At 74.1% G+C, this 57,671-nt stretch carries 41 protein-coding genes and 1 pseudogene (1 of these 42 running past the window's edge); 20 read left to right on the top strand and 22 right to left on the bottom strand.

The features are described from left to right. The 7 genes in view from ABZ490_RS41275 to ABZ490_RS41245 are tightly spaced (at most 2 nt apart) and all read right to left on the bottom strand, a layout consistent with a single transcriptional unit that may run on beyond the window. Positions 1–444, bottom strand: partial view of an SDR family NAD(P)-dependent oxidoreductase gene (locus tag ABZ490_RS41275; RefSeq protein ID WP_359002582.1) — the start only. 6,618 nt of this gene lie to the left of the window's left edge; only the first 444 of its 7,062 coding nucleotides appear in the window; its start codon is at positions 442–444; its stop codon lies off the left edge, out of view. Then, the gene (locus ABZ490_RS41270; RefSeq protein ID WP_359002580.1) at positions 441–8,405 is read right to left on the bottom strand and encodes an SDR family NAD(P)-dependent oxidoreductase; all 7,965 of its coding nucleotides are present in this window, start codon (positions 8,403–8,405) and stop codon (positions 441–443) included. The genes ABZ490_RS41275 and ABZ490_RS41270 overlap by 4 nt, the downstream gene beginning before the upstream one ends. Positions 8,406–8,407: 2 nt before the next feature. After that, positions 8,408–9,826: a class I adenylate-forming enzyme family protein gene (locus tag ABZ490_RS41265; protein ID WP_359002579.1), complete on the bottom strand. Its 1,419-nt coding sequence runs from the start codon at positions 9,824–9,826 to the stop codon at positions 8,408–8,410. Position 9,827: 1 nt separating this feature from the next. Beyond that, positions 9,828–10,349, bottom strand: a complete 522-nt coding sequence (locus ABZ490_RS41260; protein ID WP_359002577.1) for a coronafacic acid synthetase — start codon at positions 10,347–10,349, stop codon at positions 9,828–9,830. After that, positions 10,346–11,488, bottom strand: coding sequence for a beta-ketoacyl synthase N-terminal-like domain-containing protein (locus tag ABZ490_RS41255; protein ID WP_359002575.1), 1,143 nt, complete (start codon positions 11,486–11,488; stop codon positions 10,346–10,348). The genes ABZ490_RS41260 and ABZ490_RS41255 overlap by 4 nt, the downstream gene beginning before the upstream one ends. After that, entirely contained in the window at positions 11,485–11,979 is a 495-nt protein-coding gene (locus ABZ490_RS41250; protein ID WP_359002573.1) for a beta-hydroxyacyl-ACP dehydratase, read from the bottom strand. The genes ABZ490_RS41255 and ABZ490_RS41250 overlap by 4 nt, the downstream gene beginning before the upstream one ends. Next, positions 11,976–12,314 carry an acyl carrier protein gene (locus ABZ490_RS41245; protein ID WP_359002571.1) on the bottom strand — a complete coding sequence of 113 codons (339 nt, stop codon included), beginning with the start codon at positions 12,312–12,314 and terminating at the stop codon, positions 11,976–11,978. Before ABZ490_RS41245 ends, ABZ490_RS41250 begins: the two co-directional genes overlap by 4 nt. 423 nt (positions 12,315–12,737) lie before the next feature. On the opposite strand from ABZ490_RS41245, the gene ABZ490_RS41240 reads away from it, so the two are divergent. Together ABZ490_RS41240 and ABZ490_RS41235 are read left to right on the top strand one after the other, a co-directional pair. Continuing rightward, positions 12,738–13,466 carry a LuxR C-terminal-related transcriptional regulator gene (locus tag ABZ490_RS41240; RefSeq protein WP_359002569.1) on the top strand — a complete coding sequence of 243 codons (729 nt, stop codon included), beginning with the start codon at positions 12,738–12,740 and terminating at the stop codon, positions 13,464–13,466. Between the two features lie 16 nt (positions 13,467–13,482). Then, the gene (locus ABZ490_RS41235) at positions 13,483–15,441 is read left to right on the top strand and encodes a ThiF family adenylyltransferase (RefSeq protein WP_359002568.1); all 1,959 of its coding nucleotides are present in this window, start codon (positions 13,483–13,485) and stop codon (positions 15,439–15,441) included. A gap of 39 nt (positions 15,442–15,480) precedes the next feature. Here ABZ490_RS41235 and ABZ490_RS41230 read toward each other — a convergent pair whose 3' ends face one another. Further along, positions 15,481–16,275, bottom strand: coding sequence for a thioesterase family protein (locus ABZ490_RS41230; protein WP_359002566.1), 795 nt, complete (start codon positions 16,273–16,275; stop codon positions 15,481–15,483). Between the two features lie 246 nt (positions 16,276–16,521). On the opposite strand from ABZ490_RS41230, the gene ABZ490_RS41225 reads away from it, so the two are divergent. From ABZ490_RS41225 to ABZ490_RS41200, 6 genes are all read left to right on the top strand, one after another. Then, positions 16,522–16,719 carry a DUF6229 family protein gene (locus tag ABZ490_RS41225; protein WP_359002564.1) on the top strand — a complete coding sequence of 66 codons (198 nt, stop codon included), beginning with the start codon at positions 16,522–16,524 and terminating at the stop codon, positions 16,717–16,719. Positions 16,720–16,826: 107 nt separating this feature from the next. Further along, positions 16,827–19,721 carry a type 2 lanthipeptide synthetase LanM family protein gene (locus ABZ490_RS41220; protein ID WP_359002562.1) on the top strand — a complete coding sequence of 965 codons (2,895 nt, stop codon included), beginning with the start codon at positions 16,827–16,829 and terminating at the stop codon, positions 19,719–19,721. 109 nt (positions 19,722–19,830) lie between these two features. Continuing rightward, positions 19,831–20,406 carry a DUF6434 domain-containing protein gene (locus tag ABZ490_RS41215; RefSeq protein ID WP_359002560.1) on the top strand — a complete coding sequence of 192 codons (576 nt, stop codon included), beginning with the start codon at positions 19,831–19,833 and terminating at the stop codon, positions 20,404–20,406. 204 nt (positions 20,407–20,610) lie between these two features. Continuing rightward, the gene (locus ABZ490_RS41210) at positions 20,611–21,876 is read left to right on the top strand and encodes a glycosyltransferase (RefSeq protein ID WP_359002558.1); all 1,266 of its coding nucleotides are present in this window, start codon (positions 20,611–20,613) and stop codon (positions 21,874–21,876) included. Between the two features lie 81 nt (positions 21,877–21,957). Further along, positions 21,958–22,296: a hypothetical protein gene (locus ABZ490_RS41205; RefSeq protein ID WP_359002556.1), complete on the top strand. Its 339-nt coding sequence runs from the start codon at positions 21,958–21,960 to the stop codon at positions 22,294–22,296. Between the two features lie 164 nt (positions 22,297–22,460). Then, complete coding sequence (locus tag ABZ490_RS41200) at positions 22,461–23,390, top strand: DMT family transporter (RefSeq protein ID WP_359002612.1); 930 nt, start codon at positions 22,461–22,463, stop codon at positions 23,388–23,390. Here ABZ490_RS41200 and ABZ490_RS41195 read toward each other — a convergent pair. The 9 genes from ABZ490_RS41195 to ABZ490_RS41155 form a co-directional block, all read right to left on the bottom strand. Then, positions 23,381–23,746, bottom strand: coding sequence for a hypothetical protein (locus tag ABZ490_RS41195; RefSeq protein ID WP_359002554.1), 366 nt, complete (start codon positions 23,744–23,746; stop codon positions 23,381–23,383). The genes ABZ490_RS41200 and ABZ490_RS41195 overlap by 10 nt on opposite strands. Before the next feature lie 307 nt (positions 23,747–24,053). Continuing rightward, on the bottom strand, positions 24,054–24,596 hold the full coding sequence (locus tag ABZ490_RS41190) for a GNAT family protein (RefSeq protein WP_359002552.1): 543 nt from the start codon (positions 24,594–24,596) through the stop codon (positions 24,054–24,056). 145 nt (positions 24,597–24,741) lie between these two features. Further along, entirely contained in the window at positions 24,742–25,977 is a 1,236-nt protein-coding gene (locus ABZ490_RS41185) for a cytochrome P450 (RefSeq protein WP_359002550.1), read from the bottom strand. Between the two features lie 2 nt (positions 25,978–25,979). Beyond that, complete coding sequence (locus tag ABZ490_RS41180; protein ID WP_359002548.1) at positions 25,980–27,197, bottom strand: cytochrome P450; 1,218 nt, start codon at positions 27,195–27,197, stop codon at positions 25,980–25,982. Further along, positions 27,194–27,787, bottom strand: coding sequence for an ATP/GTP-binding protein (locus ABZ490_RS41175; protein ID WP_359002610.1), 594 nt, complete (start codon positions 27,785–27,787; stop codon positions 27,194–27,196). Before ABZ490_RS41175 ends, ABZ490_RS41180 begins: the two co-directional genes overlap by 4 nt. A gap of 13 nt (positions 27,788–27,800) precedes the next feature. After that, positions 27,801–28,148, bottom strand: a complete 348-nt coding sequence (locus ABZ490_RS41170; RefSeq protein ID WP_359002546.1) for a DUF742 domain-containing protein — start codon at positions 28,146–28,148, stop codon at positions 27,801–27,803. After that, entirely contained in the window at positions 28,145–28,552 is a 408-nt protein-coding gene (locus tag ABZ490_RS41165; protein WP_359002544.1) for a roadblock/LC7 domain-containing protein, read from the bottom strand. The genes ABZ490_RS41170 and ABZ490_RS41165 overlap by 4 nt, the downstream gene beginning before the upstream one ends. Continuing rightward, positions 28,549–30,162, bottom strand: a complete 1,614-nt coding sequence (locus ABZ490_RS41160; protein WP_359002542.1) for an ATP-binding protein — start codon at positions 30,160–30,162, stop codon at positions 28,549–28,551. The genes ABZ490_RS41165 and ABZ490_RS41160 overlap by 4 nt, the downstream gene beginning before the upstream one ends. 163 nt (positions 30,163–30,325) lie before the next feature. Next, positions 30,326–31,315, bottom strand: coding sequence for a DUF5937 family protein (locus tag ABZ490_RS41155; RefSeq protein ID WP_359002540.1), 990 nt, complete (start codon positions 31,313–31,315; stop codon positions 30,326–30,328). Positions 31,316–31,397: 82 nt separating this feature from the next. Here ABZ490_RS41155 and ABZ490_RS41150 point away from each other — a divergent pair, with 82 nt between their 5' ends. Continuing rightward, a complete protein-coding gene (locus tag ABZ490_RS41150) occupies positions 31,398–32,651 on the top strand; it encodes an MFS transporter (RefSeq protein ID WP_359002538.1) in 1,254 nt (417 codons plus the stop codon). 237 nt (positions 32,652–32,888) lie between these two features. Further along, complete coding sequence (locus tag ABZ490_RS41145; protein WP_359002536.1) at positions 32,889–34,523, top strand: WD40 repeat domain-containing protein; 1,635 nt, start codon at positions 32,889–32,891, stop codon at positions 34,521–34,523. 42 nt (positions 34,524–34,565) lie between these two features. On the opposite strand, the pseudogene ABZ490_RS41140 reads toward ABZ490_RS41145, so the two are convergent. From ABZ490_RS41140 to ABZ490_RS41130, 3 genes and pseudogenes are all read right to left on the bottom strand, one after another. Continuing rightward, positions 34,566–34,869, bottom strand: a pseudogene (locus ABZ490_RS41140) (dihydrofolate reductase); the annotation flags it as partial. Positions 34,870–34,932: 63 nt separating this feature from the next. Further along, entirely contained in the window at positions 34,933–36,147 is a 1,215-nt protein-coding gene (locus tag ABZ490_RS41135) for an MFS transporter (RefSeq protein ID WP_359002534.1), read from the bottom strand. 214 nt (positions 36,148–36,361) lie between these two features. Then, on the bottom strand, positions 36,362–37,066 hold the full coding sequence (locus tag ABZ490_RS41130) for a hypothetical protein (RefSeq protein WP_359002532.1): 705 nt from the start codon (positions 37,064–37,066) through the stop codon (positions 36,362–36,364). Positions 37,067–37,147: 81 nt separating this feature from the next. On the opposite strand from ABZ490_RS41130, the gene ABZ490_RS41125 reads away from it, so the two are divergent. From ABZ490_RS41125 to ABZ490_RS41090, 8 genes are all read left to right on the top strand, one after another. Further along, positions 37,148–38,035 carry an NAD-dependent protein deacetylase gene (locus tag ABZ490_RS41125; protein WP_359002530.1) on the top strand — a complete coding sequence of 296 codons (888 nt, stop codon included), beginning with the start codon at positions 37,148–37,150 and terminating at the stop codon, positions 38,033–38,035. A 172-nt stretch (positions 38,036–38,207) separates the two neighbouring features. Then, complete coding sequence (locus tag ABZ490_RS41120) at positions 38,208–44,741, top strand: amino acid adenylation domain-containing protein (RefSeq protein WP_359002528.1); 6,534 nt, start codon at positions 38,208–38,210, stop codon at positions 44,739–44,741. Then, positions 44,738–50,860, top strand: coding sequence for an amino acid adenylation domain-containing protein (locus ABZ490_RS41115; protein WP_359002526.1), 6,123 nt, complete (start codon positions 44,738–44,740; stop codon positions 50,858–50,860). The genes ABZ490_RS41120 and ABZ490_RS41115 overlap by 4 nt, the downstream gene beginning before the upstream one ends. A 67-nt stretch (positions 50,861–50,927) precedes the next feature. Further along, the gene (locus ABZ490_RS41110) at positions 50,928–51,155 is read left to right on the top strand and encodes an MbtH family protein (protein ID WP_055635563.1); all 228 of its coding nucleotides are present in this window, start codon (positions 50,928–50,930) and stop codon (positions 51,153–51,155) included. Further along, positions 51,152–52,561, top strand: coding sequence for an MFS transporter (locus ABZ490_RS41105; protein WP_359002524.1), 1,410 nt, complete (start codon positions 51,152–51,154; stop codon positions 52,559–52,561). The genes ABZ490_RS41110 and ABZ490_RS41105 overlap by 4 nt, the downstream gene beginning before the upstream one ends. Further along, a complete protein-coding gene (gene gntD / locus ABZ490_RS41100) occupies positions 52,518–53,537 on the top strand; it encodes a guanitoxin biosynthesis L-enduracididine beta-hydroxylase GntD (protein WP_359002522.1) in 1,020 nt (339 codons plus the stop codon). The genes ABZ490_RS41105 and gntD overlap by 44 nt, the downstream gene beginning before the upstream one ends. A 60-nt stretch (positions 53,538–53,597) precedes the next feature. Beyond that, on the top strand, positions 53,598–54,350 hold the full coding sequence (locus tag ABZ490_RS41095) for an SDR family oxidoreductase (protein WP_359002520.1): 753 nt from the start codon (positions 53,598–53,600) through the stop codon (positions 54,348–54,350). A 44-nt stretch (positions 54,351–54,394) separates the two neighbouring features. Continuing rightward, positions 54,395–54,916 (top strand): flavin reductase family protein, encoded by a 522-nt coding sequence (locus ABZ490_RS41090; RefSeq protein ID WP_359002518.1) that lies wholly within the window; start codon positions 54,395–54,397, stop codon positions 54,914–54,916. A gap of 7 nt (positions 54,917–54,923) precedes the next feature. Here ABZ490_RS41090 and ABZ490_RS41085 read toward each other — a convergent pair whose 3' ends face one another. Then, a complete protein-coding gene (locus ABZ490_RS41085) occupies positions 54,924–55,415 on the bottom strand; it encodes a hypothetical protein (protein WP_359002516.1) in 492 nt (163 codons plus the stop codon). 287 nt (positions 55,416–55,702) lie between these two features. Then, positions 55,703–56,749 (bottom strand): helix-turn-helix transcriptional regulator, encoded by a 1,047-nt coding sequence (locus tag ABZ490_RS41080; protein ID WP_359002514.1) that lies wholly within the window; start codon positions 56,747–56,749, stop codon positions 55,703–55,705. A gap of 151 nt (positions 56,750–56,900) precedes the next feature. Here ABZ490_RS41080 and ABZ490_RS41075 point away from each other — a divergent pair, with 151 nt between their 5' ends. Both ABZ490_RS41075 and ABZ490_RS41070 read left to right on the top strand, forming a co-directional pair. Continuing rightward, a complete protein-coding gene (locus ABZ490_RS41075) occupies positions 56,901–57,149 on the top strand; it encodes a hypothetical protein (protein WP_359002512.1) in 249 nt (82 codons plus the stop codon). Positions 57,150–57,402: 253 nt separating this feature from the next. After that, complete coding sequence (locus ABZ490_RS41070) at positions 57,403–57,621, top strand: helix-turn-helix transcriptional regulator (RefSeq protein ID WP_359002510.1); 219 nt, start codon at positions 57,403–57,405, stop codon at positions 57,619–57,621. Positions 57,622–57,671: the final 50 nt, after the last annotated feature.

Genomic DNA, 57,671 nt, shown 5'->3' with positions numbered 1-57,671 from the left:
CGGGACGATGCCGGCCCGTTCCAGGGCCTCCCACGCGGTCTCCAGCAGCAGCCGCTGCTGCGGGTCCGTGGCCAGCGCCTCCCGGTCGGAGATCCCGAAGAAGGCGGCGTCGAACCCGGCCGCGTCCTCCAGGAACCCGCCGTACCGGGCGCGTCCGTCACCCGGGCCGGACAGCGTGTCGGGGTCCCAGCCCCGGTCGGCGGGGAACGCGCCGATCGCGTCCGTCCCGTCGGCGACCAGGCGCCACAGCTGTTCGGGGGTGCGCACCCCGCCGGGCAGCCGGCAGGCCATGGCGACCACGGCGACGGGCTCACGGGCGGCGTCGAGCAGTTCCCGGTTGCGCCGCTTGAGCCGCTCGTTGGCCAGGAGGCTGCGCCGCAGGGCCTCGGTGATCCGCGTCTGCGCGGACGGGTCGGGCGCGGTCGGCTCCGTACGGGTCGTCATGAGGCCTCCCCGGCCAGGGCGATCGCGACGAGTTCGTCGAGGCCGGCTTCCTGGAGGCGGGTGTCGTCGCCCACGGGGAGTCCGGCGGCGTGGGCGGTGTCGGCATGGGCACGGGCATGGCCATCGGCATCGGCATCGGCGGATCCGGTGTCGCCGCGCGGGAAGAGCTGCTCGTCGAGGTGGGCAGCGAGGGCCGCCGGGGTCGGGTGGTCGTAGGTGAGGGTGGCGGGCAGGCGCAGTCCGGTGGCGGAGGACAGCCGGTTGCGGAGTTCGAGGGCGGTGAGGGAGTCGAATCCTGCGGCCTTGAAGGGCTGTTCGGAGGGCAGGGGTGTCGAGCGGTCGAGGCCGAGGACGGTGGCGGAGTGGTCGGTGATCAGGCCGTGCAGGTGGCGCAGCCGGGCCTGGGGGGCGAGGGCGGCGAGGTCCTGCCGCAGGTCGGGGACGGGTCCGGGGGCGGTTCGGTGGACGGGGGTCGCGGTGGTCAGGCGGCGCAGCAGGGGGTGCAGGGTGCCGCGTTCGCCGTTGGTGCGCAGGGTCCGCCGGTCGAGGGGGGCGGCGGTGAGGACCGGGTGCGGCAGGCTCAGGGCGGCGTCGAGGAGGGCGTGGCCGTGTGCGGCGGTGAGGGGGGCGAGGCCGGTGCGGGCGATCCGGGTGTGGTCGGTGCCGGTGAGGGCGCCGGTGAGGCCGGTGACGGGCTGCCACCAGCCCCAGGCGAGGGAGGTGGCGGGCAGGCCGAGGCGGTGGCGGTGGTGGGCGAGGGCGTCGAGGAAGGTGTTGGCGGCCGCGTAGTTGCCCTGGCCGGGGTTGCCGAGGGTGCCCGCGGTCGACGAGTACAGGACGAACGCGGCGAGGTCGAGGTGCCGGGTCTGTTCGTGGAGGTGCCAGGCGGCGTCGACCTTCGGTGCGAACACCGTGGCGAGGTCGGTGGGGGTCAGCCGGGCGACGGTGCCGTCCGCGAGGACGCCCGCGGTGTGGAACACCCCGGTCAGGGGATGGGCGGACGGTACGGAGCCGAGGAGGCGCCGGAGCGCTTCCGGGTCGGCGGTGTCGCAGGCGGCGACGGTGACCGTGGCACCGGTGCGCTCCAGGTCGGCGCGCAGCCGCTCGGCCCCCTCGCCGGCCGCTCCTCGGCGACTGGCGAGGAGCAGATGGCGCACGCCGTGGGCGGTGACGAGGTGGTGGGCGAGGAGTCCGCCGAGGGTGCCGGTACCGCCGGTGATCAGGACGGTGCCGGCGGGGTCCAGCGGGCGGGGCAGGGTGAGGACGATCTTTCCGGTGTGGCGGGCCTGCTGCATCAGCCGGAAGGCGTCGGTGGCGTGCCGGATGCCGTAGGAGGTGACCGGCAGCGGGGTCAGCTCACCGGTGTCGAAGAGCCGGCGCAGGGCGGTGAGGATCTCCTCGGTGCGTTCGGGGCTCGCGCTGTCGCGCCGGTCGAACGCGCGGTAGGTGAGGCCGGGGTGGGTGACGGCCAGGTCCGCGGGGTCCCGGATGTCGGTCTTGCCGAGTTCGATGAAACAGCCTCCGGGGGCCACGAGGTCGAGGGAGGCGTCGGTGAACGGGCCGGCCAGGGCGTTGAGGACGACGTCGATCCCGCGCCCGCCGGTGGCGGTGCGGAAGCGCTCGGCGAAGTCGAGGGTGCGGGAGCCGGCGAGGTGCTCGTCGTCGTAGCCGAGGCCGCGCAGGGTGTCCCACTTGCCGGGGTGGGCGGTGGCGTAGGGGATCGCGCCGAGGTGACGGGCCAGTCGGGTGGCGGCCTGGCCCACTCCCCCGGCGGCGGCGTGGATCAGGACGGTCTCGCCGGGCCGGACGCCGGCGAGGTCGACGAGGGCGTGGTAGGCGGTGACGTGGGCGACGGGCACACTCGCGGCCTCGGCGAAGGACCAGGTGTCGGGGATGCGGGCCGTCATGCGCCGGTCGGCGACGACGACCGGCCCGAAGGCCTTCTCGGTGAGGGCCGCCACGCGGTCCCCGACGGTGAACCCGTCGACGCCGGGCCCGGTCTCGGTGACGATGCCGGCGGCCTCGGCTCCGGAGTCGTGCTGGACGGCGATGAGCCCCAGGGCGGCGGCGGTGTCGTAGAAGTTGACGCCTGCGGCGCGCACCGCGATGCGGACCTGGCCGGGTGTCAGGGGGGCTTCGGCTTCCGGGGCGGGCAGCAGGGCGAGGGCGTCGAGTCCGCCGCCGCCCGTGGTGTCCAGCCGCCACGGGGCGCTGTCGGCGGGCGGGGTGAGCAGCTCGGCCGTGGACGTCCGGGCCAGGTGCGGCAGGAGCGGCTGTCCCTCCCGCAGGGCCGCCTGTGGATGTCCGGCGGCGAGTACGGCGCCCAGGGCGGCCGTGCTGTCGGGGTGGCCGTCCGTGTCGACGAGGACGATCCGGCCCGGGTTCTCGTTCTGGGCGCTGTGCAGCAGGCCCCGGGCGGGGCTGTGGGCGAGGCCGGGCGGGTCCTGCGGGCCGGTGACCACGGCGTGGCGGGTGACGACCGCCAGCACGGTGCGCTCCAGGCGTTCGTCGGCGAGCCAGGTCCGCAGGAGGTCGAGGACCTCCTGGCAGAGGGCGCGGGCCGCGGCGGGGACGTCGGCGCTCTCCGGTTCGGGTTCCGGCAGCGCCCAGACGACGAGTGCGGGCGGTGGGGTGCCCGAGGCGAGGGCCGCGGTCAGGTCGGACGGACCGGCGTACCGGGGTGTCCCCTTCGCGAGCGGGTCGGAGCCGAGCACCGCCCAGTCCCCCGGGATGCCGCCGTCCGCCGGGTCGGCGGGGCTCCAGGCGAGGTGCAGGAGGTCGTGTTCGGGTCCGGTCGGGGTGAGGCGTCGGAGCCGGTCGGCGGTGGTGGCGCGCAGGGTGAGGGCCTCGACGGTGAGGACGGGTGCGCCGGTGTCGTCGGTGGCGTCCAGGGCGAAGGTGTCGGGGCCGGTGCCGCGCAGGTGGACGCGGAGCCGGGTGGTGGGTGTGCCGGTGTGGGTGATGCCGCGGAAGGTGAAGGGCAGCCGGGGTCCGGCGGGGCCGTCGGCGTCGGGCAGGGCGATGGGGTGCAGGGCGGTGTCGAGCAGGGCCGGGTGCAGGACGTGGCCGGTGGCCGGGAGTTCCTCCGGCAGGTGCGCCTCGGTGTGGACGTGCTCGCCGTGGCGCCACGCGGAACGCAGTCCGGTGAAGGCGGGTCCGTAGTCGTATCCGGCTTCGGCGAGGCGCGCCCGCAGCGTGGTCAGGTCGACGGGTTCCGCGTCCTCGGGCGGCCGGGCCGCCGGGCGTGACCGGCCGGGGGCGTCCCGGGTCAGGCGGGCCGTGGCGTGGAGGGTCCAGGCAGGCGGGTCGGTGTCGTCGGGGGTGTGGGGGCGGGCATGCAGGGTGAGGGGGCGGTGGCCGTCGGGGTCGGGCGGTCCGACCCGCAGGTGCAGGTCCATGGCGTGCTGCTCGGGCAGGACCAGCGGGGTGTGCAGGGTCAGTTCGGCGATGTGGCGGCAGCCGGTGAGCTGGGCCGCGTGCAGGGCGAGGTCGAGGTAGGCGGTGCCGGGGAGGAGGGCGACGCCCGCGGCGGCGTGGTCGCCGAGCCAGGGGTGGGTGCCGAGGCCGATCCGCCCGGTGAGGAGGAGTCCCTCGTCGTCCGGGAGGTCGATGGCCGCCCCCAGGAGGGGGTGCCGGGTCCCGCGCTGTCCGGCGGCCGTGACGTCCGCCGGTGTCGGTGCGGTGAGCCAGTGGCGGCGGTGTTCGAAGGGGTAGGTGGGCAGGGCGACCGGGTGGGCGGCGGGCCCGTCCGGCCGGTGGAGGTCGTGGCCGTGGGTGTGCAGACGTGCCCGGGCGGCCGTGAACGCGGCGTGCTGCGGCCTGGCCCGGTGCAGGGTGCCGGTGACGAGTGCGTCGGCGTCGAGGGTCTCCTCGATCGGCGGCACCAGTACCGGGTGCGGGCTGCACTCCAGGAAGGCGCGGTGGGACTGCCCGGCGAGCAGGCGGAGGGTGTCGGTGAGCCGTACGGGGCGGCGCAGGTTGTCGTACCAGTACGCGGCGTCCAGGGCGGTGCCGTCGAGCGGGGTGTCCTGGAGGCGGCCGTCGACGGTGCTGTGGAAGGCGACGGTGGTGGGCCGGGGCGCGAGGTCCGCGAGGCGGGTGAGGAGGTCCTCGCGGAGGCGGTCGATGTGCGCGGAGTGGCTGGCGTAGTCGACGTCGATACGGCGGGCCCGCACGCCGTCGGTCTCGCAGCGCCGCAGCAGGGCGAGGACGTCGGCGGTGTCGCCGGCGACGACCGTGGCGGCGGGGCTGTTGACGGCCGCGATCCCGATCCGGCCCTCGTACGGGACGAGGAGGTCCCTGGTCCGGTCGGCGGGGAGGCCGACGGTGGCCATGGCGCCGGTGCCGGACAGCTCCACGAGGGCCCGGGCGCGCAGGGCGACGAGCTTCGCCGCGTCGGGCAGGGTGAGGGCGCCGGCGATGTGGGCGGCGGCGATCTCCCCCTGGGAGTGCCCGACCACGGCGTCGGGCCGGATGCCGTACGACTCCCACAGCCGGGCGAGCGAGGTCATGACCGCGAACAGTGCGGGCTGGACGACGTCGACGCGTTCCAGGGCGGGTGCGCCGGGTGCGCCGCGCAGGACGTCGACGACCGACCGGCCGGTGTACGGGCGCAGCGCGTCGTCGGCCCGGTCGAGGGCGTCCCGGTAGGCGGGGTGGGTGTCGTACAGCTCCATGCCCATGCCGGGCCGCTGGGAGCCCTGGCCGGGGAAGACGAACACCAGTTTTCCGGGGCCGGTGGGCCCCACCGTGCCCCGCGTCAGGTTGGGGTGGTCCCGTCCCTGGGTCAGCGCGCCCAGTCCGTCGAGGAGTTCAGCGCGGGTCCGGCCGTGGACGACGGCACGGTGGGGGAACCGGCTGCGGGTGGTGGTGAGGGCGTGGCCCACGGCTGCGGGGTCGGCGCCGGGGTGCCGGTCGGCGTGCCGGCGGAGCCGGTCCGCCTGGGCGCGCAGGGCGGTCGGGGTCTTCGCCGAGAGCGGCCAGAGCAGTTCGCCGGAGGGGTCCGTGGGGGCGGCCGCGGGGAGTGGGGGCGCCTGTTCGAGGACGAGGTGGCCGTTGGTGCCGGAGACCCCGAAGGAGGACACGGCGGCCCGTCGGGGGCGGTCGCCGGTGTCCGGCCACGCGCGCTGTTCGGTGAGGAGCCGCAGGGCGCCGGCCGACCAGTCCACGTGCGGGGAGGGCGCGTCGATGTGGAGGCTGCGCGGCAGCAGTCCGTGCCGGAGGGCCATCACCATCTTGATCAGGCCCGCCACGCCCGCGGCGGCCTGGGTGTGCCCGAGGTTGGACTTGATCGAGCCCAGCCAGGCGGGGGTGTCGGCGGGCCGCTGTCCGTAGGTGTCGAGGAGCGCGTGTGCCTCGATCGGGTCGCCGAGGCGGGTTCCGGTGCCGTGTGCCTCGATCGCGTCGACGTCCGCCGGGGTCAGCCGGGCCTGGGCGAGGGCGTGGCGGATGACCCGTCGCTGGGCGGAACCGCTGGGCGCGGACAGGCCGTTGGAGGCGCCGTCCTGGTTGACGGCGCTGCCCCGGATCACCGCGAGCACCGGGTGTCCGGCCGCGCGGGCGTCCGACAGGCGTTCCAGCAGCACCATGCCGACGCCTTCGGCCAGTCCGATGCCGTCCGCGGACGCGGCGAACGCCTTGCAGCGGCCGTCGGGGGCGAGGACGCGCTGCCGGGAGAACTCGACGAGGACGCCGGGGCCGGACATCACGGTGGCGCCGCCCGCCAGGGCGAGGGTGCAGTCGCCGGCGCGCAGGGCCCGGCAGGCCTGGTGGACGGCCACGAGGGACGAGGAGCAGGCGGTGTCCAGGGTGATCGCCGGGCCCTCCAGGCCGAGCGCGTAGGCGATCCGGCCGGAGGCCACGCAGGCGGCGGTGCCCATGAAGGCGTGGCCGGCCACGTCGTCGGAGGCCTGGTGGAGACGGGGGCCGTACTCCTGGGAGATGAGGCCGGCGAACACCCCGGTGGGGGTGGAGCGCAGGGTCTCCGGGTCGATGCCGGCGTGTTCGACGGCCTCCCAGCACACTTCGAGCAGCAGGCGCTGCTGCGGCTCCATCGCGGTCGCCTCGCGGGGCGAGAGGCCGAAGAAGCCCGCGTCGAAGCCGGCCGCGTCGTAGAGGAATCCGCCGTTCGGCGAGGAGATCCTGCCGAGTTCGCCGGGGGTGGGGTCGTACAGGCCGTCGGTGTCCCAGCCGCGGTCGGCGGGGAAGCCGCCGATGGCGTCGCGGCCGCCGAGCACCAGGTCCCACAGGGAGTCCGCGTCGGTCACGCCGCCCGGGAAGCGGCAGCCGATGCCGACGACCGCGATCGGCTCGTCCGCGTCCGGGGCGCCCTGTGCAGCGGCGTCCGTGTCGGCGCGGGTCGGCTCGTCGGCCGGTGAGGCGAGGCCGAGTGCGCGGCGCAGGTGCTCGGCGAGCGCGAGCGGGGTGGGGTGGTCGAAGACGAGGGTGGGCGGGAGGTCGAGGCCGGTGGCTGCGGAGAGCGCGGCGGCGAGTTCGACGACGCCGAGCGAGGTGAGGCCGGTCTCCAGGAAGGTCCGGGCGGGTGTGGTGACGGGGCGGCCGAGCACCCGGCCGGTGGCTGCGGCGACCAGGTCGGCGAGGAGGTCCCGCTGTCGGGCGGGGGTGGCGGCGCGCAGGGCGGAGGTGTCGAGGGGGGCCTCGTGCGGGTCGTGACGCGTCACGGTGACGCGTGGCCGGGGCACGAGGCGTTCGTACGCCGTCTCCCAGGTCACGGGTACGCCGTTGACGAACGCGTGGGTGAGGGCCTGAAGGAGGCTCGCGCGGTCGCTCCTGCGGTGGTCCAGCGTGGGGATCGCCGCGCCGGTCACACCGGCCGCGCGCAGGGTCTCGTCGATGGCGGGGGTGAGGGTGGGGTGACCGCTCACCTCGATGAAGAGCCGGTGGCCGTCGGCGACGAGGGCGCGTACGGCCTGTTCGAAGAGGACGGTGCCGCGCAGGGACCGGTACCAGTGGCCGGGGGTGAGGTCGGGGCCGTGCAGGCGGGTGCCGGTGGCGGTGGAGTAGAAGGCGGCGCGGTGCGGGCCCTCGGGCGCGGCGTGCGGTGCGTGGTCGAGCATGAGGTCGCGCAGGGTCTCGGTGTGGGCCGAGTGTCCCGCGACGTCGATGCCCGGCACGCGCCAGGCCCAGACGCCGTCCCGGGCCAGTGCGGCGAGGAGTTCGGTCACGGCGTCCGCGTCGCCGCTGACGGTCACGTTGCGGGCGCTGTTGACGGCGGCGACGTCCAGCCGGCCGGCCCATCGGTCGAGCAGGGGGCGGACACGGTCGGCGGGTGCGGCGACGGAGGCCATCGCGCCCCGGCCCTCGATCCGGGTGAGCGCGGTGCCGTACAGGACGAGGAGCCGGGCGGCGGCGTCCGTGTCCAGCGCGCCGGCGGCGTGGGCGGCGGCGATCTCTCCGACGGAGTGGCCGACGACCGCGCTCTCCCGCAGGCCGTGGGCGCGCCAGGTGTCGGCGAGGGCCGAGGAGAGGGCGAACTGAACGGGCTGGAGGGTGGCCAGACGGGTGAGTTCCGCGCCTTCGGCGAGTGCGGTGGCGGGGTCCCAGCCGTCGAGGTGCGGGCGCAGGGCGCGCCCGTAGCCGCGGAGGCGGTCGCCGAACTCGGGTACGCAGGTGAGCAGTTCCCTCGCCGTGCCGGGGCGGTCGGCGCCCTGGCCGGGGAAGACCAGGACCGGGCGGCGGGCCGCGTCGGCGGTTCCGGTCAGCACGTGCCGGGCGGGGCGGCCCTGGGCGAGGGCGGTGAGTCCGGCCAGGAGCGAGGCCCGGTCGGGTGCGAGGACGGCGGCGCGCCGTGGGCCGTGACCGGTCGTCAGGAGGCGGTGGCCGAGGTCCCGCAGCGCTTCGTCCGGGGTGGTCCCGAGCTGCTCGTGCAGCCGGTGGGCCGCCGCGGCGAGCGCGTCCGGGGAGTCCGCGGAGACCACGACGGGTGGGCTGAGCTGTTCCATGGTCAACTTCGCTCCTTGGCAACGGACTTGCGCCAGCCGAGCTGTGCCGCCGGATGGACCAGCAGACGGGCCGGCTGCTCGCTGCGGAGCAGGACGTCGGCGAGCCGGCGGCGGATCTCCCGTTCGTCGGCCGAGGCGTCGGCGCAGTAGACGTCGAGGGTGAAGACGGTGTCTCCGGCGTCGTTCCGGTACGGCCAGGCCTGTGCACCCAGGACGCCGGGGAGGGTCTCCGCGACGGCGCAGACCGACCGCAGGCTGACCTTCTCGCCACGGCTGATGACATAGGTGGGGCGGCGGCTGTGGAAGTAGAGGTAGCCGTCGTCGTCCCGGCGGAAGAGGTCGCCGGTGGCGAGGGAGGTCCTGGTGCCGTCGGTGGGGGGTGCGGGCTCGTCGGGGTGGCCGACGCGGCGGAGCATCCCGGTGTCGGTCTCGACGATCAGCTCGCCGACGGCGTCGCCGGGCTGTGCGGGGCGCAGTCGTACGTCGACACCGGGGAGGGGAAGGCCCACGGAGGTGTGCCGGTGGGGCGGTTCGCGGTGGGCGGCCAGGGTGGCGACCCGGGGGCCGGCCTCGGTGAGGCCGTAGGTGAGGTACAGCTCCAGGTCCGGGTTCCGCTCCCGTAGGTGCGCCACGGAGGCGGCGTCGAGCAGGTCGCCGCCGACGGTCAGCGCGCGCAGGGGCGCGGGGAGCGGGCGGCCGGTCCCGAGCCAGGCCGCGGTCAGCGCGGGGGTCAGTGAGGAGACGGTGATCCGGTGGTCCTGGAGGGTGCGGGCGTGGCGGGCGGGGGTGAACGGGGGTCCCGTGACGACCGCCCGGCCGCCCGAGACCAGGGTGGCGAGGAGTTGGGCGACGAAGGCGTAGGAGTAGTGCAGGGGCAGGTTGATCAGGACGCGGTCGGCGGCGGTCTGGCCGATGGCGTGCGCGTGGCGGCTCGCGTTGAGCAGGAGGGACTCGACGCGGTGCAGACAGCCGCTGAACACGCCGGAGGTGCCCGAGGTGAGCAGGACGATCTCGCCGGGCCGGTACCGGCGGGCCGGCACCCCGTGCAGGAACGCCGACTGGACCGTTCCGCCGACGGTGAGCGGTGGTTCGCCCGGGCCGGGTCCGGGCGGGACGCGCGGTGCGAGGAGCACGTCGGCGCCGAGGGCCCGGGCCATCCGCTCGATCCTCGACGGCGGGGCGGACGGCGGGAGGAGCACCGGGACCGCTCCCTGGGCGAGCAGGGCGAACACGACGGTGACGAAGTCCCGGCCGTTCGGCAGGGCCACCAGGACGGGTCGGCCGGCCGTGAGTCCGAGCTGTGCGAGGTCGTCCGTGACGGTGTCGAACCGGGGGCCGGGCGCCGGGGGCCGGTCGGCCTGGACGAGGTCCCGGAGGAAGTCCTGCACGGCGCTCGGCTGGATGCTGCCAAAGGTCTTCACTTCAGCCTTCCCGCTGGGTCTCCCGGAGGATCGTGCTGGTGACGCGGTGGCCCGAGGCGTCCGCGCGGTGGGTCGTGAGGAGCACATGGCCGGCCGTGCCCTGGGCGAGCCAGACGCGGGCGACGGCGACGGCGGGCGCCAGGCCCTTCTCGGGCGGCATGGACAGGGTCAGGCTCGGCCCGCCGAAGCCCAGGAGCTGGGCCGGGAGGCCGCACACGGAGCCCGGGTTGGCCCCGGAGAACCGCAGCGGTGAGACTCGGCCCGCCGGGATGGTCGCGGCGAGTTCCCGCATGGTGTGCGCGGTGCAGTGGTCGCTGACGGCGATGTGCCCCACGCTGTCGCGGACCGCCCGGAGGTCGCCGCCGTACGCCTCGACGGCGCGCTCCACCGCTTCGAGGACGAGCCAGGAGACGGGGTCCGCGTAGACGGACGTGCGGCGCGGGGTCCGTGCGCCCGACAGGTCGCGGGCGGTCGCCACGCCTTCGCCGAGGACGTCGAGGCCGTGGGGTGCGGATGCGTTCATACGGCCGTGCTCCCGGGTCCCTGGAGGACGAGACAGGTGTTGAAGCCGCCGAAGCCGAGGGTCACGCTGATGCCCGCTCCCGGTTCGAGCTTGCGGGGGTGGGCGGCGGGGATCGGGAGGGTGAGCTGGGGCAGGGGGTCGCGCAGGGCGTGGACGGGGGGTGCGGACCCGGTGTCGAGGGCCTGGAGGACGGCGATCGCCTCGATGGCGCCGGTCGCGCCGAGGGTGTGCCCGACCGCCCCCTTCGTCGCGAACACCACGGGCGGGCGCGGCACGTGGGCGAAGACCTGGGCGTAGGCGCGGGCCTCCACCTCGTCGTTGACCGGGGTTCCGGAGCCGTGCGCGTTGACGACGGCGATGTCACCGGGGTCGAGGCCGGCGGTGGACAGGGCGCGCCGGACGGCCAGGACGACGTTCTTGCCGGAGGGGTCGGGGGCGACGGCGCTGGCCGCGTCGTTCGAGGAGGCGGCGCCTGCGAGCACGCCGCGGGGGCGGGCCCCTCGGGCGCGGGCCCCCGCCTCGGTCTCCAGGACGAGGAACGCGGCGCCCTCGCCGAGCAGGGTTCCGTCGTGGCCGGTGTCGAAGGCCCGCAGGTCGTGGCGGCTCATGGTGCCGAGCCGCGAGTGGCCGAGGCGTTTGCCGGGGGTGAGGACGTCGGCGCCGCCGCAGACGCAGATCTCGGCGGCGCCCGCCCGCAGGAGGGCGAGTCCGGTCAGGATCGCGTCGGATCCGGCGGAGCAGGCGGTGGTGACGGTCACCGGCTCCTTCGCACAGCCGGCGTCCCGTGCCGCGTCGGTGGACCAGCCGGAGAGGGAGGTGACCGCGGACCGTTCGAGATGGGGTCCGTAGCTGGTCCCGAGAACGGGCAGGATCCGCGGGTCGCCGGGGTCGATTGCCGCGTCCTCAAGGGCTCGTAAGAGCGTGGCACGTGTCAATTCGTGCTGGCGTCGGTCGGCGGGCCGGTCCATGGGGATGTCGGGCAGGACGGCGGCGCGGGTGCTTCGCAGTGGGAAAGGGGAAGAGACGTCCGAGATTCCGGAGACACCGGCGAGAAGCGATTCCCATACGCCGTCGACCGACGAGCCGAGAGCGGTCGACCACGCCATTCCGGTGATCCAGGCCGCGGACTCGTCGCTCACCACAGTTGCTCGCCCAGATCGGCGACTTTGGTCCGGGCCAAGGTGCCCTTGGTCATGGCGACCGTGGAGCCGGCCACTTCCGCCCGGCAGGCGAACATGAGGAAATCACCGCGGAGCTTCTCGCAGGTGGTGGTGAACTCCACGGTGTCGCCGGGGACGACCACTTTGGTAAACCGCGCCTTGACGGATCCGATCAGGGTGATTTCGTCGTCGGCGAGGGGGGTGGTGGACACCTGGGCGAGGATGATCGCGGACTGGGCGATGGCCTGCATCATATGGCTGGCCGGAAAGACGGCACGCTCGGGGAAGTGTCCGGATATGGCGTCCGTCTGCCCGGAGACGGCCATCAGGCTCCGCAGGTACGCGCCGGGTTCGTAGTCGAGGACGCGGTCGAGGTAGACCATGGGGTGGCGGTGCCGCAGCCAGCCCTTGAGCTCCGTGAATCCCATGGTGCGCGGGGTGCGGGTGCCGGCCTGGGGAGCCGCCGTCATCCGCCGCTCACCCCGCCCGCCGGCGACGACGCCCGAAGGCGGACGACCAACTCGGTCAGGGTACGGACCGAGGAGAAGTGTTCCGGCACGAAGTCCTCGTCCGAGATCGTGACACCGAATTCGTACTCGCACTGGGTGCGGAGTTCGGTGAATCCGAGGGAATCGAGTCCGAGGACGTCACGGAGGCCGTCGTCGAGGTCTATCCGGGACGGCGGAACGGCAACGAATAAGTCGTCGACAAGGATCCGCTTGATGGAACTCTCTATGTTCACCATACAGTCTCCTGTTTCACGTTCGGAGGCATGCATGTGAGGCCGGGAAAAGGCCTCCTTCATCGGAAGATCGCTATGACTCTACAACCCTCAAGTATCGATGGTCGACTACCAGATCCCTTAGTCCGCATCCGCAAATCGCCCTAAACGGAACACCGTCCGACATGCCGAGCGGTACGTGTCGCTGCACACAGGGACGAGACGCTCTTGACCAACTACGGTTCCTGGGAGGCAAACTGACAGCGACCGAACAGACGAGCGGAGTTACCGCCTCGCCCGTGCCTTCCTGAAAGCGCTGTCACAGCACCACCCGGGGCGCCTCCGCGGCGCTCCGCGCACACCGTTCGACTATGGCGGAATGGACAAGGGCGTCCTTCCACGGGGCCGCCTCTCACGGTCACCGATTCGGATGCGGCGCACCGGTATCCCTTCCGGCCACCCCCCGAAAGAGGTACCACCTTGTCCGCGTCGCCCCCGTCCCGCCCCGTGACCGTCACGACCGTCGACGAAGGACCGGAGCTTCCCCCGACCGCCACCCCGGCCCTGGGCACCGTCCAGCTCGACGCCGGGCTGCGCATCCTGGAGGTGAACGACGCGTTCTGCGGACACCTCGGTCTCACCCCGGGCGAGCTGAAGGGGGAATACCTCCCCCGCTATCTGCGGCCCGGCGCGGACGTGAACCTGCGGGAGCACTTCGACGAGCTTCTCCTGGGCCGGCGCGGTGAGTTCAGCGTTCCCATGACCCTGGTCGACGTGCACGGCGGGGAGACCGACTGCCTGGTCACGGGCATCGCGCTGACAACCGCCTCGCACACCGGCTGCGCCCTGATCGCCCTCGTGGTCCCGGACGGCGCGCCCGGCACCCCCTTGCTCCTGGCGCCGGCGCCCGCCCCGCTCGCCGCGGTGCCCGCGCGGATCCTGGAGGGTGTGGCCGCCGGACTGTCGACCCAGCAGCTGGCGTCCCGGCTCGGGCTGAGCAGCCACGGCGTCGAGTACCACATCAGCGTGATGATGCGGAAGTTGAAGGCGCCCAACCGCAGCGCCCTGGTCGCCCGCGCCTACGCCCTGAACCTCTTCGTCCACCACTGCTGGCCACCCCAGGTCAGACCCCGGTATGTCGCCCGCTTCCCGGTCGGCGCGTCCACCGCCGGACCGGGCGCGCCGGCGAGCCCCGGCCTCGTACCGACCCAGCACCGGTCAAAGAACTCCGCCTGACCCGAGAGGAGGACGCGTGAGCCCAGACCACATCCCGAGCAGCACGAGCAGCACGAGCATCCCGGGCTTTCCCGGCCGGGATCCGGCGGACGTGCGGGTGGTGACCGCAGGGACCGAAGCGGTGAGCCGCAATCAGGAGATCGTCAGCGAGCGGGAGCAGGCCGCGTTACGCGCGGCGACCGTGCTGGTGGCCGGCTGCGGCGGGGGCGGTGTCGTGGTCGAGCCGTTGGCGCGGCTCGGCGTACTGCGCTTCCGGCTGGCCGATCCCGATGTCTTCGACGTGTCGAACCTCAACCGGCAGGCCTGCACGCTGGCGGACGTCGGCCGGTCGAAGCCGCTGGTGGTGGCCGAGCGGGTGCGGGCGATCAACCCGGCGGCCGAGGTGAGCGCCTATCCGGAGGGGCTGACCCTGGAGAACCTCGACGAGGCGCTGGACGGCGCCCATGTGGTCTTCGACGGCGTCGACCCGTCGATGTCGGCCTGGGTCAAGTACCAGTTGCACGAACGGGCCGCCCGGCGGGGCATTCCGGTCGTCGCCGGCATGGACTTCGGGGGCAAGCCGACGCTGTACGTCTTCGACTACCGGCGCCGGCCCGTGCCCTTCTACGGCAGGGCGAGCGCCGAGGCACACCGGGAGAACCGGCTGTGGGAATCGATGCGGTGGACCGGCCGGACCCAGGTGCCGAGCGACTACCTGCCCATCCAGGCGGACCGGTTCGCCCACGGCGGGACCTGGCCGCAGATCGGCTACTGCGTCCTCGGCCTCGCGACGCTGACCACCCGAACCGTGCTGGACCTGCTGATGAACCGCAGGACCCGGCACATCGTCACCGTGGACGTGCACGCCGCGGTGATGTCCCGCCCGGCCGCGCTCGCGCACCGCGCCCGGATGCCACTGGAACTCGCGCGCACCCTGCGGGCGGTCCGCGCGGCACGCCGGGGCGGCCCGCGCAGGCCCCCGGCCGCCGCAGCCGACGGGCGCCCGCTGCCCGAGCGGCTCACCGCGGTGCTGGACGGCGCCCGGCGCGCCCCCTCCCCGTACAACACCCAGCCCTGGCGGTTCGAGCTCCTCGACGACCGGACCGTACGCCTGGCTCCGGACCCCGCGCGCTGGCCCTCCGCCGCGCCCGATCCGCTGGGCTGGGCCGAGGGTCTCGGCTGCGCGCTGGGGGCGATGACCTACCTCGCGCACGGCGACTGGGAAGCCCACCCGGCCGGATCGGAGGCGATGCCCTCGTTCGCCGGCCGCTTCCACTGCGACCGGCTGCGTGAGGACGTCCTCCCTCGGCAGGGAGCCCTGGGCCTGCGCGCCACCCACCGCGGCCGTCTGCTCCGCGCCCCCCTCGACGCCACCACCGTGAAGCGCCTCGAACTCCTCTGTGCCGAAAGGGACATCGCCCTGGAGACGCTCTCCGGTGCCGCCGCGCTCGGCCGGCTCGCCCGGACCGAGCTCGACGCCTCCCTGTCCGCACCCCTCGCCGACGACGCCGAGTGGTGGACCTGGCTCCAGGACCGCGCACGCACCGAGACGGGCCGCCGCTCCTTCGGCGACCCCCGCGACCTGCTGGGCGGCCCCACCTCACTCGCGTATCTGGCCCGTGCGCTGCCGGGGACGGGAGGACCCCTCCGGCCGGCGCTCCGCTCCCTGGCCGTGCCGGCGGCCCGCGAGCGGGCGCGGCGGCTGCGGGACTGCGGCGCGGTACTCGTCCTGCGCGGACCCCGCCGCACGGTCACGGACCGCCTCCGGGCGGGGGCCGCCCTGATGCGTGTCTGGCTCGCCCTGACCGAGGCCGGGTACGCCGCCCAGCCGCTGTGGGGCGAGTTCGGCCGCCCGGGACCCGCTCTCGCCCGGCCCACCGGACCGGCCGGGGAGGAGGAGATCCTGGCGGTCCTGCGTACCGGCCGGGCCACCAGCACTCCCGCGCGACGGGCGGCGCGCCATCCGCTCGACGGTTCGGTGCGGTGGGTGGAGTAGCGCGGCCGGGGCGCGGTTCCCGGGCGGGGCCCCGCCCGCTCAGCCGCGCGGTGCCACGTACAGGCTCTGGGTGCTGCGGCCGAGGGGGCCCTTCTCGTCGTGGAGGGCCGACTCGGCGAGGCCGATGCCGGCGGCGTCGACCATCGTCCGGGCGTCCAGGCAGACCCACTCGCCCTCGGGGTGGCGGTGCACGCCGACGGTGAGGTCGGCGTTGATGAAGAGGTACCGGTGGAAGTCCAGTTCGGCGCTGACGCCGTTGCCCGAGTCGGCGGCGATCAGCACCCTGCTGAGCGGTGCGATCTCCTCCCCCGCGACCAGCGGCACCCGCATGCGCATCCACGCCTGCGCCGGGCCGGGCTCCAGGAAGGAACCGGCCGCGAAGCGCACCTCCATGGCGGTGTGGTAGCCGCGGTCCCACGGGACGGGGAAGAACGGCTTCGCGGGGGCGCTCGCCGGGCCGGGCACCTGGGGGCCGGGCGACACCTCGGGGACCGAGTGCGGTGCCGTCTTCAGGAGCAGCGCCGTCACCCGCATCACGTCCGCGCCGCCGTCGGGCGTGAGGACGGCCTCGACCAGTTCGGTGCTGCGTCCCGAGCGCAGGACCCGTACGGCGACGGTCAGCGGCCGGATCGGGACCGGGCGCATGATCTCGTACGTGAGACGGGCGACCCGCAGGTCCGGCCGGGCCCCGGGGCGCTGCTCGACGGCCAGCCCGAGCAGCGCCGCGGGCGGGCCGGCGTGCTGGGAGTCGGCGTCCCAGGGCCCTCGGGTGGACGGGGTGGGGAGGAACCGGTCCTGGCCCTCCCGCTCGTAGAAGGCCTCTGCTTCCGTCACCACTGTGCCCTTCCCTCCGTGGTCCGCCGCCTGTCCGCACCATCTTACTAAGCGCTTGCTCATTATGGAGGGGTCTTCGGCGACGGCCGGCACCGGCTGCGCGGGTGCCCGCCCGTCCCGGGGGTGGTACGGGGTCACATCCGCCCCGTCCGACTGTGGCCGGATTAGCCGTCTGACGGATGTTCGATCGCCGCGATACTCGGGGCGGGGCAATCCGTCCCGTTTTTCCGTCTCCGGAGGCCGCCGATGCCACAGATCAGTGTCCACACCGCCGTGCTCGACGCCTGGCTGTCGGGTGCCGAGAGCGCGTACGGGCAGGCCAACCCGGCCGGTCCGCTCTACGTCGGCGGCGCAGCCGCCGAGGCCGCGCTGACCGACCCGAGCGACTCCCTCTACGGCTTCTGTTCCAGCCCGAGCGGGTCGCAGGGCAGCTGGTGCTGCTGATCCCCTGAGGCAGGACGGGGGCGGGGGGACCGTGCGGCTCCCCCCGCCCCTTCGCGGGCGCGTAGGCGGACGGGCACACACATCCGGTGGACCAGGGACGGTGGAAGGTGAACGGATCTGCTCCGGTGCGGCCGAGGGAACCGGCACAGGGGGACGGGGACGAGACGGAGTGGTTCGCCCGCCCCGTACGCGTCCTGGCCCGCCCCTGGCGGGAGGAGCTCGCGCGGCGGCTGGCCGATGTCGACACGCTCGGCGCCGGGGAACGGGACGTGGTGCTGGAGGCCGGTCACACCGCGCTGCTCCGGTCCCTGCACGCGAAGCTGTCCCGGCTATTCCTCATCGAACTCCACGCGCTGCGCATCGCGGCGGACGGTGCGGAAGGCGGCGCGCGAGCCGGAGCCGGAGCGTCCGACACGGCGTCCTGGGCCGCGTTCATCGAGCTGGCCTCCCAGGACGGCTATCTCGAGCGGCTGGCCGGCCGGTATCCCGTCGTGGGCCGGCGGATCGCGTCGGTGGCGCGGCAGTCGGTGGGCGCGACGGCCGGTTTCGCCGAACGGTTCGCCGCGGACCGGGAAGTGCTGCGCCCGCTGTGCGGGACGGACACCGGACGGCTGCGGGCCGTGACCTTCGGGGCGGGCGACACCCACCGGGGCGGACTGACCGTCAGCCGGGTCGACTTCGACGACACGAGCGTCATGTACAAGCCCCGGTCGTCCCGGATCGACCTGGCGCTGGGCGAGCTGCTGGAGGAGCTGTTCACGGACCTCGCCGACGCCCCGGCGCCGCACGAGCGCATCCGCGTGCCGCGCACCCTGGCCCGCGAGGGCTACGGCTGGGCCGAGTTCGTCCACCACCGCTACTGCGCCGACGACGGCGAACTCGCCGTCTTCTACCGCAACATCGGCCACTGGCTGGCCGTCCTGCGGCTGACGGGCGGCACCGACATGCACGCCGAGAACATGATCGCGGCCGGTCCGGTGCCGGTCGTCGTCGACGCCGAGACCCTCTTCGACGCCCCCGCGCCGTTCCCGCCCAGCGGACGCGGCGCCGCGGTCGACGTGGCGGCCGCGGCGATCCGCCGCACCGTGCTGCGCACCGGACTGCTGCCCGTACGCGGCACCGGCTTCGCGCTGGGCGGGGTCGACATCTCGGGGATCGGGGCGCTGCCCGGCCAGCAGCCGCTGATCCCGCACCCGGTGATCGCGCAGGGCGGCACCGGCGCCGCCCGCTTCGAGGTCGGCCTCGTCGCCATGCCCACCGCGGGCAACCACCCCAGTCCCGCCCCGGTGCTGAGCGCGTACTGGGACCGGATCCTCGCCGGATTCCGCGAGATGACCGCCCACCTGCGGCGGCCCGGCACGGACCCGCACCGGCTGCTGCGCCGCTTCGAGGGCGCGCGGGCGCGGCGGATCCTGCGGCCCACGCAGGCCTACGTCGACATCGGCCGGATGCTGTGGCACCCGGCGTCGCTCCACGACGAGCCCGCGGCCGTCGAACGGGCCCGGGACATCCTGCGCCGCAACGCCGAGGTGCTGCCGGGAGCGCCCACCGACCGGGTGGCCATCGAGGGCGAGATCTCCGACCTCCTGGTCGGAGACGTGCCGATGTGCACCTTCACGGTGGACTCCGCAGCGGTCGGGGCGACGGTACGGGACTGGCGGACGGCCGATCTGCCGCTGGAGGAGTCGGTCATCCAGGACGCCCTGGTCGGCGCCTACCTCAACGAACGGTCGCTGCCCGGCCGGGTGCGGTCCGCCGCCCACCGCCCGCACGCCCGGGACCGGGAGCGGCGCCGTCGCGACCTGGCCGCGGGGATGGTACGGCGGCTGTGCGACGGGGCCGTGCGCGGTCCGGACGGCACGGTCACCTGGATCAGCCCCGTGTTCACGCCCGCCGGATGGTCCATCAGAGTGCTGCCCGCCGATCTCTACACGGGACAGGGCGGGGTCGCCCTGGCACTCGCCGAGTACCTGGCCGAGGTGCGGGCCGGACGGGCGGACGAGGTGCCGGGGGTCGCCGACACCTTCGACGGGGCGTTGCGCGTCCTGGTCGGCACCGAGGATCTGACGGCCGTGCCGCCCTCGGCGGGCGCGTTCAGCGGCGCCGCGTCCCAGGTGTGGACGTGGCTGGCGCTGCACCGCGTCCTGGGCGATCCGTCGATGCTGAGGCGAGCGGCCCTGCGCGCGCTCCCCCTCGCCGAAGGCCCGCTCGTGGAGGACGACATCGAGGTCGACCTCCTCAACGGGGCCGCGGGCGCCGTCGTCCCTCTGCTCGATCTGGCCGCCGCGACCGGGGAGGACCGGTGGGCGGCCGCCGCCGCCCGGGTCGGCCGCCGGCTGAGCGCACTGGCCGTGCACGACCCGGCCGGCGCGCGCTGGACCACCCGGCTCAACCCGCAGGGCATCGGCGGCTTCGCCCACGGGGCCACCGGCATCGGCTGGGCGCTGGCCCGGCTCTCCCTCGGCGACGCGGGCACCGCCGTCGAGCGGGAGGGTTGGAGCCGGCTCGCCGGACAGGCCTTCGCCTACCAGGAATCCCTCTGGCAGCCCGGCGAGGACAACTGGCTCGACGCCCGGATCGGCGCTGAGGAGGACTTCTTCACGAGCTGGTGCCACGGCAGCGCGGGCATCGGCATCGCCATGCTCGACCTCCACCGGCGCACCGGCGATCCCGCCCGCCTCGACATGGCCCGACGCGCCGCCCGCGCCTGCGCCGCCGAGGGCTTCGGCTGGAGCCACACCCTGTGCCACGGCGACCTCGGCCTGTGGGAACTCCTCACCGCCCTCGCGCCCGACCGCACCGCCCAGTTCGACGGGGAGATCCTCACCAGCCTCGAACAACGCGGCCCCACCGGCGGCCTGGCCCGCGAGGCCTTCTCCCCCAGTCTGATGGCGGGCCTCGCCGGAGTCGTCCACACCCTCCTGCGCATGCACCCCGCCGCCGACCTGCCCGACCCTCTCCTCCTGGACCCGCTGCTCCCGGACCGCGGCGCACCCGGATGAGAACCGGACCACCGGAAGGGGGCCGTGCACCCCAGGGCGTGCGGACCGGGGCGTGCGGCCCTGGGGCGTGCACGCGGCCCGGGGCGTGTGACCCGGCAGAATGGCGGCCATGAACGAGAACCAGAACACCAGTACGACAGCCGGCGAGCCCAGGCCACCGCTGACGGCCGGCCTCACCGGCGCCGAACTGCTGCGCTGGTACTGGACCCTGGACGAACTCACCGGCCTCGCCCGCACGATGGGCGTCGCGCGCCAGGGCGGCAAGACGGCCCTCACCTCCCGGCTCGCCGCGGCGCTGGACGGCCTGCCCCTGCCGGCCGCGCCGCCCCGCCGCCGCCCGGCGGGCGCACAGCTGACCGAGCCCGTCGACGGCACCACCGTGATCCCGGAGGGCCAGCGGTGCAGCCAGGTTCTGCGGCGGTACTTCCTCGAAGCGATCGGCCCCGGCTTCCACTTCGACGCCTTCATGCGTGAGTTCATCGCCCGCAACCCCGGCCGGACCCTGGCGGACGCGGTCGCCCACTGGCACGCGACCCGCCCGGACGCGGCCCGGCCCCGCGAGATCGAGGAGCAGTTCGAGTACAACCGCTTCACCAGTGCCTGGCACCGCCGGAACCCGGCCGGCACCCGCGCCCAGGCCCGTGCGGCCTGGCACGCCCACCGCGCGCTCCCCCGGGACCGGTGACCGTCCGGCACGCCCTCGACGCCCCCTCGGCGCGCCCGCGGTGTCTCCCGTCGCACCGGCCGGGCAAGGGACCCTGCCCCCGAGTCGGGCCGTCCGGTCCTTGTGGTGCGGTCGTCGGCTGTCGAGGGTGGATGTGAGGACTGTTCCCGTCCCGGGGCGTCCACCAGAGGATCAGGAGTTCTTTTGACGCGCGAGCACGCTGCGGTGAACGCATCTGCCCAGCAGAAGCCCCAGGCCAGGCCGGTGCCTCGGGCGGTCGCCGCGAAGAGCTGGACGCCCGGGACGCCGGTGGACCGCGGCGGCGTGACGGTCCTTCAGTCGGCCGCGGGCAACGCCGCGATCGCCCGGCTCGTCGAGGAACAGCGGCACGCGCACGGTCCCGGCTGCGGGCACACGGCCGGCGCCGAGCCCCTGCCGACCGTGCAGCGCGCCCCGCTCAATGTCACGTACGCGGGGGACGGGGGTCCGCAGGCCGTGGACTCCGACAACGAGCGGGACGTCCGCCAGTTCGTGTTCGACGCGCTCGCCAAGGGCAACCACGAGGCGGTCTCCCTCGTCTTCAGGCGTCTCGAGGCCCTGGTTCCGCAGCCGGCCTATCTCGCCGACCTGCGCACGGTGGTGGATCAGTTCCCCGCCGAGGAGCGCCCGCGCATCCCGCCCCTGGTCCACTTCATCTGGATCGGCGGCCCCATCAGCAAGGACGCCCTCGACAACGTCCTGGCGTGGGCGGCGAAGGCGCAGAACTCCGACTGGCGGATCAATCTCTGGACCGACCGGCTCAGCACGTGGCCGATGGGCAGTACGGCCAGGGTGCGGATGGCCAAGGCGATCGAGTTCAAGAAGATCGAGGACGCCATCGACCCACGGCTGGCGGCCACGTACGAGACGGCCACCACGGGGCCGAAGAAGGCGTATCCGCTCGCCTCGGACATCGCCCGGTACAGCATCCTCAAGAAGCTCGGCGGAGTGTACGCCGATGTGGACCTGGGGTCGGGGACGGTCGATCTCCGGCAGGCCCGGCCGACGCTCCGCGAGACGGACGTCCCGGCCCTCGGACCGCTCATCCGGGACAAAAGCAGCTTGAGCACGCCGCTCGAAGCGGTGGCGGCCGCGCCCGTCACGGGAACGCCGACCGCGGACCAGATCAGGACCGCGGCACGCTACCTCCTGGACACGGGCGGCTACGGCAACCACTTCATCATGGCGCAGCGCGATTCCGCCGTCATGGAGAAGCTGATCCGGCGGATCGCGGGGTCCGTCGAGGCCATGGACGCCGAGGAACTGCACCTGGCCGGCCCCGCCGCCACGGGGCCGTTCGCCCTCATCCGGGCGGTGGACGAGCATCTCAGCTCGGAGTTCGGCGTCCAGAGCCTCCAGGCCGGGGAGCACCCGCTGTTCCAGCAGGCGGGGCAGCAGTTCCACGCGCACATGGAGTGGCTGACCGCGGAGAGCGAGAACCAGAACTACTGATGCCGCGCGGGTGCCGGGCAAGGCTCTGAGCCGGCTCAAGTCGCTTGCCCCACCGGGTACAGGGCGGTCACGATGATCCACATGATGGGTATCGGCAAGCTGAGCGAGAAGCAGGACGTCGTCCTGACGATCCGGGACGCGGACGTGATGGCGGCGGCGCTGCGCGAGGCGCTGGCGCGGGCCACGCCCGAGGAACGCCCGGGCCTGGAACGCGCGGCCGCCCTGATCGCCGTCACCGCCACCGACTCCGACTCCCGGCTGCGCGCCCGGTGGGTCCATGACCGGCTGTCCGCCACCGGATTCACGGGAGACGTGGGTTCGGTCGCGGCGGTGAAGGCGCTGCGCCGGGCGGAGCCCCGCCTGAGCCTGGTGGCGGCGGTGGAGCTGCAACGGGCTGCGGTGGCCCACCCCCGCGCCTAGCCGGGGTTCCTGCCGGGGTTCCCGCCGGCGGTGACCAGCAGGTACTCCCACTCGATGGCGCCGTCCGCGAGGTGACTGCGATCGCGCCCGCCTCCCATCCGGGCGACCATGGCAGGACCGGCACCGCCGGCACCCCCTGCCCGTCGATCCCGGAGGTGGCCGCACTGCGCACCGCGCTCCCCGTCCTCCTCGCGATCTGCGCGGCCCTCAGCAACGCGCTCGCGACGGTGCTCCAGCGCAAGGCGGCGCTGACCGTGCCACGCTCCGCGGGTTTCCGGGCCGGCCTGATGCTCGACCTGCTGCGCCGGCCCGTCTGGCTGGCGGGGATGCTCGCGGTGATCGGCGCCGCGGTCTGCCAGGCGGCGGCACTGGCGACGGGGCCGCTGACGATCGTGCAGCCCCTGTTCGTCCTGGAGTTGCCGCTCACGCTCGTCGCCGCCTCCGTGCTGCTGCACCGGCGGCTGCCGGGCAGGGGCTGGCTCGCGGTGGCCACGGTGGTGGCCGGACTCGCGGTCGCCCTCGCCGCCGCGTCCCCCACCGGCAACCGCACCCAGGTGCCCCCGGACCGCTGGATCCCCGCGCTCGCCGTCTGCTCGGGGGCGGTCGTCGTGCTGGCGCTCGCGGCCCTGCGGCGCCCGGAGGGCCGGGCCCGGGCGGCCTGTCTGGGTGCGGCGACGGCGATCGGTTACGCCGTGACCGCGGCGCTGATGAAGTCCTCCACCCACATCCTCGACGAACAGGGACTCGTGGGCTTTCTCTCCGCCTGGCAGACGTACGCGTTCGCCGCCACCGGCGTCTGCGCGCTGTTCCTGCTGGAGAACGCGATGCAGGCCGGCCCCCTGGTCGCTTCGCAGCCCGCGCTCACACTCGGCGACGCGGCGGTGAGCCTCGTCCTCGGCATCACCCTGTACGAGGAGGCCGTCCGCTCCGGGTGGTGGCTGCTGCCCCAGCTGTGCGGGGTCGCGCTGATCGTCGCGGGGGTCCTCACCCTGTCGCGGACTCCCCTCGCGCGGACGCTGGTGGCACAAGAACAACAGGGGGTGGTCCCGGCCGGACGGCCGGAACCACCCCCCGCGTCAGCCGATCAGACGTAGGCGCAGATCGCGTACACGCTGATGCCGACGCTGGAGTAGCCGTCCTGCCGCCCGAGGGCGATCCAGCCGGTGCCGTCCGGGGTGGGGAAGCTGCCGACCAGGATCGCGCCGTTGCCCTGGGCCTCGCCGCCACCCCCGATGACCCTCTTGCCGGCCGGGCAGTACACGGTCCTGCGCTGGAAGTTGGGCACGTTGGCGTTGGGGAGCTGGACGATCTGGTAGCCGTCCACGGTCGCGGCCCGGGCCGGCGCCTTGGCCGCGGCGGGTTCGCTGCTCGTGGCCTGGGCCGCCCAGCCGGCTCCGGACACCAGAGCCAGTGCCAGGACGCCCGCGCCGATCGCCTGCTTGCCTCGCATACACATGTCCTTTCGTCTCGAGGTCCCGCGGACGCGGAAGCCTCTCAGACGCCATGGTGGGGGCACGGAACGGACGACAAGCGGGCAATCCAGGTAAACGCCACGATGGGCCGAATGCGGAGCATACGGCGCGCGGATCACCGCCGAATGCCCCGCACGCCCGCGCCTCCGCCTCCCCCTCCGAGCACTGCTCCGCCGGCGCGCGGTCAGCCGCGGGGGCCGGCAGGGCCGCGACGAAGCGGTCGGCGAGGAGCGGGGGCGCCGTGGCGACGGCCCCGACGCCGCCGAGGCCGAGCCGACGCCTGAACTAGTCCTTCGGGTCGGGCTTCCAGTCCTGGGCGAGGAGTCCGAGCAGGACCTCGTCCAGGAACTCGCCCATCACCCAGGCCGAGGAGCGCAGCACGCCCTCGCGGACGAAGCCGTTGCGTTCGGCGGAGCGCAGCATCGCGGCGTTGTCCGCGAGTGTCTCGATCTGGAGGCGGTGCAGACCGCGGACGACGAAACCGTAGTGGCACAGCACCGCGACCACGTCCGTGCCGTAGCCCTTGCCGCGGGAGGCCGGGAGCAGCCCCAGTCCGATGTGCGCGACCCGGTTGTGGGTGTCTATGCCCCACAGGTTCGCCGTGCCGACCAGTGTGCCGCCCTCCAGCTCCACCACGGAGAACGGGACGCTTCCCTGCGCCTTGTCGTCCACCACGAGCCGCGGGTCCTTCGCCTCGGGCGACATCGGGCGCCACGGCGTGCCCTCGGCCCGCGAGGCGTTGACCACGTCGTTGTAGAGCTCGGCCCGCAGGATCGGGATGTCCTCCTCGTGCCGGGCCCTGAGCCCGACCTTGCTGCCTCTAAGCATGGAAGCTTCCTATCCGGCCGGACCGGTCGGCGGCAAACCAATATGTCAACCCCGAGGGCACCGCCTCGTACGGGTCCTCGCCTCCCGCCGGCCGGCCGTGTCGCAGGACGCGGGGCCGGGCGGGGGGAGGGGTTCCGATGTCGGGTCAGTCGGAGGACGGGGTGAGGCGGACCGGGAGTTCGAAGAGGTCGTTCTGGGTCACCACCGGCTTGTTGCGCAGGGCCGACGGCGGTACCGCGAGGTCCAGGCCGGGGAAGCGGGCGTACAGCGCGGGCAGTGCCACGTCCGCCTCCAGACGGGACAGGGCCGCGCCGGGGCACACGTGCGGGCCGTGGCCGAAGGAGATGTGGCGGGTGCGGGTCTCGCGCGTGATGTCGAAGTCGCCTGCGGTGGGGCCGTGCGCCTCCTCGTCGCGGCCTATCGCGCCGTACGAGATGATCAGCGCGTCGCCCGCCGGGAGGACACGGTCGCCGACCTGCACGTCCTCGGTCGCGAACCGGATCAGCACGTGCGAGGTCGGGGTGGACCAGCGCAGTGTCTCCTCGACCACCGCCGACCAGTCCGCCTTGCCCGAGAGGACGAGGGCCCGCTGGTCGGGGTGGGTGGAGAGGTTGACGACGGCGTTGACGATGAGGGAGATCGTCGTCTCGTGGCCGGCGGCGACCATGAGCTGGAGGGTGGAGACGATCTCCTCGTCGGTGAGCCGGTCGCCGTCGTCCGAGGCCTGGATGAGCGCGCTGGTCAGGTCGTCGCCGGGGGCGGCCTTCTTCGCGGCGACCGTCTCGGCCATGATCCCCGCCAGTTCGACCAGGGTGGCGACGACCTCCTCGGGCGGGGTCTGCGTCGAGAAGAACTTCTCGAACAGCTCCTTCAGCCGCGGGAGCCGGCTCTCCTCGATGCCCATGAGGTCGGCGACGACGTACATCGGCAGCGGGTAGGCGAACTCCGCCTTGAGGTCGACGACATCGGCGTCGGCGGGCAGCCGGTCAAGGAGCTGCGCGGTCAGCTCGGTGATCCGCTCGCGCAGGGTCTCCACCCGGCGCGGGGTGAGGGCCTGGGCGACGAGTCCGCGCATCCTGCGGTGGTCGGCGCCGTCCACGGTCAGCATGGAGCGGCCGGGGTTGGCCAGGCCGATCAGGGGCCAGTCCGGCGGGATCTCGCCGCGCCGCCAGGCGCCCCACACCTCGATGTCCTTGACCAGGCGCGGGTCCGTCAGCAGCGCCTTGGCCTCGGCGTGCCGGGTGACGGCCCACACGGGCACGCCCCCGGGCAGCTCGACCGCGGCCAGCGGTCCGGCCGCGCGCAGCCTGGCACTCTCACCGTCCAGGTCGGTGACGAACGGATCCAGGGCGATCCGCAGTTCTTCGGTGCCGGACGTCATGATCAGTTGCCTCCCAGGGCAGGGGTGGGGGTGAACCGCACGGGCAGTTCCGTCAGCCCGCGCAGCCAGGGCGAGGGGCGGCGCGTCAGGGACTCGGCGGGGACGTCGAGGTCGATGTCGGGCAGCCGGTCCAGGACGACCTCGAGGGCGGTCCGGGCGATCACTTCGGCGATCTCCTGGGCGGGGAACGGGCAGCGGTGCTCGCCGTGGCCGAAGGAGAAGTGCGCGTTGTTGCCGCCGGTGAGGTCACCGCCGACGGGACGCACCTGGGGGTCGGAGTTGGCCGCCTGGAGGCCGAGGAGGAGCAGATCGCCGGCCCGGACGAGCTGTCCGCCGAGGTGGGTGTCGCGGGACGCCCAGCGGCCTGCGACGTTCTGGGTGGGCGTGTCCTCCCAGAGCACCTCGTTCATGGCCTCCGCGACGCTGTTGCGTCCGCCGAAGAGGGAGGCGGCGAACCGGGAGTCGGTGAGCATCAGCCGCAGCGAGTTGCCGATCCAGTCGGCGGTGGGCTGGTGCCCGGCCGCCATCATCACCATCAGGTCCTGGGCGATCTCCTCGTCGGTGAAGCCGCTGGGGTCGGCCAGCATCCGGGAGACCACGTCGTCGGCGGGGGCGGCCCGGCGGGCGGCGAGCAACTCGCCCATGGAGGTGGCGAGATGGCTCTGCCCGGCGAGGGCGCGCTCACGGCCGTCGATCATGTCGTTGAGCGCGGTGACCAGGCCCGGCCCGTCCTCGTCGGGGAAGCCGTACAGCCGCGCCAGGACGCGTACGGGCAGCAGCATGGCGTACTGCCCGACGATGTCGGCGGTCCCCTTGGCGCAGAGGGCGTCGATCAGCTCGTCGGCGAACCGTTCGGCGTGGCGGCGCAGTTGGGCGGGGTCGCTGGCCTCCAGCGCGTTGCTGATCATGGCGGCGCGTTCGCGGTGGCGCTCGCCGACCGTGTAGAGGATCGACGGCTGCTTGCGGCCGATCATGGGCAGCAGGGGCCAGTCGCCGGGGATGGTGTCCCACTGGTTCCACAGGTCGGAGTCGCGGCTGAACAGGACCGGGTCGCCCGTGACCTGGTGCAGTTCGCGGTAGCCGAGGACGAGCCAGGCCGGGACGTCGCCGTCGAGCAGGACGGGGGTGACGGCTCCGTGCTCGGCGCGCATCTCCCGGTAGAGCCGGGCGGGTTCGCTCTGGAAGCGGGGACCGCTGAGCGGAACGGCGTCGGTGCTCACGCGAACTCCCGTGGTGATGCGGCGGCTTGGGCCGTCGTACCGGCGTACCGGTGCTGGATGTGCTGGACGAGCGTGATGAGGACCTGTTTGCTGGACTCGCGGGAGCGGGCGTCGCAGTCGACCAGGGGCACGCGCGGGTCGAGGTCGAGGGCCTCGCGGACGTCGTCGTGGGAGTGGCGGGGGCCGCCGAAGTCGTTGCAGGCGACGATGAACGGCGTACCGTGCCGCTCCAGCCGGTCGATGGCGTACCAGGAGTCGTCGATACGGCGGGTGTCGAGCAGGACGACCGCGCCGAGGGTGCCGGAGAACAGCCGGTCCCACAGGAACCAGAAGCGTTCCTGGCCGGGTGCGCCGAAGAGGTAGAGCACGTTGCGCGCGTCGAGGGTGATCCGGCCGAAGTCGAAGGCGACGGTGGTCGCGGTCTTCCCGCGGATCTCGCTGATGTCGTCGACGGTCTCGCCGGCGCGGGTCATCGTCTCCTCGGTGTTGAGGGGACGGATCTCGCTGACCGAACGGACCATGGTGGTCTTTCCGACACCGAAGCCGCCCACGACGACGATCTTCAGACCGTTGTCGGCGGAGGCACCCAGCGGCGTGCGTGCCTCAGAGGTTGCGGAGTCCAACGAGCACCTGCTCCAGGATGTCGGGGTCGGGGAGGACCGAGATGCGGGGGTGGCGGGCGCTGACCTTGCCCGCGGCGAGGAGGTCGGACAGCAGGATCTTGGTGATGCTCACGGGCAGCCCCAGCTCGGCGGCGACCTCCACCACGGCGGTGGGCGCCTTCGTCAGGGCGAGGATCGCCGCGTGCTCGGACTGCATGCCGGGGGCGGCGTCGCTCTCGGCCACCACGAGCGTCACGAGGTCGAAGGGACTGTCGGGCCCGGACCGGCTGCGTCCCTGGGTGAGGGTGTACAGCCGGTCGGGGGCGTCGTCCCTGCCGGGCCGCTTCATGCGCTGCGGGGCTGGGCCGTCAGATGTTCCCCGAGCTGTTCGACCAGCTCGCTCATGTTGTGTCCGACGAGGCCGGGTTCGGCCTCCTCGTCGGTGACGACGGCCAGATGGGCGCCCTCGCCGGCCTCGACGATGAACAGCGTGCCGCCGTAGAACTCGGTCATCGAGGAGCGCACACCGCCGCTTCCGTCACCGAACTCGACCGAGGCGCCGTGCGACAGGGACTGGATTCCGGCGGCGATGGCGGCGAGCTGGTCGGCCTGGTCGACGGTCAGTTCCGGGGTGCGGCACAGCTTCAGCCCGTCGCGGGAGAGCACGAGGGCGTGCCGGGCACCGGGGGTGCGCTCCAGGAGCCCTTCGATGAGCCAGGTGAGCTTCTCGTCGGCGGTCGTCGTGCCGGTCATGAGGTGGTGTCGCCTTCCGGGTGCGAGGGGGTGGGTCTTTCGGCGGCCGTTCCGGTGCGGGAGGACGGCGTGATGGGTGACGGCGTGGTGTGCGCGTCGTCTCCGGCGGGGTGCGTGCCGTCGCCGGTGGGCGGCAGCCGGTGGCCGCCGGTGCGCTCCGCCGGGTCGGTCGCGCGGACCGCCTGACGGAAGGCGCCGAAGCGGGTGGCGCGGGTGCGGATGTCCTCGGGTGCGGCCGTGGGGCGGGGGGTGCCCTGGGCGGACCGCGCGGTCTCGGCGGCGGCCAGGGTCTGTCCGCGCCGCCGCTTGGGCAGTCCGCCGCCCGGCTGCGGGGCGGTGTCGCTCTCCTCGTGCGGCCGGGCCCCGTCCTCGGACGGCGTGGCGTCGGAGGGTACGGCGGTGTCGCGGTCCGGGGCGGCCGTGCGGGCCGGGGCGCTGAGCGGGCGCGGGTCCACGGGAAGCCGTACCGGGGACGGCGCGGCGGTGAGGATGTCCTGGGGGACGAGCATGAGCACCCCGGTGCCGCCCCGGGCGGAGGGCCGGAAGGAGACCTTCATGCCGTGCTTGCGCGAGAGACGCCCCACGACGGCCAGGCCGAGCCGGGTGCCGGTGAGTCCGCCGAGTCCGGTGACGTCGCCGGTGACGGCCTGTTCGGCGCGGCGGAGCTGGACGTCGCTCATGACGAGCCCGCTGTCCTCCACCGAGACGATGGCGCCGGCGGGCACCTCCTCGACGTAGACGTGGACTTCGGCGTTGGGGGGCGAGAAGTTGGCGGCGTTGTCGAGCAGTTCGGCGAGCGCGTGCATCACGCCCTCGGCCGCGTGTCCGGCCACCGCGACATCGCTGACGGAGTGCAGGCGGATGCGCTGGTAGCCGCTGATCCGGCCCATGGCGCCGCGCAGGATGGACTCCATGGAGATGGGGCGTGCCCAACGGCGGCCCGACCGGGCCCCGGTGAGCACGGCGACGGAGTCGGCGAGGCGGCCGGCCTGCGCCGTGCGGTGGTCCAGGTGCAGCAGGTCGGCGAGGACGTCCTCGTCGCTGTGCCGCTCCTCCATGGCGCGCAGGTCGGCGAGGGTGCCGGTGGCCAGGGCCTGCATACGGGCGGCGGCGTTGGCGGTGGCGGCGACGGCGGTGTCGCGCTCGGCCACGGAACGGGCGAGTTGCGCGGTGAGGCTGCGCACCTCCGCGGCGAGCCGCACCCGTTCGACCTCCGTGTCCTTGGCGCGTACGGCGCGCTCGCGGGTGAACTCCTCGGCGAGCCGGGCGCGTTCGTGGGCGGCGGCGTCGGTGTGCCGTTGGTGCTCGCGGCGCCACTGCTCGGCCTGGAGGTCGCGCTCGCGGGTGACCCGCTCGGCGTCGGCCGTCGTCGTGCGCAGCGCGGCGCGGGCGGCTCGTGCGGATCGCCGCGCCGTCACGGCGGCGGTGACGGCCGCGCAGAGCAGGACCCCGCCGATCGCACCGCCCCAACCCACCGTCGTCCGCGCCGACATGGGGACGGACGAGACCGCCCAGGCGACGGCGAGTGCGGCCAGGGCCGCGGTCAGCAAAGGCAGGGGGAGCAGCGAACGAAGGCTGGATCGGGCGTCGGAAGGGGTGGGCGCGCTCATCGCTCAGGGTCCTTGGGCGGCCGCCCGGAAAGCGGCCTTTGTGTCATCCTCGGGGGCAAATTATGCACAGAAAGTTGTAGTCACTGATCAACCGGGCGTCACTATACGAGAGTTTCGATCACTCTCAATAGCTTCGGCCCACCTCCACAGGAACCTCTTGGCTTCACGCCGGGGCGCCGCCCGCCGCGAGGGCGATGCCCAGGGGGGTCTGTTCGTACAGGACCTCGTGGCCGTAGCGGCGGGAGGTGAGCAGGCCCGCGTCCCGCAGGACCGAGAGATGGGCGGAGACGGAGGACGGGGCGAGGCCCAGGCGGCGGGACAGGGTGGTGGTGCCCGCGGGCTCGCCCAGGGCACCGAGCACGGCGGCACGCCCGCGCCCGAGCAGCCGTACCAGGGTGTCGGGGGCGTCGGCGGCCGGCTCGGCCCACAGGCCGCCGATGCCGCGGGCCGGATAGACCAGCATCGGCTGCCAGGGCGGTTCGAAGCCGCCCACCACGTCCGGCCACGAGAACACACTGGGCATCAGGACCAGGCCCCGGCCGTCGAGGTCGCGCTCGTGCTCGCCCCGCGCGTTCACCGTGAGGGTTCCCGCCCGCCAACTGATCCGCGGGTCGAGCTGGGGCAGCAGTCCGCCCAGGCCCGTCTCGGCCAGGCGGCGTGAGTGGAAGGCGACATCCGCCTCCAGCAGGGCCCGCAGCCGTGGCCAGTACGGTTCGACCAGGAGGTGCCAGGCCTCCTCCAGCAGGTCGGCCAGCCGGGTGATCGTGTGTTTCATGTCGCGAAGCAGGGCCCTGCCGAGCCGGGAGCCGGCGGCGCCCGGGGTGTCCGCCAGGGAGCGTGCGGTGTCGTGGTGGGCGACCCGCGGATCGGCCTCACGGACGCGTGCGAGTTCCTCGTCGAACGCCGTCGCCGGGCCGAGCGGCTGCGGGCCGAGCCAGTCCGGGGAGTGCCCGTTCCTGGGCATCAGCAGCCACAGCGGGGCCAGGTCCAGTCCGCGCGCGTCCTCCTGGATGCGCCGCAGCCACGGCCCGTGGAAGCCGTGCCGGTCGGGCCGGTTCAGGGTGCGGACGGCTTCCTGGGTCTCCCACAGCGGTGACACGGCGAAGCGGCACCGCAGGAGGTCGTCCTCGCCGAAACGCAGATGCAGGGGCAAGGAGGCCCTCCAGCGGGCGGAGAAGATTCGGCTGACACCGAAACTCTACGGGCCGGGCCACGACTCCAGCACGCTGCCTCCCATGCATGGAAAGACGGCTCCACCCCCTCCACAGCCCACCTCACAGTCCTCCTCACAGCCCTCGCCACCCGGTTATCGTCGCGTCTTCGCGGTGGCGGAGTTCCGTGCCGTCTTCGCCGCGCACGCCCTCTCGCTGCTCGGCGTCGTCGTCAGCGAGGTCGCGCTGACCGTACTGGTGTACGGACTGACGGGGTCGCCGTTGCTCAGCTCGCTGGTCTTCGCCCTCGGATTCCTGCCGTACCTCGTGGGCGGCACGCTGCTGTCCGGGGTGGCCGACCAGTACCCCCCGCGCCGGGTCCTGGTCCTGTGCGACCTGGTGTGCGCGGCGTGCGCGGGCGCCATGGCTCTGCCCGGCACGCCCGTCGCCGTCCTGCTGGTCCTGCGCTGCGCCATCGCCGTGACAGCGCCGGTCTTCACCGGCACCCGCACCGCGACACTCGCCGACATCCTCGGCGACGGGGATCTGTTCGTGCTGGGCCGGTCGCTGCTGCGGATCGTGTCGCAGAGCGCGCTGCTCCTCGGGTTCGGCCTGGGTGGCGTGCTGCTCACCGTCGTGTCCCCCCGGGGCGCCCTGGTGGTGACCGTGTGCACGTTCGCGAGCTCGGCGCTGCTGCTGCGCCTCGGGACGCACCGCCGGCCCGCGCGCGCCCGGGGCGGGGCGCTCGTCCGGAACTCGCTGTCCGGTGCCCGTCAGATCCTCGAGGACCGGCGGACCCGGGCCGTCCTGCTCCTCATGTGGGGGCCGCCCCTGTTCGTCGTGGCTCCCGAGGCGCTGGCCGCCGCGTACGCGGACGAGATCGGTGCCGGTACGGTCGGCGTCGGTCTGCTCATGTGCGCGCTGCCGGTCGGGACCATCGTGGGCGAGCTGGTCGCCGGCTCCCTGCTGTCCCCCGCGGCGCGTTCCCGGATCACGCTGCCCCTGGCGGTCTGCGGGCTGCTGCCGTTCCTGGCCGTTCCGCTGCTGCCGGGGCTCGGCTGGGTCCTGCCGGCCCTGGCGCTGGCGGGGGCCGCGGGGGCGTACACGCTGGGGCTGGATCAGTGGTTCGTCCAGGCCGTCCCCGCGGAGCTGCGCGGCCGGGCGATGACCGCGCAGACGGCGGGACTGATGACGATCCAGGGCGTGGGCATGGCCCTCGCGGGCGCGGCGGCCGAGCTGTGGCCGGTCAGCACGGTCGTCTGCGCGGCGGGGGTGGTGGGCACGGGGTGCTGTGCCGCGCTGGCCCTGTCCGTGCGCCGCACGGCACCCGCGCGGTGAGGGTGCCCTTTACCGGACGGGCCCGGCAATTCAGGTGCGGGAGTGAACAGCGGAGTGCCCGCACCGCGCTCCTGTGCCGTTGCACTGCCGGCCTGTGGGTCAGTCGAGTCGGCTCCCGGCAGAACGAAGGCGTACAGCCCAGTCCGCGCGCCGGTCCCGGGGGAATTCCTGCGCACAGGCGTTCGAGATGTTTTGCTGAGCGTCCAGATGGGGGCAGGGCCGGGGAGGTCGCGGGCGATGAGAACACCGATTGAGCTGTACTACGACTGGTGGCTGCGTTGGTCCGACCGGAGGATCCGCGAGCGGGAAGCCCGGGAGTTCGCGCGGCAGACAGGCCACAAGGACTGGGGCGATGACGCCCTCGGCACGGCACTGGCGGAGAGCCTCAGTGCCTACCAGTCCCTCAACGTCATGGCTCTGTCGGCTCTCCCTCCGGGCGTCGAACTGGTCGCGCGCGAGGTCACAGAGGCCTGGCGTGGGGTCGACCCCGACACGGTCACCCTGAACCTGCTCGAGACCCTTGCCCGTGTCGACCTCGTGAGCGTCGTCAGGGGCGACGACGGCTGGTGGCGGGCCACCGTTCCCGAGGAGCTTCGGGAACGCCTGGCGTCGCGCTGGCCGACGGGCAAGGCGCGCGCATGGCACGGCCGGCTCCTGGACAACGCCCGCGAACTGGTGAAACACGGTGACAGCTGGTGGGATCTGCCTGCCGACGCCGCGTACTGGTGGCGGCACCTGGTGTGGCACGTGTGGCACACCGACCGTGAGGCCGCCGCCGGACTGGTGGCGCATCCACGCTGGCAGACCGCACGGATCCAGCGGTTCGAGGCACAGGGGCTGCTGACCGATCTGGCCCTGGTCGACTCCCCGGAGTCCAGGGCCACTGCCTCGACGATCAACGAGGTCATCGGCCGGGAGGACCCCTCCACCTCTCGGGATCCGGCGGAGCTGGCCCAGGATCTGCTGCGAGCCCTTGGCCTGACCGCCGTCGCCGCACCGCCCGTCCCCTGGCCGCGGTCGGCGGTCCGTGCGGTACTACGCGTGCCGAAGTCCACCTACCCCTTCGCCATGTCACCGGACGGTACCTGGCTGGTGACGGCCGGCCGGGGCAGTCTCATCCAGGTCCACGACCTGGCGACTCAGACCGTGCGACGGGTGATCCACGGCTCGTACGACCGGACGGACCACTGCGCCCTCTCTCCGGACGGCAGTTTCCTCCTGGCCGGGCGGGTCTGCGAGAGGGCGCGAACCTGGGAGGCGGTCAGCGGCAGCCCGAGGAGCCACATCAAGCTCCACAATGTGACGAATTCCGTGCAGACCCCGGACGGCACGTGGATCTCCTACGAGAAGGAGACCGGCTACCTCGGCGACCCGCTCACCGGCAGACGCTGGAGCACGCATCCCAGGACTGCGGACATGTCGCCCATGGCGCTCAGCGCCGACGGCGGAACCCTCGCCCTGGGCAGCACCATGGGCGATGTCTCGCTCTGGGACCCTCGTTCCGGCCGACTGCGTGCGGAGCTGCCCAAACAGGAGCATGGCATCCACCGGCTCGGTCTGGCCGGGGACGGCTCATGGATCGCGCTCGGCGGGTTGTACGACATCCGGGTTCTGGAACTGCCCAGCGGCCAGGAGCGCTTCACGCTGCGGCGGAACGGCACACGGTGCGCCGTCAGCGAGGACTGGCTGGCCCTGCCCGACGGGAATCGGGTGCAGATCCGGTCCCTCCAGGACGGGTCAGTCCTGAGCACCCTCGACGTCCACCAGAACAGCGTCCTCGACTGCCGCCTGTCACCGGACGCGAGGCACCTGATGACCCTGGACAACGGGGGGACGCTCATGGTGTGGGACGCGACCGCCCTCGTCCCATGAGCTCCCCCCCTCTTCGAGGGACACAGCGGTCCGGCCTCGAAACGCCTGGCCGATCATGGCGCTGCCGCCCCATCAGGACGACGTCGAGGTCCTCGCCGCCGCGCGACGACGTGACCTCGGCGTGCCGTGGCGTCGCTCAGTCCGGTGGTGATGAACGTCCGGTCGAGGTCGGTGAGCCGGACCGGCTCCGGGAGTGAGCCGGTCACGACGACGAAGGCGGGCCTGCCGACCTCACCGGCGCCGTAGCCGGTCGGCTCCGGAGCCGTCGTTCCTCGCGCAGGGTCCGGCGGGCGTCGGGGTCGTCGGGGTCGTCGGAGAACGCCCAGGTGTGGAGGGCCTCGCTGCCCTCATCGGCCCGTGCGCACTGCTTCCATCCCGCCGCACGGCTCCCGTGCGGTGGGATGGGTCGTCAGCCCGCGGTGACCTGGTCGGTGTCCGTCAGGGACTTCGTGCCCGACGACGTGATCACCTCGGAGGTCCCGCTGCCCCGGTCCATCAGGCCGCCGGTGAACGCGAGGCCGAGGCCCGCCGCGGCGAGGGCCGCGCCGACCAGGGCGGGCGAGGCCCAGCCCCAGCCGGCCGAGATGGCGAGACCGCCGAGCCAGGCGCCGCCCGCGTTGGCCAGGTTGAAGGCGGAGTGGTTGGAGGCCGCCGCCATCGTCGGCGCGTCCTTCGCCTTGGCCATGAGCAGCATCTGCACGGGCGTGGTGACGAGGGCGCCCATCGCGCCCATGACGACGAGCGTCAGCAGCGCGGGGACGGTGCTGTGGACCGTGAAGTAGAACGCCACGAGCGTCGCGCCGAGCAGGGCGAGTCCGCCGTACAGCGTCGGGCGCAGGGCGCGGTCGGTCAGCGGGCCCGCTATCAGCGTGCCCAGCGTCATGCCGGCGCCGTAGAGCGCGAGGACCAGGGTGGTCGAGGAGTCGGAGAAGCCCGTGAGGTGCGTCAGGATCGGGACCAGGTAGCTGTAGACGGCGAAGAAGCCGCCGAATCCGACGACGGCGGTGGCGAGTCCGATGGCGACCTGCTTGTTCCCCATCGCCCGCAGTTCGTGGCGGATGCCCGCCTGGGAGCCGCGCGGCTGGTCGGGGACGAAGGCGGCGAGCGCGGCGAGGGCGATCAGACCGATGACGGCGACCGCGCAGTAGGCGTACCGCCAGCCGAACTGCTGGCCGAGCGCGGTGCCGGCCGGGACGCCGACGATGTTGGCGACGGTGAGGCCGAGGAACATCCGTGAGACGGCGCGTCCGGCCCGCTCGGGGGCGACCAGCCGGGACGCCACGACGGCGCCCACGCCGAACAGGGCGCCGTGCGGCAGGCCCGCGAGAAAGCGCGCGGCGAAGAGCCAGCCGAAGGTGGGGGCGAGGGCGGACGCGACGTTGCCGATCACGAACAGCCCGGACAGCAGGATCAGCAGCCGCTTGTGGGGGATGCGGGCGCCGATGCCGGTGAGGACGGGGGCGCCGACGACGACGCCCAGCGCGTAGGCGGAGACCACGTTGCCGGCTTGGGGGACGGACACGCCGATGCCGTCGGCGATCTGGGGAAGCAGTCCCATCGTGGCGAATTCGGTCGTACCGATGCCGAACGCGACGACGGCGAGGGCCAGCAGTGCCAGGGGCATGGAGCGGGAGTACCTTTCGGGGGCGACGATCCGGATGCGGCGGAGCGGGCGGGGACCGACGTCGCCCTGCTCCGGTGGCCAGTCGCGCCGGCCGCCATTGCCCGGTGCGCCCCCCGGGGCAGGGGAGGCCCACCAAGGTGCAGCAGCGGCGGAGGCCTGCGCATTCCAAGATCGAGGCATGCCGAATATGGCCTTCGTCACACGCCGGGCGGATCTACCAGATCAGGCACCAGTAGCCGCCGGAGGTGCCGACGCCGATGCGGCCGGCCTGCGGCACGAGCCGGGGGTCGGGGTCGCCCCGAGCGGACAGCGTGCACGCCGGGTCACCGACCGCCCCCGAGGCCGCCATGCGCTGTGCGGCGGCCTCGGCCACCGGCGACGTGAACCAGACGGTCGTCGGCGCCGAGCTGCCGGGGGCCGTGGAGGGCGGTGTCTGCGCCGGTGTGGAGGGCGGTGTCGGCGCCGGGGTGGAGGGCGGCGCGGAGACGGTCGGCGTCGGGCGGGGTGCCGCGGGCGCGGTCTGCGCCGGATGAGGCGACCGTACAGGTGTGCGAGTCGGCGTCGGTTCCGGGGCCGGCCGCCGGGGCGTCGCCGACGCCACCGCGTGGCCGCCGGGGTGTGTCGTGGCCACCGGGGGTCGGGAGGTCGACGGATGCGTGGGGAGGGGACGGGACGTGCTCGAGATCCGGGGCGAGGCCGACGGTGAGGGCGACGTGGAGGGCGACGGTGAGGCCGACGTGGTGAACGAGGGCCGGGTGAGCGAGGGGAGCGACAGGCCGGAGGAGACCGTGGGCGACGGCCGGGAGGTGCCGTCGTCCGAGGACGTCAGCGCCCAGACGCCCAGGCCACCGGCGGTGAGGACGGCCACCGCACCCACGATCCACGGCGCGCGGTGCGAGGGGCGTCGGTGGCGGCTCATGCCTCTCACTGTCGGCCCGCCCGCCGGTCTTCTCAAGCGGTGGGGCACCTTTCGGTGGGGCACCTTTCGTACCCTTGCGGCATGCGGATACGCCCCACCCTCAGCTGGACGCCCACCGAGGGCCTGCCGCCGGGCACCACGGATCTGGAGCCGGTCGTCGACGCCCTGGGCGGCGGCGGGGTGCTGGTGCTCAGCGGGGCGGGCATCTCCACGGAGTCGGGCATCCCCGACTACCGGGGCGAGGGCGGCAGTCTCAGCCGGCACACGCCGATGACCTACCAGGACTTCACCGCCGAGGCGCAGGCGCGCCGCCGGTACTGGGCGCGCAGCCACCTCGGCTGGCGCACCTTCGGCCGGGCGCGGCCCAACGCCGGGCACCGGGCGGTGGCCGCGTTCGGGCGGGCCGGGCTGCTCTCCGGGGTGATCACCCAGAACGTCGACGGGCTGCACCAGGGCGCGGGCAGCGAGGACGTCGTGGAACTCCACGGGAGCCTGGCCCGGGTCGTCTGTCTGTCCTGCGGCGCCGTCAGCCCGCGCGGGGAACTCGCCCGGCGGCTGGCGGAGGCCAACGCGGACTTCGCGCCGGTGGCGGCGGGCATCAACCCGGACGGTGACGCCGACCTCACCGACGAGCAGGTCGGGGACTTCCGCGTGGTGCCGTGCGCGGTGTGCGGCGGTGTCCTCAAGCCCGATGTGGTGTTCTTCGGCGAGACCGTGCCGCCGGCCCGGGTCGAGCACTGCCGCGGGCTGGTCCGGGAGGCGACCGCGCTGCTGGTCCTGGGGTCCTCGCTGACGGTGATGTCCGGGCTCCGGTTCGTCCGCGAGGCCGCCCTGGCCGGGAAGCCGGTGCTGATCGTCAACCGTGACGCGACCCGGGGCGACCGCCACGCCCTCACCCGCGTCGCGCTCCCGCTGGGCGCGGCCCTCACCACGGTCGCCGACCGACTGGGCCTTCCCGGCGCCCCCTAGACACAGCGCACCTCACTCCACCTCGGTAACGCCATCCCGTGACTTGAGCGGAAAACGCGTCGGAGAAATCATCGGTAACGCGTCCGCGCCCTGCGCAACGACATGGGCGACGCGGCATGTTCACGGTATTTCGCGGTGTCCCGACCGCCGTAGCTCCGACCGAGGTGGAGTCATGTCTGCTGCCCAGCACACTTCGCTGCCGTTGACGGCAGCCCAGAGCGGGGTCTGGTTCGCGCACCAGCTGAATCGGAATTCTCCCGTGTACAACGTCGGCGAATTCGTGGAAATCCACGGGCCGGTCGACGGGGACCTGTTCGAGGCCGCCCTGGAGCAAGTGGTCGAGGAGGCCGGGGCGTTGCGCATCCGGCCGGTGGAGGAGCGGGACGGCCCCCGGCAAGTACTCGACGGCCACGGGCAGGTGCTCGACGGCCACCGGCAGATGCGCGAGGGCCCCCGGCTGGTCCGGCTCGATCTGTCCGGCGAGGAGGACCCCGAGGGGGCGGCGCGCGCGTACATCGCCGCGGACCTGGCCCGGCCCGTGGACCTGGGCGAGGGGGAGCTGTACGCGTACGCCCTGATCAAGCTGGCCGAGGACCGCTACTTCTGGCACCAGCGCTACCACCACGTCCTCGTGGACGCGTTCGGGGCGGCGGCCGTCACCGGGCGCGTGGCCCGCGTCTACACCGCGCTGGCCGCCGGCGAGCCGGCCGACGAGGGCGCCTTCGCGCCGTACGGCGCGCTGCTGGAGGGCGAGAGCGCCTACCGGGGCTCCGAGCAGTACGGCAAGGACCGGGCGCACTGGGCCGGGCGGTTCGCCGACCGTCCCGACGAGATCGCCACGTTCGCCGGCTCCGGGCGCGCCGCCCCGCCCTCGGACACCTTCCTGCGGCGCGTCACCCGGCTGTCCCCCGAGGTGCTGGACCGGCTGCGGGCGACCGCCCGTGCCGCCCGCACCTCCTGGTCGGCCGTCGTCGTCGCGGCCGTCGCCGCGCAGCTGCACCGGGTCACGGGACTGCGGGACATCACCGTCGGCATTCCCGTCTCCGCGCGCCATGGGGCCGAGGCGCGGAACATTCCGGGAATGGTGTCCAACGAACTCCCGCTGCGCATCAGCCTTTCCCCGGACATGACGGTCGGGGACGTGCTGCGGAATGTCGCCGGAGAACTCAGGAATCTGCTCCGGCATCAGCGTTATCCGTACGGGGATCTACGGCGCGATCTGCGGCTGCTCGACGAGGGACGGCATCTTTTCGGCCCCATGGTGAACATCATGCCCTTCGATTTCGACGTCACGTTCGCCGGGCATCCGATCACCGTGCACAACATGTCGAACGGGCCGGTCGGCGACCTCTCGATCGCCGTGTACGAGCGCTCCGACGGCAACGGGCTCCAGTTCTCCTTCGACGCCAACCCCGCGCTCTACGACACGGACGAACTGGCCCGCGTCCAGGAGCGTTTCCTCGCCTTCCTCACCGCGCTGGCCACGGCGGACCCCGCTCTCCCGCTCGGCCGCCTGGACACGCTGACCGCCCCGGAGATCGAGGCGGCCCGGTCCGGCGCGGGAGCGCCGCCGCGCCCGGTCGCCCCCGCCACGGTCGCCGAGCTGTTCGCCGCCCAGGCCGCCCGTACCCCCGACGCCCGCGCCCTGGTCTCGCCCGGCCGCGCGCTCACCTTCCGCGAGCTCGACGCGTCCGCCAACCAGCTGGCCCATCTGCTGGCCGGCCTCGGCGCCGGACCCGAGCGGTGCGTGGCCCTGGCCCTGCCGCGCGGCGCGGACACGGTCGTCGCCCTGCTCGGTGTCCTCAAGGCGGGTGCCGCCTATGTGCCGCTGGACCCGGAGCACCCGGCCGAGCGGACCCGGCAGATCCTCGCCGAGACCGCCCCGGCGCTGATCCTGACCACCGCCGCGTCGGCCGGGGCACTGCCCCGGGACGAGGACGCTCCGGTGCTGCTCCTGGAGGACGCCGGTCTCGGTCTGCCCGGACTTCCGGTGTCCGACCCCACGGACGCCGACCGCACCCGGCCCCTGCTCCCCCGGCATCTCGCCTACGTCATCCACACCTCCGGCTCCACCGGCCGGCCCAAGGGCGTCGCCGTCGAGCACCACAGCCTGAGCAACCTGTTCGAGCACCATCGGCGCGTCCTCATCGAGCCCGCGGTGGCGGAGGCCGGGGTGGAGCGCTTCCGGGTGGCGCTGACCAACGCGTTCGTGTTCGACGCCTCCTGGACGGCGCTGCTGTGGCTGGTCGCCGGGCACGAGCTGCACGTCGTGGACGACGCGACCCGCCGGGACGCGGGCGCGCTCGCGGCGTACGCCGACCGGCACGCCGTCGACGTGCTGGACACCACGCCCACCCACGCCCGCCAGTTGCTGAACGCCGGGCTGCTGGACGGCGGGCGCCGGCCCAAGGTGCTCGTGCTCGGCGGTGAGGCCGTCCCGGACGACCTGTGGGCCGAACTCCGCGCCACCCCGGGCCTGACCGCCCGCAATGTGTACGGGCCGACGGAGTGCACGGTCGACTCGATGTACTGCGATCTGCGGGCCGCGGCCGCTCCCGCGATCGGCCGGCCCGTCGACAACCTGGCGGCCCGGGTCCTGGACGGTGCCCTGCGGCCCGTGGCGGACGGGGCCGTCGGTGAACTCTTCCTGTCCGGCGCCGGACTGGCCCGCGGGTACCTGGGCCGGGGCGCGCTCACCGCGGAACGGTTCGTCGCCGATCCGTTCGGCGCTCCCGGCGCGCGCATGTACCGCACCGGCGACCTCGTGCGGCGGGGCGCGGACGGTCTCCTCGTCTACGTGGGCCGGGCCGACACGCAGGTGAAGCTGCGCGGTTTCCGGATCGAGCCCGGGGAGATCGAGTCCGTCCTGGCCGGCCATCCGGCCGTCGCGCAGTGCGCCGTCGTGGTGCGCGAGGACCGGTCGGGGGTACGACGGCTCGTCGCCTACGTCGTGACGGTCCCCGGTGCCGCCCTGCCGGACGCGGGAGTGCTGCGGGAGCATCTGGCCGCGTCCCTCCCCGAGTACATGGTCCCGGCCGGTTTCACCGCCCTGGACACCCTGCCCCTGACCCACAACGGGAAGCTCGACCGCGACGCCCTGCCCGCCCCCGAGATCACCGGCGCCGCCGACAGCCGCGCGCCCCGCACCCCCGTCGAACGGACGCTGTGCGCCCTGTACGCCGAACTCCTCGACGTGGACCGGGTCGGCATCGACGACAGCTTCTTCGCGCTCGGCGGCGACTCCCCGCTGGCCGTGCGGCTGGCCGCGCGGGCCCGGGAGGCCTCGGTCGTCATCGCGCCCCGGGACGTGTTCCTGCACAAGACCGTCGCCGGGCTGGCCGAGGTGGCACGCCGGCACCCCGGGGAGGGCGAGGAGCGGCCCGTCCGCCCGCTGCCCGGCCCGGACGACGCCGAGCGCGCCGCCCTCGCCGTCTCCCACCCCGGGCACACCGCCGTCCTGCCGCTCACCCCGCTGCAGGAGGGCATGCTGTTCCACGCCCACTACGAGGGCACGGCGGGCATCGACCCGTACATCGCGCAGACCGCGTACGAACTGATCGGCCCGCTGCGCCCGGACCGGCTGCGGGCCGCCTGCGACGCGCTCCTCGCCCGGCACGAGTCGCTGCGCGCGGCCTTCACGCACTCCGCGACCGGCCGGGCCTTCCAGGTGATCACCGCGGCGCACCAGGCGCCATGGACCGAACTGGACCTGACGGGACTGCCGACGGACGGCCAGGACAGCCAGGACAGCCAGGACAGCCAGGACGGCCAGGACGGCCAGCGGGAGCGGATCGCCCGGGAGTTGGCCGCCGACCGCGCCCGCCCGTTCGACATGGCCCGCGCGCCCCTCGTGCGCTTCCTGCTCGTACGGCTGGCGGACGAACGGCACCTCTTCGTGGTCACCGGCCATCACATCGTCCTCGACGGCGCCTCGCTCGGCGTGGTCCTGGACGACCTCCTCGACGCGTACGGCGGCGCCGAGGGGCGCGCGGCGGCACCGCTCGGGCTGCGCGACTACGCCGAGTGGCTCGCCGTACAGGACGGGCGGGCGGCCGAGAAGGCGTGGGCGGCGGCACTGGAGGGCGTCGAGGAGCCGACGCTCGCGGTGCCCGACGCCGATCAGGACCGGGCGCCCGTCCTGGCCGAGCAGGTACGGGTCACCCTCGATCCCGCGCGCACCGCGGCGCTGACCGCGACGGCCCGCGCCCGTTCCCTGACGGCCAACACCGTCGTGCAGGCCGCGTGGGCGGTGACGCTCGCCCAGCTCACCGGCCGTGACGACGTCGTCTTCGGCACCACGGTCTCCCTGCGCCCGGCCGAACTGCCCGGCGTCGAGCGGCTGGCCGGGCTGCTGATCAACACCGTGCCGGTACGGGTGCGGCTCGACGCGGGCGAACCGCTGGAGCGGCTGCTCGCCCGGGTCCAGGACGAGCAGGCCGCCCTCTCCCCGCACCACCACCTCGGCCTCGCCGACATCGGCCGGACCACCGGGGCGGACCGGCTCTTCGACACCTCCACGGTCTTCGAGAACCACTCCGGGAACCATTCGGGGAACCATTCCGGGGACCCGGGGATCATCGGGGAGTCGGCCGGGCTGACCGTGCGCGCCGTCGGCGGTGACGGCGCCACCCACTATCCGCTGACGCTGATCGCCGAGCCGGGCGAGCGGCTGAGCCTGCGGCTCGCGTACCGGCCCGACCTCGTCGACCGGAGCACCGCGCGGGCGGTCGTCGCGCGCACGGCCCGCTTCCTGGAGGCGTTCACCGCCGCGCCGCACGCCCCGCTCGCCACCGTGGACCTGCTGTCCGCCGAGGAACGCGATCAGGTGCTGCGCGCGTGGAACGCCTCCGTCGCGCCTCCGTCGGACTCCGCGATCCACCGGCGGTTCGCCGAGCAGGCGGCGCGCACACCCGGCGCCGTCGCGGTCACCGGTGGCGCGGGCACCCTCACCTACGCCGAACTCGACGCCCGTTCCGACGCGTTGGCCCACCGGCTGCTCGCCCTCGGGGTGCGGCCCGAGGAGCGCGTGGCGGTCCTCCAGGAGCGCTCGCCGGAGCTGATCGTCTCGCTGCTGGCGGTCCTGAAGGCGGGCGGCGCGTACATGCCGCTCGACGCCCGCTCCCCCGCCGACCGGCTGCGCGCGATGACGGGCGGCACGGGGGCCCGTGTCCTCCTCACCGACCTCGCCTCGCGGGACCTGGCGCGGGAACTCGCCCCCGGGCAGCTCCTCGTCGTGGACGGGCCGGCACCCGAGGTGCCCGACACGACCGGCCCGCTCCCCGGGGTCCGTGCGGACCGGCTCGCGTACGTCCTGTTCACCTCGGGCTCGACCGGTGAGCCCAAGGCGGTCGGTGTCACCCACCGGGCGGTGCTGGACCTGACCGGGGACGGCGCGTTCGGCGGCGAGGCCCACCGGTCGGTGCTCCAGCACTCCACCCAGGCCTTCGACGCGGCGACGTACGAGATGTGGGTGCCGCTGCTCTCCGGCGGCCGGATCGTGCTCGCGCCGCCCGGACAGCTGGACGGGCCGGCCCTGGAGCGGCTGGTCGCCGAACACGGGGTGACCGCGCTGTGGCTGACGGCCGGGCTGTTCCGGCTGCTCGCCGAGGAGTCCCCGGGCGCTTTCGCGGGGCTGCGGGAGGTGTGGGCGGGCGGTGACGTCGTGCCCGGACACGCCGTGCGCGCGGTGCTGGCCGCACACCCGGGGCTGGTCGTCGTCGACGGCTACGGCCCCACGGAGACCACCGTGTTCGCCGCGCGCCACCGGATGCGGGCCGGGGACGCGATACCGGCCACGGTGCCCGTCGGGCGGCCGATGGACGGCATCCGCGCCTATGTCCTCGACGGCGCGCTGCGGCCCGTACCGCCGGGTGTGGCCGGTGAACTGCACCTGGCCGGCGCCGGACTGGCCCGCGGTTACCTGGGCCGCCCGGAGGCGACCGCCGAGCGTTTCGTGGCCGACCCGTTCGGGGCACCGGGCGGGCGCATGTACCGCACCGGTGACCTGGTGCGCTGGAACGACCGGGGCGAACTGGTCTTCCTCGGCCGCGCGGACGACCAGCTGAAGATCCGCGGTTTCCGGGTCGAGCCGGGGGAGATCGAGGCCGCCCTGGCCCGGCACCCCGGGGTCGCCCAGTGCTGTGTCGTGGCGCGCGAGGACACTCCCGGCGTCAAGCGGCTCACCGCTTACGTGGTGCCACCGCCGGGCGGCGAGGCGCCGGCGGAGGCCGGACTGCGCGCCCATCTGGCCCCGTTGCTCGCCGACTACCAGGTGCCGGCCGCGTTCGTGCCGCTGCCGTCCCTGCCGCTGACCCGCAACGGCAAGATCGACCGGCGTGCGCTGCCCGCTCCCGCCGTCACGGCCGACCCCACCGGACGAGCCCCGGCCACGCCCCGTGAGGAACTGCTCTGCGCCCTGTTCGGCGAGGTGCTGGGTCTGGCCTCGGTCGGTCCCGACGACGCGTTCTTCGCCCTCGGCGGCGACTCCATCCTCTCGGTCCGGCTGGTCGCGCGGGCCCGCGGGGCGGGGCTGGTCCTCACCGCCCGGGACGTCTTCACCCACCGTACGCCCGCCGCGCTCGCGGTGATCGCCCAGGACCTGGCGGCCGAGCCGCCCGGATGGGCCGAGGAAGCCGAGCCGTCCCCGATCGCCCTGCCCGACGACGAACTGGCCGAACTGATGGCCGCATGGGAGTCCGCCCAGTGAACGCGACGCCGCACGCCGCGCCCCGGTCCGCCCCCGGGAGCCGCCCGGACCTCGACATCCTGCCGCCGACCCCCCTCCAGGAGGGCATGCTCTTCCACGCCCTGTACGACGGCGAGGGCAGCGATGTGTACACCGTCCAGACCTCGCTGGAGCTGACCGGCCCCCTCGACCGGGACGCGCTGCGGAAGGCCTGCGCGGCCGTGCCGGCGCGGCATCCCGCCCTGCGGGCCGGGTTCCTCCAGCGCGGGACGGGGCGGGCGGTGCAGATCGTGCCGCGCACGGTGGAGGTGCCGTGGGCGGAGGACGACCTGAGCCCGCTGCCGGAGGCGGAGCGGTCCGCCGCGCTCGACCGGATCACCGCAGAGGACCGGGAGCGCCGCTTCACCCTCTCCGCCCCGCCGCTGATCCGGTTCCGGCTGCTGCGCCTGGACACCGACCGGCATGTGCTGCTCCTGACCAACCACCACATCCTGCTGGACGGCTGGTCGCTGCCGCTGGTGCTGCGGGATCTGTTCGAGCTGTACGACCGTGGCGGCAGCGCCGACGGTATGGAGCCGGCGCCGTCCTTCCGCCGGCATCTCGGCTGGCTGGCCGCACAGGACCGGGAGGGCGCGCGGACGGCGTGGCGCGCGGCCCTCGACGGCCTGGAGGAGCCCACGCTGCTGGGGCCCGCCGGCACGGGCGGCGGGGCGCCCGGGTTCCCGCGGCGCGTGGTCACCCATCTCACCGAGTCGCTGACCGCCGGGCTGACCCGCCGCGCCCGCTCCCGCGGTGTCACGGTCAACACGCTGGTGCAGGCCGCCTGGGCGCTGCTGCTGGCCCGTGCGACCGGCCGGCAGGACGTGGTGTTCGGGGCGACCGTCTCCGGGCGGCCGGCGGAACTGCCGGGCGTGGAGGAGACGGTGGGCCTGTTCATCAACACCGTGCCGGTCAGGGTGCGGCTGGACCCGGCCGAATCGCTCGGTGCCCTGGTGGAGCGCCTCCAGGAGGAGCAGGCCGCGCTGCTCCCGCACCATCATCTCGGTCTCGCCGACATCCAGCGCACGGCCGGTCTCGGCGACCTGTTCGACACGGCGGTCGTCTTCGAGAACGCCCCCTTCGACGAGGAGTCACTGGACCGGACGTTCGGCGGGGTGCGCGTCGCGCTCCTGGAGGACACGGCCACGACGGGCACCATGCACTACCCGCTCAGCCTGGTGGCCGTGCCCGGGCGGCGGCTGCGCCTCGACCTCAGCCATCAGCCCGGGGTCGTGGACACCGCGGCGGCGCACGGGCTGGCCCGCACGCTGACCCGGATCCTGGGCGCCCTGGCCGCCACCCCCGACCTGCCCGTCGGCGGCGTCGGCGCGCTGGACACGGAGGACCGGGCGGCGCTCCTGGCCGCCGGGACCGGGCCGGCCGTCACGCATCCGGCGGCCACGCTGCCCGAGCTGTTCGCCGCGCAGGCCGCGCGCACCCCCTCCGCCCCGGCCGTCGTCTTCGGGGGCACGACCCTGACGTACGCCGAACTCGACGCCCGGGCCACGCGGTTGGCGCACGCCCTGGTGGCCCGGGACGCCGGGCCGGGGCGGATCGTCGCCGTCGCCCTGCCCCGCTCGCCGGACCTGCTGGTGACGCTGTACGCCGTGCACAAGGCGGGGGCCGCCTATCTGCCGGTGGACCCGGACTATCCGCCGGACCGGGTGCGGTACATGCTCGACGACGCGTGCCCCGCGCTCGTGATGACCCCGGAGCTGTACGGGCGGCTGGCCGAGGAGCCGGTGGCCGACGGCGGGGAGCTGCCCCGCGTGGACCCGCTCGCACCCGCCTACATGATCTACACCTCCGGCTCGACCGGCCGCCCCAAGGGGGTGCTCGTCCCCCACCGGGGCATCGTCAACCGGCTGCTCTGGATGCAGTCCGCCTACGAACTGACGGCGGCGGACCGGGTGTTGCAGAAGACGCCGTCCAGTTTCGACGTGTCGGTGTGGGAGTTCTTCTGGCCGCTGATCACCGGAGCCACGCTGGTCGTGGCCCGGCCGGAGGGGCACAAGGATCCCGCGTACCTGGCGGAGCTGATCCGGCGCGAGGGCGTGACGACGCTGCACTTCGTGCCGTCCATGCTGGAGTCCTTCCTGCGCACGCCGGGGGCCGCCCGGTGCACGGGCCTGCGCCGGGTCGTCTGCAGCGGCGAGGCGCTCCCCACCGCGCTCGCCGACCGCTTCCACGACCTGTTCGACGCCGCCGGCACCACGCTCCACAACCTGTACGGCCCCACCGAGGCCTCCGTCGACGTCACCCACCGGCGCAGCACGCCCGGCGGGTCGACGCCCTCGGTGCCCATCGGCCGCCCGGTCGACAACACCGGCGTCCACGTCCTCGACGCGGGACTCCAGCCCGCCCGTCCGGGTGCCCCCGGCGAGCTGTACCTCTCGGGGGTCCAGCTGGCCCACGGGTACCACGGGCGGCGGGCACTGACCGCCGAGCGGTTCGTCGCCGACCCGTTCGGCCCGCCCGGGTCACGGATGTACCGCACCGGCGACATCGTGCGCTGGACCGAGGACGGCGAACTGCTCTACCTGGGACGGGCGGACGACCAGGTCAAGCTGCGCGGCTTCCGCATCGAACTCGGGGAGATCGAGTCCGTCCTGGCGCGTCACCCGTCCGTGGGCACCCCGGCGGTCGTCGTCCGCGAGGACCGGCCCGGCGTCAGGCGCCTGATCGCGTACGTCGTCCCGGCGGACCCGGCCCGCGCGGCGGAGTACGACACCGAGGAGCTGCGCGCCCACTGCGCCGACGCACTGCCGGAGCACATGGTCCCGCAGGCGTTCGTACCGCTGGCGGAACTGCCCCTGTCGCTCAGCGGGAAGCTCGACCGCAAGGCGCTGCCCGCGCCCGCGTTCACCGCCGCCGGCGGACGGGCCGCGCGGGGCCCGGTGGAGGAGACCCTCTGCGCGCTCTTCGCCGAGGTGCTCGGGGTGCCGGACGTCGGACCGGACGACGGCTTCTTCGCCCTCGGCGGCGACTCCATCCTGTCCATCCAGCTCGTCACGGCGGCCCGCCGCGCCGGGCTCGTCCTCACCCCGCGCGACGTGTTCCGGCACCGCACCGTGGCCGCGCTCGCCACGGTGGCCGCACCGGTGGACACCGCGCCCGTCGCCGAGCCAGAGGACGCGGGCACCGGGCCCGTGCCGCTCACGCCCATCGCCCACTGGTTGCGCGCGCAGGGCGGACCGGTGGCCGGGTTCCACCAGTCCCAGCTGGTCCGGGTCCCGGCCGGACTGCGCGAGGAGGATCTGGTCGCGGCGCTCCAGGCCGTCCTGGACCGGCACGACGCACTGCGGCTGAGACTCGGTGACGACGGTGGCACCGGGTGGACCCTGGAGGTGACCGCGCGGGGTTCCGTGCGCGCCGCCGACTGCCTCACCCTGCACCGGAGTCCGGGCGAGACCCTGGCGGACCTGGCCAGGGCGGCACAGCGGAATCTCGACCCCCGCGGCGGCCGGCTCCTGCGGGCCGTCTGGCTCGACCGGGGCGCGACGGAACCGGGCCGACTGCTGCTGATGGTGCATCACCTCGCCGTGGACGGCGTGTCCTGGCGGATCCTGCTGCCCGATCTCGCGGCGGCCTGGCGGGCGGCGGCGGCCGGACAGGACGCGTACGCCGCGCTGGACCCGGTGCCGGCCTCCCTGCGCACCTGGTCGCGGCGGCTCACCGAGGCCGCCCACTCCCCGGCGCGCGCGGCCGAACTGCCGCTGTGGCAGGCGGTGTCGGCCGCGGAGGACCCCTTGCTGACCGACCGGCCGCTCGACCCGGCCCGTGACGTCTACGCCACCCGCGAGAACCTCACCCTCACCCTGCCCGCCCCGGAGACGGCCGCGCTGCTGACGACGGTGCCCGAGGCGTTCCACGCCGGTGTCGACGACGTCCTGCTGACGGCCCTCGCACTGGCCGTCGCGCACTGGCGCGGAGGGGAGCCGGGGGGCGGCGTCCTCGTCGACCTGGAGGGCCACGGCCGGCAGGAGGAACTCGCCCCCGGGCTCGATCTCTCCCGCACGGTGGGCTGGTTCACCGCCCTGTACCCCGTGCGCCTGGACCCGGCGGTCACGGACTGGGACGACGTCTGGTCCGGCGGGGCCGCGCTCGGACGTGCCGTGAAGACCGTCAAGGAACAGCTGCGGGCCGTACCGGACCGGGGCATCGGCCACGGACTCCTGCGCCACCTCAACCCCGACACCGGCCCGCTGCTCGCCGTCGGCCGCACCCCGCAGATCGGCTTCAACTACCTGGGCCGCTTCGCGGCGGGCCGCGCCGCCGACTGGGAGGCGGCCGAGGAGGGGGACGCGCCGGTCTCCCCGGCCGACGCCGGGATGCCGCTGCCGCACGCCGTCGATCTGAACGCCGTCACCGAGGACGGCCCCGGCGGCCCCCGCCTGGTGGCCGACTGGTCCTGGCCCGGCACGCTGCTCGACGAGGCGCGCGTACGGGAACTCGCCGACGCCTGGTTCCGGGCACTGCGCGCGCTCGTCGCCCACACCTCCGGCGGAGGGGGCGGGCTGACCCCGTCCGACCTCGGGGTGGTGGCCGTCGCCGGTGAGCGGATCGGGCAGGACGAGCTGGAGAGGCTCGAAGCGCGCTGGGCCGGGCACGGGTTGGCCGATGTCCTGCCCGTCTCCCCGTTGCAGGAAGGGCTGTTGTTCCATGCGCTGTACGACGAGGAGACGACGGACGTCTACCACGTGCAGCTGGCCCTCGCCCTGGACGGCCCTGTCGACCGTGCCGCCCTGCGGGCCGCCTGCCGTGACCTGGTCCGCCGGCACGCGCCGCTGCGCACCGCCTTCGGCACGCTCGCCTCGGGCGCACCGGTGCAACTCGTGCTGCGCGACGCGGAACCGCTCTGGGCGGAGCACGGACTCGCCCCCTCCACGGGGGACGGGGAGCGGGCGGAGATCCTCGCCGCGGACCTGGCCGACCGCTTCCCCCTCACCGGGCCGTCGCTCGCCCGCTTCACCCTGCTGCGGGAGACGGACGACCACCACACCCTGCTTCTGACGGTCCATCATCTCCTGCTCGACGGCTGGTCCCTGCCGGTGCTGCTGCGCGATCTGTTCGCCCTGTACGAGGCCCGGGAGCGCGGTGTCGGGCAGCTGCCCGCGCCACTGCCCGCGGCCGGTGTGCGCGACCATCTGGCCTGGCAGGCCGGGCAGGACCGGGACGCCGCGGAGAAGGCCTGGCGGCACGCGCTCGACGGGCTGGACGGGCCGACCCTGCTGGCCCCGGGGGCCGCGCGCGGCGGCACACCGCTCCCGGCGGAGCGGGTGGTGACGGAGCTGACCGAGGCGGAGACCGCCGCGCTGAACGTGCTGGCCCGGACCCACGGGGTCACGCCCAACACCCTGATGCAGACGGCCTGGGCGCTCGTCCTGGCCGAGGCGACGGGGCGGCGCGACGTGGTCTTCGGCGCGACCGTGTCCCTGCGTCCGCCGGAGCTGGCGGGGGTGGAGCACGCGGTCGGGCTGTTCATCAACACCGTGCCGGTGCGGGTGCGGCTGAGGGACGGTGAACCGCTGGAAGACCTCCTCGCCCGTGTCCAGGAGGAGCAGTCCGCCCTCACCCCGCACCACCACCTGGGGCTGCCGCGCATCCACGCGCTGGCGAGCGGCACCCCGCTCTTCGACACCTCGACCGTCTTCGAGAACTACCCCGCGGACCCGGCCGGGGTGCGCGCCGGAGGCATACGGCTGTCCGGTCTCGACGGCCGGGACGCCTACCACTACCCGATGACCCTCATGGGCGTCCCCGGCGACCGGCTCCATCTGCAACTGCGCTACCGGCCGGACCTGTTCGACCGCGACACCGCCGAGCGCACCGCCGCGAGGCTCCGCGCGGTGCTCACCGGGTTCCCCGCGCTGCCGTCCCCGGCGGAGGGTCCCGTGGACGCCGTACGCGCGCTGTTCGCGGAGGTCCTGGGGCTCGACCACGTGGGCCCCGACGACGACTTCTTCGCCCTGGGCGGCGACTCGCCGCGCGCGCTGCGGCTCGCGGGCCGGATCCGCGCCCTCGGTCTCGATCCACGGCTCCCCGTCCGGACGGTCTTCGACCGGCCGACGCCCCGGGGGCTGGCGCGACGCCTCGGCTGACCGCCGACGCATCACCTCACATCCACGGCCTCACGTCCATGTCCCGAAACCTTGGAGGAACCCCGTCATGAGCAGCCCCTTCGACAACCCCGACGGCACTTTCCTGGTCCTCGTCAACGACGAGAACCAGCACTCCCTGTGGCCCTCGTTCGCCGAGGTGCCGGCCGGCTGGGCGGTGGCCCGGCCGGAGGGCTCGCGCCAGGACTGCCTGGACTACATCGGCGAGCACTGGACGGACATCCGGCCCGCGAGCCTGGTCCGCGCGATGGACGCCGACGCCGTACGGGCCCGGTGAGCGCGCCCCTCGCGGTGGTGGCCGTCGCCTTCCTCTCCCGGGCGAGCCAGCTCGGTCTGTTCTCGGCGGAGGTGCTCATCCTCCTCGACCGGGGTGTGACCGAGGGCACGATCGGGCTGGTGATGGCCGCCGCCGCGGCCGGCGGGGCGCTGGCCCAGCTCGCCGCGGGCCGCTGGGGGCACCGCTGCCGCACCACCCGGATGACCCTGCTCGGCACGGGGGTGCAGAGCGCCGGCTGTCTGGCGTTCGCCACGCTCACCCCGTGGTGGAGCCTGGCCGCCGCCGACTTCCTGCTGATGGCGGGGGCGGCACTGACGACGACGGGACTGCGCGCCACCCTGGCCGCGCGAGCCCCCGGCGGCCGGGCGCCGGGGGCGGACCGACTGGAGCGGGCCTACGGCCGGCTGACGGCCGCGCAGATGCTGGGCGCGCTGGTCGGCCCGCTGGGCGCGGGGGCCGTCCTCCTGCACGGGAGTGCGGGGGCGGCGTGGGCCGCCACCGCGGTCGCCCTCACGGCGACCGCGGTGGCGGGCACGGCGGGCCTAAGGGACGAGGCTGTACGGCCGGCCCGCGCCCGGTCGCGACCTGAGCCGGCGGGCCTGGCGCAGGAGGCCGGGCAACCGGCCCGCACCAGCTCGCAGCCGTCACCGGCCGGCCTCCTGGACGAGCCGGTGCGACCGGATCGTTCCGGGGCGCCGCCGGGATCGGGGCACCCGGTCGGCCCGTCCCTCCCGTGTGGTCCGCGGCCCCCGCTGCCCGTCACCCTGTGGCCGCTCCTGGTGCTGCTGTTCGGTATCACCGCCCTCTACGGCGGCTACTCCGTGGTCTGGGCGGTGTATCTCCGGGGGCTGGGTGCCCGGGACGCGGTGATCGCCTGGTCGGCGGCCTGTCTGGCGCTGCCCGCCCTCGCCCTGTCGCCCCGGGCCGGAGCCGTCCTGCCCCGGGTGTCCCGGCCCGTCCTCATCCGCTGCGCGGCACTGGTCATCGGCTGCTGCGCCTGTCTGTACCCCCTGGTCGGCTCGGTGGCCGCCGCGATCGCCCTGTCCGTCACCGAGGGGATCCTCCTGGCCGTCGCCCTGCCGCTGATCTCCGCGCAGGTCGCCCGGAACGCCGGCCCCGGCCGCACGGCGAGGGCCTTCGGCCTCCTCGGCACGGCGGACGCCCTCGGCAGCGGACTGGGCACGGCGCTGGGCGGGGCGCTGCTCGCCCAGGGCGGGGCGGGCGAGGCCTTCCGGTTCAGCGGCGTCCTGTGCCTGCTCTGCGCCGCCGCCTCCCTGGTCCCCGTCCTCCTGCGCCCGCCCGTCTCCCCCACGTCCGCCTCACCCCCGATGTCCCTCTCTTCAGAAACCGGCAGGTCACCCCATGTATCACGGTCTTCCCCTCGAATACGTCCTGTCCGCCGCTGAGACCGAGCAGATCCAGGAGGCGCTCGCCGGCCTCCGCGACTCCTCCCCCACCCCCGCACAGCCCGCGTTCTACGACCGTCACTGGGACGCCGCGGCCCACCTCCCGCCACGACTGCGCGGCTTCCTGGAGCACTTCCGCCGCGCCGAGCCCGCCGCCGCCCTGGTGATCCACGGCTTCCCGGTCGACGACGCGGCCGTCGGCGCCACCCCGGCGCACTGGGCGGACGTACCCGCCGACGGGCCGCCCCTCGACCAGGAGCTGTTCCTGGCGATGGTCGGCACCGCCCTCGGCGACCCCTTCACCTTCTCCACCCTCCAGCTGGGCCGGGTCGTGCAGAACCTGCTGCCCATCCGCGGCGACGAGCTGCGGCAGAGCGGGCACGGCAGCGAGTGCCTGCTGGAGTTCCACACCGAGGACGGCTTCCACCCGGGCCGCTGCGACTATCTGCTGCTGTTCGGGATGCGCAACGACGAGCGGGTGCCGACCATCGTGGCGTCCGTCCGCGACGTCAAGATCAGTGACGAGACCGCCGATCTGCTGCGTACGCCACGCTTCCTGATCCGCCCCGACGACGAGCACGTCCGTCAGCTCCAGGAACGCCATCCCGGCCACCCGGCGCTGGCCGGCATGCTGCGGATGCAGTCCGACCCCGAGCCCGTGCCGGTCCTGTCCGGCGACCGGGAGCGCCCCTATCTGCGCGTCGACTACCCGTTCATGACCTGCGCCGGCCGGGACGGGGCCGCCCAGCGGGCCCTGGACGAGCTGATGGAGGAGCTGGAGCGGGTCCAGCTCGACGTGGTCGTGGAGCAGGGCAGCCTGGCGGTGGTGGACAACTACGTCGCCGTACACGGCCGCAGGCCGTTCCGGGCCGCGCACGACGGCAGGGACCGCTGGCTCAAGCGCATGATCGTCAGCCGTGATCTGCGCAAGACGACCCCGCACGCCTCGCCGGGCGCCGCGCGGGTCCTGTTCTGACCCCTGCCCGCCCCAGAACTCCGCCCCATAACTCCGCCCCAAGGAAAGGGACTGCACATCATGCGCACCATCGTCGTCTCCGGTGGCTCCAGCGGGATCGGCCTGGCCACCGTCGAGCGCTTCGCGCGCGCGGGTGACCGTGTGGTCAGCCTGGACATCGCCGAACCGTCGCACGAGCCGCGCGGCCCGGTCTCCTGGGTCCGCTGCGACGTCGCGGACTGGCAGGCCGTCGAGGACGCCCTGACCCGGGTGCACCGGGACCACTCCCTGGACGTCGTCATCGCCAACGCCGGCATCAGTGTCCGGCACGGTGTCCTCGACCTCACCGAGGAGGCCGCACGGCGCGTGGTCGACGTGAACCTCCTCGGCACCCTGGGCATGTGGCGCGCCGCCGCCCGTCTGATGGCCGAGGGCGACGGCGGGGTGCTGCTGGCCACCGCGTCCGTCAACGGCCGCCGCGGTTACCCGTACTACGCCGACTACAACGCCACCAAGGCCGGCATCATCGCCCTCACCCAGACCTTCGCCCTGGAGCTGAGCCCCCGTATCCGCGTGGCCTGTGTGAGCCCCGGGGCGGTGCTGACGCCCATGCAGCTCGCCGAGTACACCGACGACATGCTGGCCGGCGTCAACGCGCGGATCCCGGCCGGCCGGCACGCCTCCCCCGAGGAGATCGCGGCCGCGTTCCACTATCTGGCCTCGCCCGAGGCCGCGTTCCTGACCGGCCAGGAGCTGGTCGTCGACGGCGGTGAGACGGCGGGCGCGACCACCGCCGAGTTCGGCACGGCCGCCCGCGCCTCCGTCCCGGCCTAGTCAAGGCCGCCGCTTCCGACGCCCGGAAAGGCAGGACCCGACACATGACCGCGACCACCCAGGACGCCGTCGCTCCCCCGGGCGGCTCCGGCACGGTCCCGCCGGACGCGTTCCGCGCGGCGATGAACCGCTTCGCCCGCAGTGTCACCGTGGTGACCGCGTACGACGGAGCGGACCCGGTCGGCTGCACGGCCACCGCGGTGCTCTCCCTGACCGACCGGCCGCCGACGCTCCTCGTGTCGCTGGCCTCGGACAGTGGGACGCTCCGGCACGTCCGGGCCGCGGGCCGCTTCGGGGTGAGCGTCCTGCCGTACCGGCTGCGCGCGCTGGCCGCCCGGTTCGCGGAGGCGCCGGCGGACCGGCGCTTCGACGGTGTCGACCACGGGGGCGTGTACGGCGCTCCCCTGCTCGGCGGCGCGGTGGCCGGGGTGGTGTGCCGGGTCACGCGGTACGTGCCCCTGGGGGACCACACCCTGGTCGTCGGCCAGGTGGTGCACGTGGCGACGGACGAGGGCGCGGAGCCCCTGATCCACTTCGCGCGGCGGCAGACGCGGCCCGAGCGGTGACGCGGGCTCACCAGACCGGCGGGTGCAGCGCGAGGACGAGCAGCGTGCACGGCGAGTGCGCCTCGTTGAGTTCGTAGCCGAAACCGCTCGGCACGTAGAGGGCCTCGCCGACCCTCAGCCGCAGTTCCAGGGGGCGGTCCAGCACGGCCCGGGCCCGTCCGGGCGGTGCCGGTTCGACGCGGCCGCCGCAGCTGCCGCGCACGGGCAGCAGCACGAGGTCGGTCGCGGCGGTGTTGCCGCCGCTGTGCGCGCCGGGTTCCAGGGTCAGGAACGAGCTCCCGACCCGGCAGGCCAGCAGCTCACCGAGGCCGGAGGTGAGCGCGGCCGTCCCGGCGGCCACGCCGTGCGTCGGCTCGGCGTCGACCAGCACGGCGTCGACGCCGTCCGGCCACACCAGGGCCGGCCCCCTGTCGCGGTGCACCGACAGGCACAGGGCCAGATCCCTGACGAAGAGCTCCAGACCCGTTGTGCCCCGGCCGAGGTCTCCTGCGTAGTCCACGTCCCGCTCCGCTCCGCATCGCACCCGCAACGTCCCGCGTGCCGTGGTTCACGCGCGGACGGCCCGTACGTGGTACACGGGACGTCCCGGGAAGGGCAGGTCTCCTGTTCTTCCGCCACATGACCGCGGGGCGAGCGGTGCCGTGGCTCCGGCCCGCGCCTGCGGTTTGCAGGAACTCTGCTGCACACGGAGGGAGTTGCGGGAGTCCCGGGATCACGGTACCGAACCGGCGGCGGCCCGTCTCCGCCGCGGCGATGTCCCGGGATGTCCCTAGAGGTGCGCGCGGATCAGTCCGCCGGACCCGTTCCGGAGCCGGGCTCCGGCACGTCGTCGAGGAGGCCCTGCTGGGCCGCGAGGACCCCGGCCTGGAAACGGCTCTCGGCGCCGAGGGTCTCCATGATGTCCGCGATGTGTTTTCTCGCGGTGCGCAGGGACATGCCGATCCGGCGGGCGATGCTCTCGTCCTTGAGGCCGGCCGCGAGCAGCCGCACGATCGTCCGGTGGATGTCCTTGGCGACGAGTTCCAGGCCGTCGGCGGCGGCGTCGGAGAACGGCGCGGCCTGGGTCCACGCCTGCTCGAACACCTCGCACAGGTAGTGCACGACGGAGGGTTCCCTGATCACCACCGCGCCCCAGGTGCCGCCGCGTTCGGGGATGAAGGCGACCTTGCGGTCGAAGACGATCAGCCGGCCGAACAGCTCGTGCGCGGTGCGGTACTCGGCGCCGAGGGCGGACACGGTCGCGACATAGGCCTGGCTGGGTCCGTTGAAGCGTGCGGTGTGGTGGTAGAGCGTGCGCATCCGCACCCCGCGGGAGAGCATCGCGGTGTCGCGGGCCAGTGCCTCCTGGAGGACGGCCGGCACCCGGTTCCCGCCGGGCTGGCTGGTGAGCATCTCCTCGGCGCACTCCTCGGCGGCCCGGTTCAGGGCGGCGCGCACCTCCTCCACTCCGGGGATCACCTCCAGATCGACCGACCCGCGGCTGAGGCTGTCCCGGTAGTGGCCGCGCAGATCGGCGAACTGGTCGCGGATGCGGTGCAGTTCGGCCTCCTGGGTGCGGATCGCGGACTCCATGGAGATGGTCACCACGGCGGCCACGAGGTCCGGGTCGACGGGGCGCAGCCGCGCCGGGTCGTCTAAGTCGGCCTTGAGCAGGCCGAGTCCGGTCAGGGAGACGACGGCGGCCTCCGCCTCCTCGCAGCCGAGGCCGAGTTCGCGGGCGGCGCGCTCCGGGTCCATGCGTCCGTTCGCCGACACCCATCGATAGAGGGCGACCTCCCGGTCGTTGAGCCGTACAGGCGGGTCGATTGCCCGGTTCTGTTCAGGTATAACCATTACATCCCCTGTTCGTTTTGCTGCGGGGCAGCTTGGTGAGCACCTCGTGCGCTGGCCATGACCCCGTCGGGACGGAAGTCTTGAGGCACCGGAGAGCGAATACACGGAACTACCGGTTCCGTTCAAGAATTCAGAACCAGGAGTGCCTCAGATGAAATCCTTCCGTGCCACCGCCGCCGCAGCGTCCGTCCTCGCGTGCATCGCATTCGGCACGCTTGTGGGAGCGGCCCACACCCTGTCGGCGCCCGCGCCCGGAACGGCCACGCACTCCGTGCTCGCCGGCACGGCGGAGACCAACGACGACAGCGGCTGGGGCGGCCGGTACGCCAACGACGTGGTCACCGAGGCGGCCGCCATCGTCACCGACGGAGACAGCGGCTGGGGCAGCTCGGGCAGCTGAGCCGGTCCGCACACGGCTCGACGAGCCCCGGGACCGGCGTGACGGGATCGAGCTGAAGGTCACCACTCGGCTCGCACCCCCACCGTGTCGTCCCCCGATCACGGCGCACCCTAACCCGCCCCGCCGGAATCCGGCGCGGCGGCGCGCGCGACACGCCCGGCAGTCCTGAGCGTCGAGCCGGCGAAGGCCCGGCCGCGAGGCCCTCGTCTTCACCAAGAAAGGCACACCTGTGAGTCCGTTCACCGTCGAAATAGTGAAGCAACTCAGCGACCGTGAGCTCGAAGTACTCGGCTATCTCGCCGAGGGCCACACGTATTCCTCCATCGCGCGGAGAATGAATCTCAGTCCGCACACCGTGGACACGTATCTGCGCCGAATCCGGGGAAAGGCGGGGGTCAGCAACCGGGCGCATCTGATGGTGCTGGCGCTCCAGGTCTCCCGCCGCCTCGACCTCGGCCTGGCCCAGGCGTAGTACCGCTTCCACGACGGCGGAGGGCGCCGGCGGACGATCCCGCCGGCGCC

The sequence above is a fragment of the Streptomyces sp. NPDC005811 genome (genome assembly GCF_040630405.1).
Taxonomy (GTDB): domain Bacteria; phylum Actinomycetota; class Actinomycetes; order Streptomycetales; family Streptomycetaceae; genus Streptomyces.
Note: the sequence above shows the minus strand (reverse complement) of the source record. Positions and strands in the feature narration are given on the sequence as shown.

What these genes read in the sequence shown, in the direction of transcription:
- ABZ490_RS41165 (WP_359002544.1), bottom strand. Translation starts at nt 28,552, where the DNA reads ATGACCGGCACGACGACCGCCGACGAGAAGCTCACCTGGCTCATCGAA.
- ABZ490_RS41205 (WP_359002556.1), top strand. Translation starts at nt 21,958, where the DNA reads ATGATGGGTATCGGCAAGCTGAGCGAGAAGCAGGACGTCGTCCTGACG.
- ABZ490_RS41130 (WP_359002532.1), bottom strand. Translation starts at nt 37,066, where the DNA reads ATGAGCCGCCACCGACGCCCCTCGCACCGCGCGCCGTGGATCGTGGGT.
- ABZ490_RS41080 (WP_359002514.1), bottom strand. Translation starts at nt 56,749, where the DNA reads ATGGTTATACCTGAACAGAACCGGGCAATCGACCCGCCTGTACGGCTC.
- ABZ490_RS41185 (WP_359002550.1), bottom strand. Translation starts at nt 25,977, where the DNA reads ATGACGTCCGGCACCGAAGAACTGCGGATCGCCCTGGATCCGTTCGTC.
- ABZ490_RS41270 (WP_359002580.1), bottom strand. Translation starts at nt 8,405, where the DNA reads ATGGAACAGCTCAGCCCACCCGTCGTGGTCTCCGCGGACTCCCCGGAC.
- ABZ490_RS41195 (WP_359002554.1), bottom strand. Translation starts at nt 23,746, where the DNA reads ATGCGAGGCAAGCAGGCGATCGGCGCGGGCGTCCTGGCACTGGCTCTG.
- ABZ490_RS41090 (WP_359002518.1), top strand. Translation starts at nt 54,395, where the DNA reads ATGACCGCGACCACCCAGGACGCCGTCGCTCCCCCGGGCGGCTCCGGC.
- ABZ490_RS41125 (WP_359002530.1), top strand. Translation starts at nt 37,148, where the DNA reads ATGCGGATACGCCCCACCCTCAGCTGGACGCCCACCGAGGGCCTGCCG.
- ABZ490_RS41160 (WP_359002542.1), bottom strand. Translation starts at nt 30,162, where the DNA reads ATGAGCGCGCCCACCCCTTCCGACGCCCGATCCAGCCTTCGTTCGCTG.
- ABZ490_RS41095 (WP_359002520.1), top strand. Translation starts at nt 53,598, where the DNA reads ATGCGCACCATCGTCGTCTCCGGTGGCTCCAGCGGGATCGGCCTGGCC.
- ABZ490_RS41150 (WP_359002538.1), top strand. Translation starts at nt 31,398, where the DNA reads ATGCATGGAAAGACGGCTCCACCCCCTCCACAGCCCACCTCACAGTCC.
- ABZ490_RS41190 (WP_359002552.1), bottom strand. Translation starts at nt 24,596, where the DNA reads ATGCTTAGAGGCAGCAAGGTCGGGCTCAGGGCCCGGCACGAGGAGGAC.
- ABZ490_RS41120 (WP_359002528.1), top strand. Translation starts at nt 38,208, where the DNA reads ATGTCTGCTGCCCAGCACACTTCGCTGCCGTTGACGGCAGCCCAGAGC.
- ABZ490_RS41110 (WP_055635563.1), top strand. Translation starts at nt 50,928, where the DNA reads ATGAGCAGCCCCTTCGACAACCCCGACGGCACTTTCCTGGTCCTCGTC.
- gntD (WP_359002522.1), top strand. Translation starts at nt 52,518, where the DNA reads ATGTATCACGGTCTTCCCCTCGAATACGTCCTGTCCGCCGCTGAGACC.
- ABZ490_RS41225 (WP_359002564.1), top strand. Translation starts at nt 16,522, where the DNA reads ATGCCACAGATCAGTGTCCACACCGCCGTGCTCGACGCCTGGCTGTCG.
- ABZ490_RS41260 (WP_359002577.1), bottom strand. Translation starts at nt 10,349, where the DNA reads ATGAACGCATCCGCACCCCACGGCCTCGACGTCCTCGGCGAAGGCGTG.
- ABZ490_RS41135 (WP_359002534.1), bottom strand. Translation starts at nt 36,147, where the DNA reads ATGCCCCTGGCACTGCTGGCCCTCGCCGTCGTCGCGTTCGGCATCGGT.
- ABZ490_RS41075 (WP_359002512.1), top strand. Translation starts at nt 56,901, where the DNA reads ATGAAATCCTTCCGTGCCACCGCCGCCGCAGCGTCCGTCCTCGCGTGC.
- ABZ490_RS41145 (WP_359002536.1), top strand. Translation starts at nt 32,889, where the DNA reads ATGAGAACACCGATTGAGCTGTACTACGACTGGTGGCTGCGTTGGTCC.
- ABZ490_RS41215 (WP_359002560.1), top strand. Translation starts at nt 19,831, where the DNA reads ATGAACGAGAACCAGAACACCAGTACGACAGCCGGCGAGCCCAGGCCA.
- ABZ490_RS41245 (WP_359002571.1), bottom strand. Translation starts at nt 12,314, where the DNA reads ATGAAGGAGGCCTTTTCCCGGCCTCACATGCATGCCTCCGAACGTGAA.
- ABZ490_RS41250 (WP_359002573.1), bottom strand. Translation starts at nt 11,979, where the DNA reads ATGACGGCGGCTCCCCAGGCCGGCACCCGCACCCCGCGCACCATGGGA.
- ABZ490_RS41170 (WP_359002546.1), bottom strand. Translation starts at nt 28,148, where the DNA reads ATGAAGCGGCCCGGCAGGGACGACGCCCCCGACCGGCTGTACACCCTC.